Here is a 55,531-nt window from a genome sequence, read left to right on the forward strand (position 1 = left end):
CATCGAGCAGGTGAGGACAAATCCCAAGCTCCTTCCCTCCCTGACCGAGGAGGTGCTGCGCTACCGCGCTCCCGTTCAGACCATCGGCAGGACCAGTACCCGGGAGATCGAGGTGGCGGGAACCGTCATCCCCGCGGGGCGCCTCGTCCTGCCCGTCATGGGCTCGGCCAACCGGGACGAGACCCGCTTCGACCAGCCCGACGCTTTCATCGCCGAGCGCAATCCCAAGGGACACTTCTCCTTCGGGCACGGCCTGCATGGCTGCATTGGCGCCGCCCTCGCGCGCTTGGAGGTCAAGGTCGCCATTCCCCTCCTGTACGAGCGCTTCCCCGACCTGCGCGTGGCCTCCCTGGAGCCCCACGCCTACGGAATGCTCGGCGCCAGCCACATGTCCGTGGTGTATACGCCCAAGCCGCGCGCCCGGCCCGTGCCGTCCGTCTCCCCGAGTGCCGCTCCCCAACCCGGTCAGGTGCGGCTCACCGTGAAGGCCGTGGACCGGCTCACGCCGCACGCCGTGCAATTGCGCTTCGAGCCCACGCTCACCCCCATCCCCTACCGCGCTGGGCAATATCTCACGCTTGAGGTGGAGCTCTCGGGACAGAAGTACTTCCGTTGCTACTCGCTCACCAGTGTCCCCTCGCTCGACGAGGGACTGGCCATCGGGGTCAAGCGCACGAAGAACGGGCCCGTCTCCAACTTCCTCACGGGGGCCGTGAAGGCCGGTGACACGCTCACATTCTCCGCTCCCGCGGGCCAGTTCACCTGCGAACCGGAGCCCGCCGGCCGCCGGCACCTCGTCCTGATTGGCGGCGGAAGCGGCGTCACCCCTCTCTACGCGCTCGCCCGCAATCTGTTGCACCACGAGCCTGGTAGCCGGGTGACGTTCATCGATTGCAACCCCGATGCAGACAACATCCTCTTCCGGGAAGAGCTGGAGCAACTGCGCAAACGCCATGCCCCCCGGTTCCAGCTCACTCACGTGCTCGAGCACGCGGACCCGGCCCTCCACGGGCCCGTGGGACTGCTCACCCCGGAGCGCGCCGCCGAACTGTGCTCACTCTTCACCAGTGGGCATCCCGAGGAGGCCAGTTATTACCTGTGTGGCCCGGGTGGATTGATGGAGAACGTGCACCAGGCCCTGGAGCGAGTGGGCGTGCCCAAGGCGCAGGTGTTCTCGGAGAAGTTCGTCGTCAACAGCACCCTGACGGACCTGGCGAACGAAGTGCGCCGGGTGGTCCTCGTCCGGGGCACCCGGGAGATCCCCATCATCGTGGAGCCAGGACGCTCCATCCTCGAAGCGGCCGAGGCCCACGCGCTCAGCGCGCCCTACTCCTGCCGCATCGGGGATTGCGGCACCTGCAAGATGAAGAAGCTCGGCGGGAGCGTGAGGATGAAGAGCCTCGAGGGGCTCACGCCGGAGGACGAGGCCGAGGGCTGTGTGTTGCCGTGCGTGGCCTATCCAGACAGTGACGATGTCCGCATCGAGTGGCCAGAATGAACTCCTCTCCTGGAGCGCCTACTGAGGCACGCCCTCGCCCGGCGCGAAGAGGAGGGAAGAGCCCGAGAGGGCCAACAACCATTGGCCCATCTCCTTGGCGGAATAGGGCGGCTGCCCCCGTCCCAACCACCATTCCAGCACGCCCATGAACGCGGAGGCCAGGAACCGGCTCTGGATCTCCGCTGGAATCGCATGGTCCCGAGCCCGGACGCGTTCCTCCAACATGGGAAGCATCAGCTTCTCGATGTAGCCCCGCATCTGGATGGCGTGGGCCCTCATCCCGCTGCGCCCCAACAGGATGTGGTACAGCTCCGCGTGCGCCGCGGCATGTTGAAACCAACGCATGATGGCGTCCCAGATGGGCTCCTGGGAGGAGCCCTCGACCGGATCCACCTTCCGCGAGAACTCGTCGAGCATCTCCTTCATGAGCTGGGTGAGGAACGCGTCCTTGTCCTGGTAGTGCAGGTAGAACGTGCTGCGGCGGACCTTCGCGCGCGCGGTGAGTTCCCGGACGGAGATGGAGTCGAACTCCTTCTCCTTCAACAGCGCGAGCAGCGCCTCGCGCAGCATGAGACGGGTGCGGCGCACGCGCAGGTCGTCTCGCGGCGCCGCGCTCTTCTTCGAGGGAGACTGGCCCAGAGCCCGCGCGCGTTTGTCCAGACTCATCTCCCATCCGCTCCGTTCATTTCAAGGTCAGCAGGGCTCCCGTTACCATGAGGACGCTACGGTAGAGGCTTCGGGCAGGAGGGGAGCAATGACGCGACAGAGGGCCGCATACGCCCTCTCGCCCTCGAGCGTGGTGCCGATCGCCAGGTACACCTTGAACCGCGTCGAGGTCTTCCAGCGGATTACTGAGGGACGGCTGACGCACGCCAAGGCTGGCGAGATGCTCGGCCTCAGTGCTCAACCGCCTAACGTTGCGGACCCTCTCGCAGAAGCGCCTTGAGGTCCTCGTTCTCGAGCGTGCGGTTCCCGTTCCAGCTCTTGTCCAATCCGACCCGAAGCATCGCCCGGCCGAGATCAACCGAGTTGATCCCCAGAGCCGGAATCACCTTGAGAAGCGGCGCAAGGAGCCAGCGGGTCGCGCCGGTCGGTTGCATCGGGAGAATGGCGGCCGGACGCACGTTGACGTGGCGGGCCAGCTTCAACTCCGCCAGCCCATCTTCGGCTTCGGCCTTCACCCGTGCCCACATCATTCGGGACGTGCGCTTCGTCCCCGCACCCGAGAGGTAGACAAAGCTCGCGTGAGGGCTCTCTGCGAGCAGCGTGCGGGCGGCGGCCAGGGCGTAGGTCACGTGGATCTCGCGGTACTGGTCTTCTCCCTTGACGTTCCTCACCGACGTGCCGAGGCAAAACAGGCAGCAGTCCACTCCCCTTAGTTGCTGAGCAATGCCGCCCAGATTGGCGAAGTCCGAGCAAATGACCTCGTTGAGCTTGTCGTGAGACACGCCCAGCGGCCGACGTGTGACGGTCCGGACCTCCGACACGCTGGGCTCTGCAAGGCATGCATGGACGGCACCGGTGCCGGCCCTGCCTGTCGAGCCGAAGACAACGACGACGTGTCCCCGGCCGGTTTGGTTCTGAGTCATCGTGGTGCTTCCTCCCATCAAGGTACCGCCTGCTTCCACCATGCCGGCCTGAGCCTTACCGTGCGACCCTGACGGGGGCGTTCCCGGGCTTGAGCCGCAGCAGGTTGAGCTCGTTGGAAGTGCCGACGCGGACCCGCGCCATGAATGTGCCCGCGCCTTGCGAGACGAAGACCTGGGTCTCGTCCTGGTGGTCCAGCCCCCGGTTGAACGGGAAGATGAGCGCCGCCAGGAGCGTGAAGGGGAACACCTGCCCACCGTGCGTGTGGCCCGACACCATCAGGTCGATGCCCGCAGCGGCGGCGTACCGGGCGCCGACCGGGCTGTGGTGCATGAGCACCGAGGGCACGTCGCTCCTCAATGGGATGCCCGGCAGGACGGATTTGATGGTCCGCTTGTCGTCCGAGGGGTGCATGTCGAAGGTGTCCTCGTCCGGCTTCATGTAGTCGAGTCCCACAACCTGGAGCCCGTGCGTCTCCACGGCCTCGTTGTGGAGCACGCGGACGCCCTGCTGGGCGACCAATTCGAACGCGCGCACGGCGTCCACATCCTTCTCGTGGTTGCCCCCCACGTAATAGACAGGCGCGTCGAAGTCCGACAGCGGCGCGAGCTCCCCCGGTAGGAATGCCGCCCTGGAGTCGACGAGGTCCCCGGTGATGAGGACCACGTCCGGCTTGTGGCGGTTGGCCTCCTCGACGACCTTCGCCAGATAGCCCCGCCCGCGGTGGTGGCCGATGTGCACGTCCGAGATGTGCATCACCACGACCTCCGTCGCGAGCCCGGGGAGCAGAATCTCCGTCTCCTCGACTGACAGGCGGTTCGCCCAAAGAGCGCCGGCTCCCGTGACGCCGAGGGCCACGGCCACGGCCGCCACCCCGCTTCGAGGAGCCGGCAGGCCCCGCTTGCGGTGAAGCGCATGGAGACCGAGCAGTGCCAGGAGCAGGAAGAGGTAGGACGTCAGGACGTACCCGCCGAGGACGTTGAGCACGCCGACCGCCGCGCTGTCGGACTTCGCGGCGCTCCCGACGGCGACCAGAGCACCGACGAACACGGACGCGACGCCAAGCCGCACGGGCCACGGCCGCGTCAAGCCGAACAGGACCCGCAGCCGGTGCGCCACGTACCAGAAAGACGCGGCGAGCACGCCGAGGGCGGCGAGGGGGAAGAGGACCATCAACACGCGTGCCATGGAGTCATCTTTACAAAATATGCAAAAACTGTCAATTTTCACCAGGTCATGAACGGAGACCTGAGGGACGAGCGCGACGTCCTGCGCCGCAGGCTGATTCTCGAGGCGGCCAAGGCGTGCTTTCTGCAGTTCGGCTACGCGAAGACGTCGTTTGACGACATTGCCCAGCGTGCGGGCATCTCGCGGCCGCTCATCTACAAGAAGTTCAAGAACAAGGAGGAACTGCTCAGCGGGGTGTACGACTTCATCCTCGACCCCATCTACCCAAAGGTGGAGCAGCTGCTGGAGCGCAAGGGCGGCAGCACCCGTGAGAAGCTCTTCGCGCTGTGGGAGTTGCTGCTGCTCGAGCCCTACGACGAGTGGATGCGCATGCCCATGGCGGCGGCCTTCCAGGCGGCCTGCCACCGAGTGGCGCCGGAGGTGATGGAGCGACATGACCGGCTGCAGCTCGCGTATACGCAGGCCGTGCTTGGCTCCAAGGAGCTGAGTGAGGTGTTCATCCTCGCCGCATGCGGCCTCGGCGCCGACATCCCCACAACGCGGGCCTTGCGTGCGCGGCTGCAGGTCCTCGTCGAGCGCTTCACCCCGGCACCGCGCTCCTGAGCCACTCCCCCCCGAGCCCACGCTCCCTCCCCTGCACGCGCGAGGACGCGGTCCCCGATGGACGGCGCACCTCACTCATCGACGCGATGCCCGAAGAAGTAGCGCACGCCGGGCTCGAAGGCCGCAGCGTGTCCGGCGTCCATGAAGTCCTCCAGGATGGCCAGGGCGGCCAGCCGCCGCAGTCGCCCTTGCTCGTAGAACGCGGTGCAGTCGACGCCGGTGCTGGCCTCGAAGCACATGCGCTCCCACTCCATGCGCGAGCCGCTGGGCTCGCCCGAGCGGATGCGTTCGTGCAGGCGCCTGACCAGCGCTTCCAGGTCGAGCGGCAGGCCGGCCGTCACCGCCTGGTCGCGTGAGGCCAACCGCGACGCAACTTCGGCCGCCGCCTCGCGCACCTGCGCGGCATGGCCGGCACGGTCCAGCACCGTCATGGTCTGGGTGAAGGGCTCCGGATACGCGGGGTCCGGAACCTCCTGCTCCTCGGCGCCGTCATCGAGCTCTCCCGGCTGTTCCTCCAGCAGTGTCGACAGGCAGCGCTCGACATGCCGTCGTGCATCCCTGTCGGTGGCCGCCGCATGCAGCCGCAGCAGGGGCTCCACCGCGCGCAGGCTGCAGCCGTTGCGTAGCAGGTCGCCGATGCTCCACTGGATGCCCAGCTCGTCCGGCCGGGACAGGAAGCGCTCGGCCGTGTCGAGCACGAACGAGGTGCGCCCGGCGAAGCCGATCAGCTGCACGCAGGCGTTCCAGACCAGGGCCCCGTCGTCCCGCGCCATCAGGTCCGGCAGGACCTCGACCGCGCGCAGGTCGCCCTGGCGCACGCGTGCAAGCACGCTGCCGAGCACGGTCCAGGAGTCGCGGCTGGCCAGGTGTTCGGCGCTCGCGAGCGCCGGCGGCGGCTCGGCGGAGAACTGGAAGCCACGCCCCAGCGGGAGGAAGGTTCGGTCGAGGTACTGTTTCACGGCGCTCAATTCTGCGTGCTGTGCAAGACGGATTGCAGCTCTTGGAGCACCTGGCACTGCCCACGCGGCCTGCTCAACCAGCCCGATGCTGAAGGCCTCGGCCGCGTTCACCCTCCGCCCGGTGAGGATCAGCTCCTTCGCCCTCCCCGGCCCCAGCAGCCGCGCCACGCTGCGTCCCTCCACCCCCGGGGATGATTCCCAGCTTCACCCTCTTGCGGAGGGTAGCACTGGAAAGTCCCATACCGCGGAGCCTTACTCCAGACGTAGGGCAGTGGAGGGTTCGTATACCCTTTCGCATAGACGCGCTCCCTACGTTCTCGGTAAGGTCGCTGGACGATGAAAACACGAGCGCTCGGCCAGTTCGGGAGGGTCCTTCCCGTCGTCTTTGTCCTGGCGTCCCTCTTCGTGGAAGCCCAAGAACCGCCGACACCCACGTGGCAGCCGGTACGGCGCAACCTGTATCTCTCGAAAGACCCCGACAGGGCGGTGCCGGAGGTGTTCGTCGCCGCGCGTACGGTCACGACGCTTCGGTTCGAGCTTCCATGTGATCCGGCCCGGACCAGGATGCTCGGGTGGGAAGGCCGCTTCGAGCCTCTGCTCGTCGGGGGCGGGTCCGTGGTCATCGTTCCTCTCCGGGAGCTGGCGCCAGATGACCGCTTCATGCTGGTGGTAACGCTCACGGATGGCACGTCGTTGCCCTTCACCGTGACCGCGGCCAAGGACGTGGTGGATGGTCAAATCGATGTCTTTCCCGATTCGGAGTCTCCCGAGGCCGTGCGGGTCGAACTGAGGGCGAGACAGGCGGAGAACAGATCGCTGCGTGCCGAGAACTGGCGCTATCGCCGGGAGGAGACCTCGGTTGAACACGCGCTTGCCACACTCCTGGCCAACAACGAGACCGCGTTGACTCCATTCCGGGTGGAAGAAAAATGGCGGCCTCCGACTCCGGAGCTCGATGCGGAGGTCTCCATCCTCCTGCCCAAGGGGCGTACAGCCAGGGGGCGGGCGGCGGTCGTCTTCCAGATCACGAATCTGACGACCGGAAAGCCCTGGACGCTACAGGAGGCGAGACTCATGGACGCGGCCACCCTGGAGAAGAAGCCTTTCGCCCTCCGCGCGTCCGCGGCTTCGATTGCACCCGGTGAGACGGGCCGCATCGCCATCGTCATGGACCTGCCCCCACCGGAGTCGGTAAAGACCGGCGACATGCTCGTCCTGGAACTCTTCGGGAACGCAGGGCTTCGGCAGGGGTATGTCGAGTTGGATCTGAGTGCGCTGGCAGCCCGCGTCCGGCGCTGATTTCAGTGGAATGTATGTGTTTTCGTTCCGTTGGCTTGTACTGACGCCCGAGAAGAAGGACTTCGGTTCATGGTTTCAATGAAAGCAACGCACTGCCCCATCCTCATCACACTGACGTGCTTGGGGATTGGCTGTACGGGGGCCGGTGTGTCCCTCCGGGCGGATGGAAGCCCCGGCCCTCAGCCCTGCGCGGAGAAGGCCTTGGAGGCAATGAGAATCCTACGGCTGCGGCCTGGAGACAGTGCATCCATCGTGATTGACGCGAACCAGAGCAGCCAGAGCCCGGTATCCCTCACGGATGGGCCCGTCGAGAGCTATTTGACCGAAGAGCTTGGTTATCTCTCTCCCCTGACCCGGCTGTACGGACAAATCTGGACAGGAGGTCCGAATGTGATGATCCGGTACTACGAGGCACGACCCCCGGACGGGGAACCCATCCCGCTCTGCGCCGTTGCTCGCCTGGGACGTGGCGGCTTGCAGAAGAAGCCGGATTCTCCTCCTGGCGTCGCGTTGATCGATCACTCGCGCGCGGCCGTGTTCATCGTTGACGCTTTCCGCTGAGTGCTGGAACAGCTCAAGGGCTCGCGCAACGCGCTCAGCGCTGTGAAGTCGGGAGAGTCCTTGGGGACATCCTCCAGGGCTTGGCGCCCACTCCAGCCCGGCCTGGGCCCGGGCCATGGCGGCCCGGCGGCGCTCGCCCAACCGGGGGCCGAGGTCCACCACCTGCGCGTCATGGGTGCGCACTTGATTGATCTTCCGGGGTGACAAATGGCCGACCTGAATGATTTTACAGGATGGATGGAGGCCCACCAGTCCCTCCGCCCGCTCTCCCACCTGTCGACTCTTTCGATTCCCGTTTTTGCGTTGAGTCATGGCAGCTTCGTTTCGGGCCTCCTCCAAAGCCTCAGCCGCCCAGAACGCCTCATCCCCAAAGCAAAACAGCCATCGGCAAATATGGCCAATCTCGCCCTGCAGGCGCTCAAGGTTATCCTTGCTCTCCACCGGCCCGGCCCACAGCCCGCCTATACACCTCAGGAACGCCTGGTACTCAGAGGTGTTCGCCTGCCAGTTGATGACCCGGCCCATCCATTTTTAATCCATCCAGCTCTGCCGGAAGTTGTTCTTTTCAGCTAGATGCGAGGCTTCGGACCACCGAAGCGGACGCCCAGCTCGAGCCCCACCATCCCCAGCAGGTCTCTGACGTTGGCCTCCCCGATGACTCCCACGTAGAAGCGATCGAAGAGCGTCGCGCCCACCGCGGCCTGAGCGCCCAGACTGAAGCCCTCCCCGAACATCAGGGGCACCCCGATGCGCGCGTAGACGGGCCCGGCGTCGAGCCGGGCGGCGGGCGTCACCGCGAGCCGGAAGTCCGGAAACCCCCACGCGTCCTTCACGGGCACCATCGCCGACAGGCCGAGCTCGGCGGCGAAGAGTCGTGACAGACGGTAGGAGGGAGCGACGTCCGCGACTACCCAACCCCCGTCCCGAAGCGTGTGCGTCCTGATGGCGCTCACTCCGCTGAGACCGATGAGCGGCCGGGCGCTCAGCCCCAGCCTGAGAGCGAAGGCGTCCTCGGCTGGAGCGTGGGCCTCCCCTCCCCCTGATTGGGCCAGCACTCGCGGCGCTCCCAACAGCACGAGCATGCAGATGAAGTGGCGCATCGTCATAGCCTCTCCCCGAACCACCTCCAAATGAGCTCATCCGACTCCGCCCGGTGGGTGGCATCGATGTCGTGGCCCGCGCCTTCGAGGTACTCGACGTGGACCTCCTGCCCGAGCAATCGAGCCGATACCGCGAAGGCTCGCTGCACCTCGGGGAGGACGAGGGTGTCCGCCGTCCCCTGGAGAATCAGCAGTGGCACCCTGGGCCCGTGCCCCATGTAGGTGAGGTTGCTGACGTCAGCGAAGACCTCGGGCGCATCCCTCACCTTCGCTCCATCCGGCAGCGCGAGGAACCGGGTGACGTAGGGTTTGATCCACCAGTCCGTCGTCTCATAGACGGACGCGGGGTCACCGGCTCCGCACATGGACACAACGGCCTTCACCTCGAGGTTCTCGCTGTAGGGGCAATAGTCCGGCTCGAAGCGTGCTTCGTTCCGGGCGTACGCCGACATCATCGCGAGGTGCCCACCCGCGGACCCGCCGAGCACCCCCACTCGGGCCGTATCCACTTTGTACGTGGCGGCATTCGCGGCGAGCCACCGGAGCGCACACCGCACGTCCTGCAGTTGCGCCGGCCAGGGGTGGAGGGCCTTGCCGTGTCCATCATCGAGGTTCGCGAGCCGATAGTTGATGGTCACCCCGACGAAGCCCCGCCGGCTCGCTTCCTGGATTCGCTCTCCGTTTTCGTCCAGATCTCCGATGACCCATCCGCCACCATGGATGAAGACGATCGCGGGAAAGGGACCCGGCCCCTCTGGCACCGCGATGTCGAGTGTCAACGGATGCACCCCACCGGGCTCACTCGGGCTGGGCACCTCCGCGTACGTGACCTCGCCTTCCGCGCCACCCGTGAGCTCACCGCATCCCGTGATGGCCAGCAGCAAGGCCGCGGGTAACAACCACCTCGTCTTCATGACTTCCTCCTCAGTATCCATCACGCTTCTCCGGGGACTTGGAAAGGGGCTGCACCGCCTCTCCACCGGCCCGGCCCACAGCCCGCGTGGCACCCCTCAGCAGCCCTCCTCGACCCCTCTGCTCCAGCCCTCTCCCTCAACAGAGCCCCCATCCTGCCTATACGCCCGGACTTCCTGCCGGCCACGCTCACGGTGGACGGAACAGGCGGCCCGGGGGAGACGCCGGATGGCGATGAGGCGGCGGGCCCCTGGACAATGGACCTGGGGTGCTCGGCCACGGGAGGCTTCGCGATGATCCCGATGCTCCTGGGCCCCTGGGTGCTGTGGAGGCGACGGCGCCCGCTTCGCACGACGAAACGTCGCTGAAGAGACAGCCCGGCTGGCGGCGGAGTGTGCACGAACTGGTATGACAAGCAAGCATACCGGTGGGTCCGGACCGCGCCCAGCCCGCGGCCGTTGGGGCATGCCTCGACGCGCCAGGTCCCATGGATTCCGCACGGCGTGCCACCTGGTGACAGGACTCACCACGTGGGGCTGCTGTCACCAGGGCCCTTCCCCAGGAGGAGCGGGGCGCCACCGGGACTGGCGTCATCAGGGGCCCGGGCTGCCCCGAGGGAGCCAGAGTTGGCATGGCTCCTGCTACAGGGAGACATACCAACAACGAGGCACTCCACCTCCTCAGTCCTCCCTGAAAGGGATCCGCCATGTCCGTCACGAACCTTCGCCAGACCCCGAGCTTCCAGACCCTGGACACCCTGCGCGCCCGCATCGGCGTCGTTGACCGGACGGCCATGGAGCAGGGAGGTCTCCAGGGCCTCTTCGGCAAGCACGGCGGGCTGCAGAAGGCCGGGGCCGTCTCGCCGTCGAGGGGGGGCTCGCCGTCTCCGTTCTCGGAGAGCAGCTTCTCGCCGTCCTCGGGCAAGGCGCCCGTGGAGCTCAACCCGGGCGCGAGCGGCCGGAGCGCCATGAGTCCTGGCGTGGGCGCTGGCTCGAGCGCGGGCCTCTGGGCTGACGCGAAGCTGGGCGGGGGCCAGCCTTCGGCCCTGGGCCAGCGCAAGAAAGACATCGCGGCCGTGGCGCTCGCCGCGCGGATCTGGCGGTTTGACGCGGCATTCTAGGCGCCACCTCGACCCACGGCGGCAACGGCCTGACGGACACGGGGCTGATGCAGATGAACCCCAACACCTTCAAGGAACCGCAGGCGAAGTACCCGGAGCTGCAGGGCAAGAACCTGGCGGCTCCGGAGACGAACATCCTGGCCGGCGCCTACTACATGAAGGACATGAAGGCGCAGTTCGGCAGCTGGGACCTGGCGCTGCGGGCGTACAACTCCGGCCCCAATGGCGTGGATCGCAGCAACCCGAACGCCATCCCCGCGGGCACCGGTGACGCCACCTACGTGCAGAAGGCGTATAGGCGGGATAGAAGCCATGTTGAGGGTGAGAACAGACGCCGAGCCGGGCCCAGCAACCGCGGCAGGCACGTGAGGCCCGGCCACTCGGCGCTCCTCGCCACCAGGCCCTCCTTCACTCCATGGGCCAGCACGTAGCGCAACCGGCCTATCAGCGCCTCGTCGTCCAGTACCGGCTCGGCTGAATAGCGCCTCTCCCAGAAGCCACCACTCCAGTCCACCAGGCGCCCCACCTTCCTGGAGAGGTTGGCGCGCAGGGGGCCGACGCCAGTGCTGGATGGGTACTTCGAGCGGTTGGCGGTCAGGGCTGGGTTTCGCCTTTATTGCTCCAGCAATATGCCCTGAGCGACCGGTCTCGAAGCCAGGGGGGTCGTTCGTGTCGTCCCACCCGCTCACCGCGAAGGGGTCAGCGTTGCTGGCCGCGGAGCTCCTGCCCGACGTCATCGAGCGCGCCGACGGAGGGGCTAGCGCTCACGGATCGGCAGCCCCGGCTCGGCCAGCGCAGCAACGGCATCCACGAAGAGCCGGACCTTTGCCGGAAGCTTCAGCCGGCTCGGGTAGACGACGTGGATGGGCCGCAGCATCACGGGTTTGCGGCCGAAGAGGATCTTCAGCCGGCCGTCCCGGACCGCGTCTCGGCAGAGGATGGCCGGGACGCGCGCAATGCCGACCCCGGCGATCGCCGCTTCGCACGCGAACTCGTGGTCATTCACGGTCAGCACCGGATCGATTCGAGACTTCACCCCCTCGGCCTCCCACGTCTCGAACGCACTGAATCCAATGCAGCGCGCGGAGCGGAGCTGCTGGGCGCTCGGCATGCCGTACTTCGACAGGTAGCGGGGGCTCGCCACGAAATGGACCGGACCCTCCCCGAGCTTTCTCGCCACGAGCGACGAGTCGTTGAGCGGTCCGATGTGAATCGCGACATCCAGCCCTTCTTCGATGAGATGGATACGGCGGTCCGCCAGCACCAGCTCCACCCGCGCCTGGGGGTAGCGCGCGAGGTACTCCGAAATCACGGGCGTCAGGTAGCGCCGGCCATAGAGCATCGGTGAGGAGACCCGCAGCAGGCCGACGGGCTCTTCCTGCCGCTGTTGCACCTCGCTGTTCGCCTCGTCGATCTGCGCGGCGATGGCGGCGCAGCGCTCGTAGTACGTCGCTCCGGCTCCGGTGACCCGCAGGCGCCGCGTGGTCCGCTCGAGAAGCCGCACCCCGAGCTGCTCCTCCAGCTTGCTGATGCGCTCGCTGACGGTCTGCTTGGTGATGCCGAGCTGGCGCGCAGCCCGGGTGAAGCTCTCCGCACGAACGACCGCGGCGAAGAGCATCATGTCGGCGGGTGAGATCATGACCGTCAAGCCTAGCCTGACAATGAGTTCGCCCGTAGCCGCATTGTCTGGGGGCCAGCGCGCACGCGAATGAAGAACTCGCGAGGCACGGGACCCGCCTCAAGGCCGTGCTCGACCTCCTCGACATGGGCCTCGGCGGCAGTGAATTCCTGGTGGGAGGGGCTTTCACCGCCGCCGATGTGGTGATGGCCTCCATCCTTCACATGGCACACACGCTGAAGCTGCTCGACAGGCATCCGCGGCTGGTGGAGTACGTCAAGCGCCACGTGCAACGCCCGGCGGTGCGGAGGGCCGTCTCGGGATGAGGCGAGGTGGGATGCGAGTAACGACGTCTGGGAAAGCTCGTGTGCCGGGCATCCCGCGCCCCGGACGTCGGGACTACTCCTTGCGACCGTCCTCGTCCTCCTCGTCCGACTCGTCCGACTCGTCCGACTCGGACTCATCCTCCTCGTCCTCGTCCGACTCCTCTTCGTCCTCCTCGTCCTCGTCCTCGTCCTCGGACTCCTCCTCCTCGTCCGACTCGGACTCCTCCTCCTCGGACTCCTCCTCCTCGCCCGACTCCTCCTCGGACTCGTCCGGCCTGTCAGCCACCGAGCCGACTGGCTGGCCGGCCTGGGCAGCCGCCAGGGCCCCGCGGGTTTTGGGGTCGACGATGGCGTAAACGGTGAGCGTGCTCTGGGCCTGGAAGGCCTTCACGGCGGCTTGGGTGGCGGCGTCGAAGATCCCCTCGGCTCCCACTTCCTCGTACCCCAGCCTGGCCAGGCTCTTCTGGAGTCGGCTCACTTCTGCGCCCTCGGACCCCAGGACCAGCAGCGGCACGGTGGGCTTCTTCACTTCGGACTTCTTCGTCTTGGCCATGTATCCCTCGCCGGAGCAGGAGCGCCCCTCCTCGTTAAGACTGGGACAGGGTAGGAATTGTGACATGCACTCCCCGCTCGGCCCCGCAGGCGGGTTGGAGCAGAGAGGCGGAGGAAGGCCGCTGACGAGAGCCCAAGGGCTGTGCGCCATGCCGATGCACTCCGCGTGTAACCCCCATGGTGCACACGCCTGCCCAGGCTTCACGACGCGCGGCCCTGGTTCATCGTCAGCGCTTCACCTTCCCCGAGATCGCCGCCTGCGCGCTGAAGTCGAGGATGATGAGGACGCGGGCGTGCGCGGAAGGTTCGGCGGGTGAAGCACAGCGGCCCGCCCTGAAAGCTCGGGGCGGGCCGCCGCATTGACAAAACGAGAGGTGTTACCTCAGCGTCAACAAATGCCGTCGTGGGATTGGCAGTAGTCGATACAGACGGAAGGCGAGGTCGGGCTGCGGCATTCGCTGCCGTCGCAGCAATATATGATAATCCAGGAAGCGTGCTTCGTGTCCGCATCGGATGAGCCGCACTGCTCCGCGCACTTGGCAGCGGAACCGGTGCACGCGGTGCCGTTGCCGCACGACATGTACACCTCTTCGTCGGACACGCCTCCACAACCCGCCAGCATCCCCACTGCCATCAACCCTGCGATGATTGCCATTCGCATCTTGTGATGTGTCTCCTGGGTGAGCACTGCACGGGCCACGGTAGGCCAGGGTGTCCCCGCTGAAAAGAAGTTGATCCGGTAATTCCAGGGGCAACCTCAGCGCGGCCCGTCCAGGGTCGCTACTTCGCGCCCCGCGGACCCAGCCCTCTGACGGGGACGGTCTCCACCCGGTTGTCGAACCCGGCGATGATCGGTCGAGCCTTGGCGATGGCCTCCCGCACCACGGGCAACGACAGGGAGGACGAGGGGGACCGCTCGCTCCCGACCGAACATCATGGAATCCCCCGGAGCTGGACGACCTCGCCTGCGGCTTACGTGCACTGGATGCGAAGGTCCACCTCGTTGATGTGGACCCGGCACATGAAGAGATAGAGGGTCCCGACGTCCCCCCATTCGGCGTCCACCACGGGACTGGGGGACAACTGCACCAGCAACTCCATTCCCTGGCCACACGTCCCGCAGTCCGGGGTTTCATCCGGGCCGTTGACCCAATGGGGGTAGCCGCCCAACGCCAGGCCTCGGTTGCGCGTGTGCGGATGGCTCAGGTCCTCCGCCCGTTGCAACTCCCCCGCGGCACGCTCGACGACGTCCCAATTGGCCCAAGCCTGGCGGGAGCCGCTGGTGCCCGGCACCGCCGCCCAGAGCTCAGGGCAGTGCCGCTCGAAGCCCACCGCATCCGGTAACGAGAGGCCCAACCGGGCACGGACAAAATGCTGGGTGAAGGGGGCTGCCCGCGAGCGGAGCACGATTGCGTCCTGCTCCGCCGCAAGCGGGTAGGCGCGTACACACCAGGACCGGGCTGGTCCCTGCTCCTTGCCCCAGGGGTGGCACTCCCAACAGTAGAAGAAGGTGATGAATGCCACCTCTGGCTGGGGCTGGTGGAGCGCGTCATGGCAGTAGTCCACCTGGCACACGAAGCGCAGGGCCCTGTGGCAGCGACCGCAACGGGGCCATCTTTCGCCCCGGAGTGCGGTCGGCCTGCCGCCGAATTGCGTGCGGAACTTCCTCTCCGGCTTCTGCGCGCGGGCTGCCGGCAACAAGAGCGTGCGCTGGCGCAGCAGGGGCGTGAGCCAACGGACCACATCGGCTCTGTCGAGGGTGGGCTGCATGCCTCGCCATGGTACCTGCAGCACCTCGGTTCTGACAGCGCTCCGGCGGTCACGTGAGCAGTGGGCGCGCACGTTCAGCGAGGGCCGACCGGAGTGAGGCTCAGCTGGAGGAGTGCTCGGAGGGAGGGGCGGCACGCGCCCACTCCTCCTGCATGACGACAAGGGTGGCGAACGGCCCGCGCGGAAGAGGAGCGTGTCCCGCGCGCCCGCTCAGGGCGTCTCGCCGAGCGAGCGCAACAGGTTGCGATAGGCGGCGGCCTGGTCGGAGTCTGGCACATCGGCGATGAGCTGGCGCACCGCTTTCGCGAAGTCCTGGCGCGAGCGCACCCCATCGAAGGCCGGGCCGAGCAGGTCGTTCATGGCCTCGAGGTCGCCCTCGGAGTCCACGGCGAGCCCCTTGTCCAGGGAGGAGAGGATGTCGCCGAACTTCTCCTCGCTGCGCACCTGCGGCACCGGCTGTGGCGGTGCGGGGCCGGGAGATCGTGGACAAGCTGCGCCGTGACCTGCCGCTCATCCGCTCCAAGATGCGGCGCGTGACGAACAACAGCCCGTCCACCCCGAATGCCCCGGGCGAGCGCCGGGTGCCCATGGTGCCCTCGCTGGCACCGCCTCCGTGACGTCGTCTCTGTGTTCGTCGATCGGAGGCTTACAGCGCAGGGGCCGCGCACCGTCACCCCAGGGAACGTCACCTTGCCAGTGAGCCCGAAGGCGGCGCCCTGAGCACGGCCACCGTGAGCAGTTGCCGAGCCTCAAGGGGTGGAGCGCCCGCCGATCTCCGGGAAGCGCTCGTAGGCCCGTTTGAGCGCGTCCAGGTGGGCGGGGTTGTCCAGGTCGAGCGGCGCATCGGTGAGCCTGACAACCCACCCGCCCGTCGCTGTGCGCCGTGCGCGCGAGAGCAGCTCCGCGTCGCGGGCCGGGTCCGGGAACCCGATGGCATCTGCGGCAGCAGCCGACCAGTAGTTCAGCCACCCGAGGTTATGCGGAATCTCGGGCGCGCGGATGTAGTCTGGGAACCTGAGTGCAGGGAGCCCGCGTGGCGGGACCCCTGGCTTACGTACCGGATCGATCGTTTGCCGCGAAATCTCAACGGCCGAGTTGAACGGCGTTGCGTGCCCCCAGAAAGCGCGGGCGCCTTCCCCCATGGCAGCCAGCACATCCGCTGCGGCTGCAATGCCGGCTGCGTCCAGGTGCAGCGACCCATGGACTTCCAAGTACGGCGGGCTTCCTGCCGCAAGCCCGTTCGGGTTCTCCCACCCGGTAATCGTCACCGGGCGGGTTCTGTCATCGTTGCAAAGGAACGGAAACCCGTTGTCTGTCCTGTCTGTCGCGACCCATTCATCGCGGTGAGGCAATGCAATGAACTCTTCTTTTTCAGAGAGCGTCCACTCCAGCCGTAGACCAGGAAGCGCGCCTTCCATTCCATGGACGATAGCGAGCGGCCGCCTCTCGTCACCCACGAGCGCAGGTGCATAAACAATGATGCCGAGCTCCTCAGGGAAGACAGCCATATCAGCACCAATCCATGACGACGACCTCAAGGGTTTTATCCAGTGCCTCGAGAGCAACCTTGTGCGCGGCGCTTTTCACACCAACGGCAAGGCTATACCCGCATGCTTCTGCGAGCCTTTTCTCGCGTTGTATTTCCGGCAGTTTCATCCGAGCAAAGAACCTCTGGGAATGAGGCGAGTGTATGTCGAAGTCATCAGTCTTTACTTCCCACAACGTGCGCGTGGCCAGTTGCAGCGCGTCAAATTGCTTGCCATTGACGAGCACGTCCCAGCCGGGGAAACTGTTGTTCTGAATTCTGTCGGCGCACTTGTTATGATCATTGTTTCCGCCTCGATGTGGCACCGGGATGGGTTTGCACTCCGGGCGGCGGTCTCGCTCCGTGACTTCGACTGGCCCAAGAGGAGGGAAATCCGGCCCTTTTGGCTCCGGCTTGAGCCTTTTTTCCGGCGAGGGTTCCTGCGGAACGGGCTTTGTTTCAGGCACGGGGCGCGTTTCAGGCACGGGTCTTACCTGGGGACTGCCCCTCTTCTCCTCATACATATCCAGGGCCTCTTTGATGGCGAAGCCCACCACCACAACGCCCACCACAATCACCGCCCCCACCACGAGCTCCGGGGCCGACAGCACGCAGACTCCGAGTCCCAAGGCAGCGGCACCCGCGGAGGCAACCGCGCATCGTCCCGTGGTGTCGTGAAACTCGATCCGGTCATGGTCGAGGGCATGAAAGCACCGCTCCGCCAGCACGGGCCAGGGCTCAGAAGCTTCGCGGACGGCGCAACGTCCCCCGTCCGTCCAGGGCAGCGTCGCCGCTCGCTGGAGGTTGACGAGCCTCGGGTCTCGGGCCGCTGGCTCTCTTGGGCTGGGCGCTGACGTAGCGCAGGCTGAGACATAGAGCAAAAGCGCGACGCACGCTCGGAAACGCATGACTACATCCTCCAATCAAGTCAGGACCTATCGGGCTGAGCCATCCCCTCATATCGGAACCGAAGGCTTCCTCGGTGGAGAGGCCGCGCAGCCCCTCGAGGTACACGCCAGCCCAGGTCTCCCGCCCATGGAGCGCGCCCAGGAGCCCTCCCGTCCCCGCGCTCGGGAAGATTCCGCCAGTCCCTCGTTCAGGGGGACATGAAACTCAAGAAAACCTTCTCTTCCGCGGCGCTGCTCCCTCTCGTCCTCTCCGCCTGTGGGGCTCCCGGCGGGGACGAGCCACCCATCATGCCCCTGGACAACCTGGAGCAGCCCGCCCTGGTCAGCGACATCTCGCAGACGTGCATCACCCCGGATCCCTCCGGCTTCGAGTCCCTGGAGACGGCCGCCGGTGGCGAGCTGGACGAATGGAGTGAGGCCATCAACGCCCTGCCCGCGTCAGCCACCAGGACGGACCTGCAGAACCGGCTGCTCACCCGCCTCCGCAGCCCGTACTCGGCCTTCGCCACCCCGGCCGAGGCCCAGTCCTTCCTGCGCTCCTTCCGCACGCCACTGCCCCTGCGGCTGCCCTTCACCTCGAATGCACCCTACCTCGCTGGCACCGAGGTGAAGCTGGGCCACGGCTGGCGCTACAACGGCGGTGGCATCCACCGCGGGCTCGACATCAGCCGCTTCAACACGCCCGCCGACAAGGATCCCAGCTTCGACGTGCTGGCCATCGCGGACGGCAAGGTCATCGGCATCTACTTCGATGGCCCTCCCGGCGGCGGCGGCAACACGGTGGTCCTCGAGCACACCGGCGCCAACGGGAAGAAGCTCTACAGCTTCTACATGCACCTGCGCAACGGCCGGGCCCACGACGTGGCCGCCGTCAAGGCGATCACCTGCCCCGCCGGTGACGATGGGTGCGCTCGTTACAAGTCGATGGCGACGAACTACCCGAACCACCCCTCGTGGGGCTCGGACACCGACACCCTTTCCGTCTCCCTGGGCCAGTGGGTCACCCAGGGACAGAAGATCGCGAAGTCGGGCAACACGATGACCGCTGGCTCGCTCGAGGCCGACGGCAAGCCCGCCAGCAATCACGCCAACAACCACCTGCACGTGTACATCGGCGCGCCCACGCCCACCGACCCGAAGATAGCCGTCGAGGTGGACCCGTATGGCGTCTACGAGAAGGTCTCCACCGGCTGCTACGACGGCTTCCAGGACACGTACTATCCGCGGCTGTGGATGCCCCACTCCCCGGACTTCCATGGCGTCACCTGGGCCACCTTCACCGAGCTGCCCGAGTACTACAGCGGCATGAGCTACCGCCCGAAGACGCTCAGCTACTACGAGCAGGACGGAGTGCTGCGCGTGGCGGGCTCCTACCAGTACTCCACGGACATGCAGTGGGGCGTGCAGGCCGGGCTGGACAGCGCCGGCTTCGACACCCAGGTGGACCTGTGGCGGCAGTCCGGCTACGTGCCGCGTGAGACGCGCATCCGCATCAACTCGGCCGGCCAGGCCCGCTACAGCACCCTCTTCGGCAAGCTGCGCACCAACGAGCAGGTCCGCTTCGAGCACCGGCTGACGCAGGCCAGCCTGGACTCGCTCTACAAGACGTACGTGGTGGACGCGGGCTGGCGCGTGGAGGACTTCTTCCCCTACCGGGAGGGCGGCGTGCAGTACTACGCGGTCCTGTTCAGCAACTTCGACACCAACACGCGCTGGCTGCTCTACGGCTTGTCCAAGGCGCAGGCTCTGTCGGAGCTCGCCGCGCTGCCGGGTCAGGGCATGCATGTGGACAACATCGTCGCGGATCCCACCTACAGCCCGCCGCGCTTCGCCTTCACCGCCAATGACGCCAGCGGCTGCGTCCCCCATGTCTACGTGGACGGCGCCATGTCCCTGTACCAGTCCATCTACGAGAACGAGGCGGACCAGGGATACCGGCTACAGAAGCTGCAGGTCTACAACAACGGAGCCTCCTTCACGGCCCTCTTCGACCGGGTGGGCACCTGCCCGTGAAACAGGCCCCTGCCTCCTCGAGCAGTCGCACGCTGGCGGTGAGACGCCTGTCCCTGAACAGGAAACCACCCGGGTCGCAGTTCGCGGCATACGAGCGCCGCGCATCCTCGTCCAGGCGAGGCGCCACCAGCGAGCCACTCGGACCGCCGGGAATCCGCGCGTGCGCCAGCCCGCCCAGGCTCAGTGGCAGCACGAGCACACGGAAGACGACATGGGAAAGCTGCGCATGATTGCCACAACAACCCGCATTCTCACCCTGGCGGTAGCACCACAAGTGAAAGCCGCCAGCACCCCGTAGCTGGAGCTTCTGAGCAAGGAGCTGCTCAGAGGCTGGAACGTTGGGGCACCCGGTAGATGGGAGCCCCCATCGGCGCGCCCGTGGTGCCCCCATCGACGAAGAACTCGGCGGCCTGGATGTTCGACGCATCGTCCGATGCGAGGAACAACACGGTCTTCGCCACCTCGTCGGCATTGCCCATGCGTCCGAGCGGGATGCCTTGGGAGAGGTTCTTTTCCAACGCGGCGTACGCGTCGGGGGTGGGGGCCCGCGCGGACCAGATGGGCGTATGGGCCGCACCGGGCGACACCACGTTGACCCGGATGCCGCGCGGAGACAGCTCCGAGGCCAGCACGCGTGCCATGGACCTCACGCCCGCCTTGCTGGCCGCGTAGGCCGCGTACCCCGGTGCGCCCAGGACGCTGTGCACGGAGCCGTTGAGCACCACGGATGCGCCCTTGTTCAAGTAGGGCAGGGCCGCCTGGACGGTGAAGAACGCCGAGGTGAGGTTGACGCGCAGCACCTCCTCGAAAGCCGCCAGGGACGTATTGCCCACGGCGGTGAGTCCCCCGATGCCCGCGTTGGCGAACACGATGTCCAGCGCGCCGAACCGCTCGGCGGCCTGGGCCACGGCCCGCTCCGTCGCCGCCACGTCCTTCACGTCCGCCTGGAGGGCGAGCAGATTCGGGCCCAGCTCCCTCGCCGCGGCGTCGAGCGTCTCCGGGTTTCGCCCCGTGATGGCGACCCGGGCCCCCTCGGCCAGGAACAACCGCGCCGTGGCCAGACCGATGCCGCTGTTTCCACCCGTGATGAACGCCACCTTGTTCTCGAGTCGCATCCTCGGCTCCCGTGTTCTGGTTTCATCATGAAACCACGATGGCTTTATAGAGAGGCTGGTTTTATGATGCAACCAGAACGGACGAACGGCGCCTGGCGAGGAAAGGACGCGGGGAGGAGCAGACGGTGAAGCGCACGAGCCTCGAATCAGCGGAATGCCCCATCGCGCGGGCGCTGGATGTCATTGGGGACTGGTGGTCCCTGCTCATCATCCGCGACGCGCTGCTGGGCAAGCGCCGCTTCGGTGAGTTCCAGAAGAGCCTGGGCCTGGCCAAGAACATCCTGGCGGCACGCCTGCGCACGCTGGTGAACCACGGCATCCTGGAGTTGGCGCCCGCGTCGGATGGGAGCGCCTACCAGGAGTACGTCCTGACGGAGAAGGGACGGGGCCTGTTTCCCGTGCTCGTGGCGCTCCGGCAGTGGGGCGGCGCGCACTTCTTCGGGCCCGGAGAGGCCATCCCGGAGCTGGTGGACCGGGAGCACGGCCAGCCCGTGCGGACGTTGGAGCTGCGCTCGGAGGATGGGCGGCTGCTGGGCCCGGGCGACACCGAGCTGCGTCCGCCAACCCGCAGGCGTCACGGCCAATGACCCACGATTGGGCGTGCGTCGGACGCGAGGTCCAGACAACGCCACGGTTCCACTCACAGCGAAGTGGTAGCATCGCGTCGGCGCTTGTGTCGGGCGGGCGCCATCGAGACCGAGCCCGATGAACCCAGGAGACATCGCCTCATGCGCATCAACTCAGTGGTGGCAGCCCTGATTGCTGGCCTTGCCCTCGCCGTGACAGGTTGTGGTGTCGAGTCCGAGTCCGAGTCCGAGAACCCGCAGGCCCCCGTGTCCGAGTCCGAGGCCGCTCCCGCCGATGGGCAGGTCACCGCGATGGCCATCTGCCCGCTGAAGTGGACGTGTAACTGGGTGAGGTACTACTCCACCCAGTCGGCATGCACCACGGCGTGCGGCGCGACCCCATGTTTCACCGACTACGCGTGTACGGGCAGCTGCGTCTGCCCCTGAAGCACGTCCACTGGTTACCGGAGGCTCCGAGTGGCGGGTTCGATTCCCGCCGCTTCCACACCCCACAGGGTCGCGGTGCCCGGCTTTCGCGGGGCGTCAACCAGCCAGCACCACCGCGACGGGAGGAGGCTCGTGCGAGCATCGGGGCGCTCTCTCGTCTGTCATCGGCCTCCTGGGCTAGAGTGTCACTTCGGGGGCCCGACGTGCTGGACATGTCCACCCCGGGGGCCTCCACATCCGGCACACCCTCCCGGCTGGCAACTCCCCCCACGGAGGAATTCCCGCGGAGGGTCTCGTGTCAGTGTCAGTGCCGCCAGTTCTCATGCCGCCCCCTCCCCACTCCCGTGCTCCGCTGGCCCGCTCGACGCTCATCAAGATGGGCGTGCGTATCGCGGTGGTCATCGCCCTGACGACCTTCTTCAGCTACCTCCACATGCTCCACACGCTGCGCACCGAGGCGCTCACGCAGTTGGAGCAGCACGTCTCGGAGCGCAGCCAGCGGGAGCAGGCCATCTTCCTGCTGGCCGAGGACAACCTCGGCGCCGTCAAGAAGGCCCTGGCGGAGCGCATCCGGACCCTGGGCCCGGAGGACGTGGGCGCGCGCTTCGACAGTCTGTTCGTGCGGTTGCCCGACGGCACGGTCCGCAGCCGCCCCGAGAGCTTCGATGGCACGAAGGTGCCAGGCGTCTTCGTCCCCCGGGGCGTCATCCTCGACGAGGACATGCGCCGCCGGTTGCTGGCCTCCTATGACGTGCTCTCCTGGTACGGGCCCGCCTTCCACGTCCGCTTCACGGACGCCTTCGTCACGCTGCCCGAGGGGCCGATCATCCTCTACTGGCCCGAGCGCCCCACCTGGGTCCACGACGCAGAACCCGGCCTCATGGTCACGGAGCTGGAGTACTTCGTCACCAGCCGGCCCGAGAACAACCCGGAGCGGCGGACGCTCTGGTCCGAGGTCTACTTGGATACGGTCAGCGGCAGATCCATGACCTCGGTCACCATTCCCCTGGACCTCGAGGGCCGGTATGTCGCGGCGTTCAGCCTGGACGTGCTCCTGGAGGAGCTGGTGGCCCGCACCATCAACGACCACCTGCCCGGCACGTACAACGTCATCTTCCGCGATGACGGCAAGCTCATCGCCCATCCCGGAATGGTCACCCAGGCCGGCGAAGAGGACCACATGCGGCACATCGTCGAGCGCGTGCAGGCCCGTCAGCCCGGGCAGGCCGTGCTGGAGCTGCCGGAGCGTGGCGAGTACCTCGCCATGGGAAAGCTGCGGGGGCCCGGCTGGAACTTCGTCACCGTGCTTCCCGAGCACATCGTGACGAAGCCCGCCTTCCAGGCCGCCCGCTACGTGCTGCTGCTCGGCCTCCTGTCCCTCGTCCTCGAGCTGGCCATCATGGCCTGGGTGCTCAGGAATCAGATCACCCGCCCGCTGGAGTCCTTCACCCAGGCCGCCGACCGGATCGCTTCCGGTGACTTCCACGTGGAGCTGGACACCTCGCGCGACGACGAGCTGGGGCAGCTTGCCCGCTCTTTCCGGTCCATGGCCGACAAGGTCCAGCACCGCGAGCAGGCCCTGCGCGAGGCCAACGAGGGATTGGAGCAGCGCGTCGAGGAGCGCACCCGCGAGCTCACGGAGGTCCACCTGCAGCTCGTGCAGACGGCCCGGCGCGCGGGCATGGCGGAGATCGCCACCAACGTGCTGCACAACGTGGGCAACGTGCTCAACAGCGTCTACACCTCCGCCCAGTTGGCCAAGGAGCGCATGGCGGGCATGCGTCTGGAGCAGGTGGACCGCGTGGCCAACCTGCTCCACGAGCACCAATCCAGCATCGGCACCTTCCTCTCCCAGGACGAGCGCGGCAGGAACGCCCTGCCCTTCCTGGAAAAGCTGGGCCAGAACCTGCTCGAAGAGCGCCGGGAGATCATCTCCCTGCTCGATGACGTGGGCCGCTACACCGAGCACGTGGGAGACATCGTCAAGGTGCAGCAGAACTACGCTCGCGCGCCCCGGATGCAGGAGCCCGTGCACATGGCGGATCTGTTGGAGGACGCGCTGCGCATCAACGCCACCGGACTCACCCGCCATCAGGTGAAGGTGGTGCGCCAGCTGGCCGACCTGCCTCCGGTGCTCACCGACAAGCACAAGACGCTGATGATCCTGGTCAACCTGGTGAGCAACGCCAAGTACGCCATGGACGGGGTGCCTCCCACCGAGCGGGTGCTCACCGTGAAGCTGGAGCGCACCGGGAACGAGCAGGTGCGCATCCAGATGCATGACAACGGCATGGGCATCGCACCGGAGATGCTCACCCGCATCTTCCAGTATGGCTTCACCACCCGGCAGGAGGGGCATGGCTTCGGCCTGCACTCCAGCGCCCTGGCGGCCCAGGAGATGGGGGGGAAGCTCACCGTCCACAGCGAGGGGCCTGGACACGGGGCCACCTTCACCCTGGAACTGCCCTACCTCGCAGCGCCTCCACAGGCGACTTGAGGCTCGTGATCGAAGAAGGAGATGACGCCGCGAGTGGACTGAGCGCAGCTGCTGCGCGGGGCGTTCGCGCAGGCGCCGGGTGTTGGCGTACCTGACGGCACCCAACACAGTGCTCGCCATTGTGGAGCACCTGGCACTGCCCACGCGGCCTGCGCATCTGGCTGCAGCGCAGAGGCCACCCCAGCAGTATACGCCAGCTTGTAGGGCGCTCGATCGCTGGCCTGGCGGAGCGTGCCACGCCCCATGCGCTCTGGGGTGGCGCGTGCGCCGAGCGCAGTTTCACGGGCTGGTGGAGGGGGGTGGAGCCGGAGTGTAGGGCAGCTCCAGGGTGAACGTGGCTCCGCGCCCGAGTCCCTCGCTGTGGACGCTCAAGGTGCCTCCCAGCTCCTGGGCCGCCAGGGCACTGGAGTGCAAGCCGAAGCCGTGTCCATCCACTCGCGTGGTGAAGCCGTATTGGAAGATGCGGGTGAGCATCTCCGGCGCGATCCCCACGCCGTTGTCGTGGATGGAGATGCGGACACGGTCAGCGGCGCACTGCTCCAGCCTCGCCGTCAGCAGCCGCTCGCCCGAGGTCACAGGGTCCAGGGCATACTTGGCGTTGCTGACCAGGTTGACCAGGATCATCAACATCTTGTGCTTGTCCGTCATCATGGGCGGCAGGGAGGCCAGCTGCCGCCGCACCTTCACCTGGTGACGCGTGAGCCCCGCCGAGTTGATGCGCAGCGAGTCCTCTACCAGGGCCACCAGATCCCTCGTTGAGCAAGCCCAGCAGGCAGTAGAACCTCAGGTGCAGCCCCCGCCGTCGACGACCACATCGCACCCCGTACGAGGCCCGGCCAGAGCTGCTCGCGGGTCAGCGGAAGCTCACCCTCGGGGTTCACGGGTACCGTCGCGGTTGAATGGATCATGGCCGATGTTCCTATTTCCCTCGTCATTCGTGGGCCCCCGCAGATTTTCTGCATGATTCTCCGCCTCGCGGGCTCATCTCGTTCGTGGGGGGTTGCTCGACCCACCAGAAGCGACCCGCTCCTTCGAGCAAGTACGCATCACGAACCGGGGAAGACCTATGAAGAAAGAACTTTGGCTCGCAGTGACCGCGCTCCTGGCCTGCGCCTGTGGACCCGCGGACGAGGACAGCGCGCTGGTGACTCCTGTCGCGGGAGAGCCGTCATCCGAGCTGGCGACGGTGCATCCCATCGTCGTTTGCAGCGGCGATACGTGCCGTCGCATCCAGCACGTGGATCGGCCTCGTGCTCAGCAAGGGCTTTCCACGGTGAACTACTCGACCTATCTGGGATTCGCGGGACATGAATGGGGCGGCAGAGCAGTGGCGGTGGATTCCTCGGGTAACGCGTACATCACGGGAGAAACCACCTCATTCGGAGGGTCCAAACCGTTCGTCGCGAAGATGAGCCCCACGGGGCAACTCATCTACTTCACCTATTTCTCCAGCAATGGTTATGGGGTCGACATCAAGGTGGACACCTCTGGCAACACCTATGTCGTGGCAGGGGTCGGTGGTGGCAGTGGCAGTATCGTGGCGAAGCTGAATTCAAGTGGTTCAGCCTTCGTCTACTATATCACCGTGCCGTGGATGCTCACGGGCATCGCCGTGGACTCCCTGCGCAATGCCTACATCCTTGGAGAATCCTACGCTGATAGCACCAAGAGTACCGAAGTGCTCGTCAGCAAGTTGAACCCAGATGGCTCGGCCTTTGTCTACAGCGTCACCTTCGGCGGAATGACCATCGAGAAGACCGAGGACATCGACGTGGACAGCGCAGGCAATGCGTACGTGGTGGGTTGGACCCAATCGCCCGACTTTCCCGTGCGGAATGCCTTTCAGGGCACCCTCACAGGTGGTTCGGCGACGTTCATCTCGAAGCTGAACGCAACAGGCACGGCTCTGCTCTACTCGACCTTCCTGGGCTGCCCGGGGGGCGATAGTTTTGGCGTGGGCATCGCTCTGGATGACGCTGGCAACGCCTACGTCACGGGGACAGCAGGAGCCAACTTTCCTGTGACGCCCGGTGCAGCCCAGACGTCATTCGGAGGAGCCATCGATCGCTACGTGGCGAAGCTGTCCGCGACAGGATGGCTTGCCTATGCCACCTATCTTGGTGGAAGTGGCAACGAAAACCTCTATGGCGGTATCGCGGTGAACCGCAGCACAGGCACGGCTTACGTGACAGGCAATACCCTCTCCCTCAACTTCCCTGTCACATACAATGCCTTCCAACCCTTCTCCTATGGCGGCAGCGACGCCTTCCTTGCCCAGATCAGCCCATCGGGCAACGCCATCGGGTACTCGACCTACCTGGGCGGGAGCCAGGAGGATATCGGGCGAGGGATCGCGCTGGACCCCTCGATGAATGTATATGTCACAGGCAATACATTCTCGAGTGACTTCCCGACGAATGTTTATGGCTCCGGTGGCGGAACGGACGCCTTCGTCACGAAGTTCAGCGGACCTTGAGCCGATTGAACCACGGCTCGTGTGCCCCGCGGCCCTTCCCCTGGTCCAGGGGAAGGGCCGTCCTGCCAAGCGAACCCGCCGCCCCTCGCGGGAGCGGCCCGCGTCTCAGGCGAGGACCTGTCCGCCGGTGACGCCGAGAATCTCCCCGTTCACGTAGCGCGACTCGTCCGAGGCGAGGAACACGAACGAGGGCGCCAGTTCCACCGGCTGCGCCGGCCGGCCCATCGGCGAGCTCTTGCCGAACGACTTCACCTTCTCCGCGTCGAAGGACTGCGGAATCAGCGGCGTCCACACGGGTCCCGGCGCTACCGAGTTCACCCGAATGCCTCGCTCGATGAGCTCCTGCGCCAGCCCCTTGGTGAAGGTGACGATGGCGCCCTTCGTGCTCGCGTAATCCAGGATGCCCGGACTGGGCTGGTACGCCTGGATGGAGGCCACGTTGATGATGGAGGCCCCGGACTTCATGTGCGGCAGCGCGTAGCGCACCAGGTGGAACATCGCGAGGATGTTGGTGCGGAAGGTCCGTTCGATCCGCTCGGCCGTGAGCTCCTCGAACTTCTCCACCGCCTTGCCCTGGAAGGCCGCGTTGTTGACGAGCACGTCGATGCGGCCAAAGCGCTTCACCGTGTCCTCGATGATGCGGCGGCACACGGCCTCGTCCGTCAGGTCCCCCTTGAGCGCCAGCACCTGGTGCCCCGAATCCTCCACCACGCGCCGCGTCTGCTCGGCGTCCGGATCCTCGTTGAGGTACGCGAAGGCCACGTCCGCCCCCTCGCGCGCGAAGGCCAGGCACACCGCACGGCCAATGCCACTGTCCCCGCCCGTGACGAGTGCCACCCTGTCCTTCAACCGGCCGAGCCCCTTGTACGACGTGAGGCCGTAGTCCGGCTCGGGTGTCATCTGCGCCTCGATGCCCGGGTGTGCCTGCTCCTGGCCGGGCAGAGGGGGCTTCACTCCTGCGTCGCGGGGATTCTTCTGAGCCATGTCGGGGTGTCCTCCAGTTGCCTACCCCGCCCACGGTGGGGAGGCAGGAGGACCCCGGCAACCGCCGCGGGCAGGCCCCTCGGCGGCAAGCACGGCGGGCAGGCTCAGGGAGTGACCGAGACCGCGAAGTCCTCCGAGTGGAAGAGGCCTCCCTGGCAGCCCGCCACACCCTCGCACGTGAGCACCTGGGCGTTGGCCGTGCCACTCAGGCGCAGGTAGTACGCGCCCTCCACCGTGGTATCGCGCAGGAGAAAGCGCGCCGCGTTGCCGTCCTGCTGCACCTCCAGCGCGGCCTCCGCGCCCCCACTGGCGGGAAAGAGGCTGGCCTGGACGGGTGCCGCGAGCGTGTCGGTCTCGGGCAGCCATACGTAGGTATGCGTCTGTCCGCGCCGCAGCGTGCCCGCCGTGCCTCCGCTGCGCAGGAAGTGCCTCTTGGCCTTCGCGTTCTCGAGAACGAGCACCACCGAGTGGGTGTCGTCCTGGAGGATGACCCGCAGGTCCTCGGTGGGCTCCTCGTTCCACTGTCCCGGATCGAAGTCGAAGGTGACGCGCGGGGGCTCGCACACCTCGCGCCCGCCGACGCCCGTGTCGGGCACTCCTCCGGGCGCCAGCTGCATGGGCTGCCCGTTGAGGGTCGCCGTGACGTTCCCCGTGAGCCGGGCGCAGATGTCTCCAGCGGAGAAGATGGCGGTGAAGCGGTGCGCCCCCACCGTCGAGGTCTCCCTCTCCAGGGAGTCCACGTCCGTGAGGGTGAACCGCAGGGTGCGGTCCTTCAGGTCCGCGAGGGTGACGGACTCGGCCACGGTGCGGCCACAGCCGGCGAGCCCCAGCGCGGCCAGCGCACCCACGACGCAACGGAGAGAGGAGGCGGAAGGCATCGGTACACCCTACCACCACCCTCCAGAATGGCTCGGTTCACGACGTCTCCCCCTCCCCCTCCGGACAGTCGGACGGCTTTCCTTGATGGGCTCGCCACTCGGGGCCAACATCTCCCCCTCGGACAGCGAGGAGGCAACGTGGCCGGCCGTGTGCTCCACCTGGCGGCGGGAAATCTGTACGGTGGCGTGGAGAGCTTCCTCGTCACCCTGGCCAGGGCGCCCCGGCGCCTGGAGCACCGCTTCGCCCTGTTCTTCGAGGGCCGTCTCGCCTCGGAGCTGCGCGCGGCCGGCGCCTCCGTGGAGGTGCTCGGCCCGGCCCGGCTCGGCCGCCCGTGGACCCTCGTCGCACCCCAGCTCCGGCTCCGCCGGCTCCTGTCCTCGTGGCGCCCGGAGCTCGTGCTCGTCCACTCCTCCTGGCTGAAGGCCGCCGCGGGCCCCGCCCTGCTCGGTCACCGCCAGGCCCTGTTCCTCCATGGGCCCGTCGATCCCCGCTTCGCGTTGGATCGGCTGCTGGCGTGGCTGCCTCCCCACGCGCTCCTGTCCAACTCGGCCTTCACCGCCGCCTCCGCCTCCACCCTGCTCCCCCGGCTCGCGCCGCTCGTCGTCGGCTGCCCCGTCGAGGACCGCGCTCCGAGAGAGCCCGGCGTACGGCACGCCGTCCGCCAGGAGCTGGGCCTCCCCGAGCGCACCCCCGTCATCGTCCAGGTGAGCCGCCTGGAGGCCTGGAAGGGTCAGGAGCTGCTCCTGGACGCGCTCGCGCTCCTGCCTCGCGAAACGGACTGGGTCTGCCTGGTGGTGGGCGGCGCCCAGCGCCCCGAGGAGCAGGCCTTCCTCGCCCGCCTGCGGGCCCGGGCCGACACGCCTGGCCTGTCCGGCCGGGTCCGCTTCCTCGGCCAGCGCTCCGACGTCCCCCGGCTGCTCTCCGCCGCCGACGTCTTCTGCCAGCCCAACCTCGGCCCCGAGCCCTTCGGCATCGTCTTCGTCGAGGCCATGTACGCCGGCCTTCCCGTGCTCACCACCGACATGGGCGGCGCTCGGGAGCTCGTCGATGACTCCTGTGGCGCCCGGGTGCCTCCCCGGGCCGACGCCGTCGCCGAGGTGCTCGCGCGCTGGCTCGTCGACCCTGAAGCGAGGCGCGCCCTTGGACTCGCCGGGCGCCACCGCGCCGAGGGTCTTCATGTCCCTTCTGTCCGCGTGCCCCTGCTGGAGGAGGCGCTCGAGCGCGCCCTGCGGCCCTGAGGTGCGCTCAGCGCTCGGTCAGCTTCCGCTCCAGCCCCGCCTTCACCTCCGGCCACTCTCCATCCAGGATGCTGTAGTACGCCGAGTCTCGCACCACTCCGCCTCGCACCAGCATGTGCTGGCGCAGGATTCCCTCGAAGCGCGCTCCCAGGCGCTCGATCGCCGCTCTCGAACGCGTGTTGCGCCGGTCCGTCTTGAGCTGCACCCTCATCACCTTCAGCTCCTCGAACGCGTGCCTCAACAGCAGGTACTTGCTCTCCGTGTTCACCCTCGAGCGCCAGACCCGCTTCGCCAGCCACGTGTTGCCAATCTCCACCGTCCGGTGATGGCGCTGGATGTCCAGGTAACGCGTGCTGCCTACCACCGCGCCCGTTTCACGCTCGAGGATCGCGAAGGGCCTCTCCACCCCTCGCTCCGCCGCCTCCAGCGCCGTGGTGATGTACGTCTCCATGTCCCCGGCCGTGCGTAATACCTGGGGAAAGTGCTCGAAGATGTCCGGCTCGGCTACCTCCGCCAATGCCGCCACGTGGCGCATTGTCAGTGGTTCCAGGCGCACGGCCATACCCTCCAGCGTCACCGGCGGGATGACCAGGGGCTCGAGCTCACGGTGGTGGATGGGATCGGAATCGGTGCTCATGGGGCGAGGTGTATACCCTCACCCCAGCCCTCTCCCAGAGGGAGAGGGGTGATTGTTGGGGTCCTGGGAACGGTCAGAAATAACGCTTGCGCTTGCTGCTCGGCAGGATCCCCAGCACCTCACGGTACTTGGCCACCGTGCGCCTCGCGATCTCCGTCCCCTGCGCCTTCAACAACTCCACGATCTTCTGGTCCGAGTACGGATTGCGCGGGTCTTCCTGTGACACCAGCTGCTTGATGTGGTGCTTCACCGCTTCGCTCGCCGTGTCCTCACCCGACACCCGCGCGATCGACGAGTTGAAGAAATACTTCAGCTCGAAAATGCCCTGCGGCGTGTGCACGTACTTGTTCGTCGTCACGCGCGACACCGTCGACTCGTGCATCCCGATGTCCTCCGCCACGTCCCTCAGGATCAGCGGCTTGAGGTGCGCGATGCCCTTGTCCAGGAAGTCCCTCTGGAACTTCACGATGCTCTCGGTCACCTTGTAGATGGTGCGCTGGCGCTGGTGGATCGACCGGATCAGCCACTGCGCGCTTCGCAGCTTCTCCTGGATGAACTCCTTCGTCTGTCCAGGCCCCACCCCACCACCCTTCAGCGCGTTCCGGTACGTGCCAGAAATCCTCAGCTTCGACAGGCCATCGTCGTTGAGCACCACCGTGTAGTCGTCATCCCCCAGCTTGTAGACGAACACGTCCGGCGTGATGTACTGCGCGTCGTCCCCGCTGAAGTTGCGGCCCGGCTTCGGATCCAGCCTCGGCAACAGCTTGGACGCCTCCACCACCTCCTCGAGCGACACCTTCAAGTCCTTCGCGATCGCCGGAAGGTTCTTGCTCTCGAGGTACTTCATGTGCCGCTTGATGATCAGCCCCAGCAGCGGCGCGTACTTCTCCTTCAGCGCCGCCACCTGGATGAGCAGGCACTCCTGCAGATCCCTCGCCGCGCACCCCTTGGGCTCCAGGTTCTGGATGCGGCGCAACGTCCGCTCCGCCACCGACATGGGCACGTCCGCCTCGTTGGCCAGGCGGATGAGCGGATCCCCCTCCACATCGTCCAGCTTCAGGTACCCGTCATGGTCCAGGTTGCCCAGGATGAGCATGCCGATGCGCCGCTCGGCCTCGTTGAGCCGCAGCGTCCCCAGCTGCTCCTGGAGATGATCGACCAGATCCTCCTTCTCCACGAGGTTGGCCTCGAAGGAAGGCAGATCCTCCGTCGCCACGTTGCCCCGGTTGGAGGCCGTCGTGGGCTCGTTGAACTGGTAGCTGTTGAGGTACGCCTCCCAGTCGATCTCCGGCGGCCCGTCCCCGTCCGCCTTGAACTCCGGCGCCGCGTCCGGCGTCCGTGCCTCCACCCCCATCGGCAGCTCGGTGTTCCCCGCTTCCAGCGAGGCCTCGCCCGGCTCCTTCTCCGCCGTATCCCCGAATGGCGCCTCGTCCGGCTGCTCCAGGAGCGGGTTCTGGTCCATCTCCTCCCGGACCTGCTCCAGCAGCTCCATCCTGGAGAGTTGCAGCAGCTTGATGGCCTGCTGCAGCTGGGGCGTCATCACCAGCTGCTGCGACAGCTTCAGGCTCTGCTTGAGTTCCATCGCCATGCTCAGGTCTCCCGACCACTCTCAACAACCCACTCGACGGCTTCCTGCCATCAAGGACCGTGCCAAACTAACAAGGCCCCCTGACTTCGTCCAGTGTCCGAGAGTCCGGCCCGACCTTTGCATTCCGTGAATTTCTTCTTTTATTCCGCCTACTTGCACCGTCTCCTTCTCACGTGAAGACGTTCACGAATGGACGTGCGGGCAGGCAACCGGACCGGGGAGACCCGGTGCCGGGGAGGACCTCCAGAGCCGGTTTCTCGGCCCCTACACCGACTGCAAGCGGAATCGCTCCCCCAGGTAGACCTCCCGCGCCCTCGCCGAGGAGGCGATCTGCGTGGGCGTTCCCTCCTCCAGGATTTGACCCTGTGCGATGATGTAGGCGCGATCGCAGATGCCGAGGGTGTCCTGGACGTTGTGGTCGGTGATGAGGACGCCCAGGCCCCGGGACTTCAGGTGGGCAATCTGCCGCTGGAGGTCTCCCACGTTGATGGGGTCCACCCCCGCGAAGGGCTCGTCGAAGAGGATGAAGCGGGGCTCGGGGATGAGCGAGCGGGCGATCTCCGCGCGGCGGCGCTCGCCTCCGGAGAGCGTCTCGCCCAGCGAGTCGGCCACGTGGCCCAGGCCGAACTCCTCCAGCAGCTCCTGGGCACGCTTCTCGCGAGCGGCCCTGTCCAGCCCCCGCTGCAGCTCCAGCACGGCCAGGAAGTTCTCGCGCACGGTGAGCTTGCGGAAGATGGAGGCCTCCTGGGGGAGGTAGCCCACGCCCCGGAGCGAGCGCCGGTGCATGGGCAGGTGGGTGAGGTCCTCGGTGTCCACGCGCACCCGGCCAGCGTCCGGCCGCACCAGGCCCACCACCATGTTGAAGCTCGTCGTCTTCCCGGCGCCGTTGGGGCCCAGCAGTCCCACCACCTCGCCCTGCGAGACGTGGAAGGACACGCCCTGCACCACCTTGCGCCGCCGGAAGGTCTTCTGCAGACCCTCGGCCCACAACTGCCCGCTCATGGTTGCTTCGCTCCCCCGTCCGGGTTGCCCGCCGCGCCCTTGCCGCTCTTGCGCTTCTGCTGCTGCTCCCGGAGCGGCGCCGTTTCGACGGTGACGACGGCGTCCTTCACCTCGAAGTTCTGGCTGCCGAGTGTCATGCGTACCTCGGAGCCCCGGAGGTGCGTCGTTGGATCTCTCGCCTCGGGGTTGCCCGTCACCACCAGCACGCCGGTGGGCACGTCGAAGTCCGCCCGCTCACCCTTCGCCCGGCGCTGGCCGTCCACCGCGCGCACGTTGCCCACGCACTCCGCCCGCGTCACCTCGCGGGGGCCGTTGTAGTAGGTGATCATCTTGTCGCACCGCAGATCCATCGTCCGGTGCTTCACCACCACGTCCCCGGTGAAGACGGCCTGGGTGCGCGTGCCCGCCACCCGCTTCGCGTTGATGTCCACCGGGTTGCGCTGCTGCGCGCCCTTCACCTTGAGCGGCGCCGACTCGAGGGTGACGTTGGCGTCCTTCACCTCGAAGTTCGAGTTGCCCGGCGTCAGGCGCACCTCGGAGCCCTGGAGGCGGGCCTTGGGATCGTTCGCCTCGGGGTTGCCCGTCACCACCAACAGGCCGGCGGGTACGTCGAAATCCGCCCGCTCGCCCCGCGCCGTGCGCTCGCCATCCACCGCGCGCACGTTGCCCTCGCACTCCACCCGCGTCACCTCGCGAGGGCCGTTGTAGTGGGCCGTCATCTTGTCGCACCGCAAGTCCATCGTCTGGTGCTTCACCACCACGTCCCCGGTGAAGACGGCCTGGTCGCGCGTGCCGGCCACCAGCTTGGAGGTGATCTCCACCGGGCCGCGCAGCCGCGAGGTCTCCGCCTGGTTGGGCGCGCGGGCCCCGGTGTTGGGGGAGGTCACCGCGGCCGGTACCGGCTGGGCCACGAAGAAGGCCGTCACGAGGTACTCAATCACGCGCGGCTCCCAGGGTCGTTCGAACCGAACCCTCGAAGGTGAAACTCTCGTCGGGGAAGGACAGCGAGAAGGCCTCGGCCTGGAGGCGGTAATCCGGCCCCTGTACCTGCACGCCCTCCGTCCCCCTCGCCCGCTGCTGCGCCCCGTCATACGTGGCCCGCGGCGTGCGCGCCACCATGCCCGTGGCCGTGCGCACCTCCACGTCTCCCGAGGCCACCAGTTGCCGGGAGATGAGGTTGCCTTCCATGGTCCGCGCGCTCACCGTCGTCTCCCCACCGGGAGCTCCCTCCCCCTGGCCCCTGCCCAACACGTGGAGCGTGGCCCGGGTGGCGACGATGTCGCCCGTGCGCTGGTAGGTCGCCTGCTCGGCCCGACCCGTCATGGACAGGGTGCTGCCCTCGAACGAGCGCAGCCGCACCCCATGCATCACCACGGCGGGCGGCTCGGAGACGTCCCCGGCCGCCTGCTTCGGAGCGCAGGCCGCCAGGAGGGCGAGGAGACAGGACATGAGGACGGCGCGTGGCACGGGGCCCATCTCTATCACCGGGTGGGCGTGGGCGCTCCTGCCACGAGCATGCCCGGTGGCTCGGCGGGCCGGGTCTTCCACCTCTGGTGCATCCACACCCACTGCTCGGGGGCACGGCGGATGGCCGCCTCGATGCGCAGCGAGAGGGCGGCGGTGAGGGCCAGGGCATCCACCTCGCGGTCTCCGCTCGCCTGCCAGGGCACCTCCTCCATCCACAACCGGTAGCCGTCACCCTCGCGCTGGCAGAAGCCCACCACCACCGCCGCGCCCGTGCGCAGCGCCAGGTCCGCCGCCGCCCGCGGGGTGGCCGCCAGCTCGCCGAAGAAGGGGACGAAGACGGACTGCACCCGGGTGTCCTGGTCGATGAGCAGCCCGAGAATCTCCCCCGCCTTGAGCGCCCGCAACATGGCTCGCGCCGCGCCCTCCTGGCCGCGCCAGATGCTGCGCACCCCGCCCCGCGCCCGGAAGCGCTCGACGAGCGTGGTGAGCCGCGGGTCCGTGGTCTCCTTGGCGATGCTCTGGCTGGGGTAGCCCGCGCGGGCCACCCGCCGGGCCAGCAGCTCCCAGTTGCCCACATGGCCGGAGATGAAGACGACCCCCCTGCCCCGGGCGAGCGCCACGTCCAGGACGCGCCGGTCCTCCTCCGACCAGCGCACCAGGCGCTCGAGCTGCCGGTCCATGGAGTCGGTGGCCCCCACCTCGAAGGCGGCCATGCCCAGGTGACGGAAGGAGGCCCGGGCCAGGGCATGCCGCTCCGCGTCGGACTTCTCCGGGAAGGCGCGGGCCAGGGACTTCAAGGCCTTACGGCGCTCGCCCCCCGCCACGGCGAAGGCGAACCGGCCGAAACCGGCCCCCAACCACCGCGCCAGGCCCAACGGGAGGCGGCTGACGATGGCCAGTGCCACACGGACGAGCAGGTAGCGGAGGAAACGCTTGAGTCGCTTTGCTAAGGGAGGGCGCTCCACGAGCGTTTCCATATCCCATGCGCGAATACAACTTCGACGGCATCGTCGGTCCCACTCACAATTACGGCGGTCTGTCGCCCGGCAACCTGGCGTCCGCCCGTCACGGCGGCGAGGTGAGCCACCCCCGAGAAGCGGCCCTCCAGGGGCTGGAGAAGATGCGCTTCGTGGCGGGGCTGGGGGTGGGCCAGGCGGTGCTGCCGCCCCAGCCGAGGCCCTCGCTCAAGGCGCTGCGCGCGCTGGGCTTCACCGGCACGGACGAGGAGGTCATCACCCGGGCGGCGCAGGAGGCGGACCACCTGCTGCGGCTGACGTCCAGCTCGGCCGCCATGTGGACGGCGAACGCGGCCACGGGAGCGCCCTCGGAGGACACGGCGGACAAGCGGATGCACCTGACGCCGGCCAACCTCCAGCAGATGTTCCACCGGGCGCTGGAGGCGGAGACGACGCACGCGGTGCTGCGCGCCATCTTCTCGGACGAGAAGCACTTCGCCGTCCATGCGCCGCTGCCCGGCGGCGGGCACTTCGCGGACGAGGGCGCGGCCAACCACACCCGGCTCGTCACCCCGGGACACCCGGCGGTGCACCTGCTGGCCTGGGGACGGAGCGTCTGGCGCGATGACGTGCGCCACCCCACCCGCTTCCCCGCCCGGCAGACGTTCGAGGCCAGCCAGGCCCTGGCGCGGCTGCACCAGCTGGAGCGGGCGCAGGTGCTCTTCCCCCAGCAGGCCCCCGAGGGCATCGACGCGGGCGCCTTCCACACCGACGTGCTGGCGGTGGGCAACCAGGGCTTCCTCATGCTGCACGAGCTGGCCTTCGTGGACCCCCAGGGGCTGCTCAAGACGCTGCGCGAGAAGCTGGGCGAGGGCTTCACGTACGTGCTGGCCAGCGAGCAGGAGCTGCCGGCGCGGGACGCGGTGAAGGCCTACCCGTTCAACTCGCAGGTGCTGACGCTGCCGGACGGCACCATGGCCATCGTGGCGCCCGAGGAGAGCCGGGAGACGGAGCCGGCGCGGCGCTTCCTGGAGCGCGTGGTGGCGGAGAACAACCCGGTCAAGCGCGTGTATTACCTCGACGTGCGCCAGTCGATGAACAACGGGGGCGGCCCGGCGTGCCTGCGCCAGCGCGTGTGGCTCACCGACACCGAGCGCACCGCGGTGAAGGCCAACGTCTTCTACACCCCGGAGTTGCACGAGACGCTCGCTACCTGGGTGAAGCGGCACTACCGCGAGGACCTGCGCGCCAGGGACCTGGCGGACCCGCAGCTGGCGCGCGAGACGATGACGGCGCTCGACGAGCTGACGCGCATCCTCGGCCTGGGCAACGTGTACGATTTCCAGAGGTGAGGCCAGGGGCGTGTGCCCGCCCGCTCGGGAGGCACACGCCCGAAGAGGCATGGCCAGCGGGCCGGGGACAGTCCACTTTCGACACAGAAGGTGGCACCCATGATCCCCGAGCCCATCCAGCATTACCTCCACGAGCAGCACGTTCCCTTCCTGCGGCACTGGCACTCGCGCGCGGTGACGGCACAGGAGCTGGCGCAATCGCTCCATGTGACGGGTTACCGCGTGGTCAAGTCGGTCATCGTCCTGGCGGACCAGAAGCCGTGGATCTGCCTCATTCCCGCCTCGGCGACGCTGGACCTGGTGAAGGTCCGCGAGACGCTCGGCACCCGGGAGGCCCGGCTGGCCACCGAGGACGAGTTCGCCGACCGCTTCCCGGAATGCGAGCTGGGCGCGGAGCCTCCCTTCGGCAAGCTCTATGACCTGCCCGTGCTCATGGACGAGAGCCTGGAGGTGGCGGAGGACCTGCTGCTGCGCGCCGGCTCGCACGAGGAGGCCCTGGAGGTGAGCGTCGAGGACTTCGTCGGCCTCGAGTCGCCCCGGATGGCCTCCATCACCCTGGAGCAGCCGGAGCGGTCGCACGTCGTGCACCACGACATGCACCCGTAGCCCGAAGGGGCGAGCGCTGGATTCATGGCCTCGCTGCTCGCCCGCCCCGTAGGATGCCGGTGCCCGGCACGAGGGACACCCGCCACCTGGGTCATCATGGCCGGGCATGGTGGAGGCCATGTCGCATCGAAGGATGCTCAGGTTCCGGTGGTTGATCGCCAGCGGCATGTTCCTCGGTGCCTGTGCCAGCACCCCGGGCCGTGGCGTTCCGGGCCACTACGCTCTCGATTCGCTGTCGGATGGGTGCCTGAGGAATCCCGCCTATTGCGCCACCCTGACCGGGAAGGAGACCACGACGGTGCAGGCGGTGGGCACGGCCGTGGCCTCTGGCGCGGCGGTGCTCGCGGTGTTGGACAAGACGCAGGAGGAGCACATCCAGGAGGAGTTGGAGAATTGCGCCAACCTGGCCCGGTCAGAGGTTCTCATCCGGCACAGGCAGCAATTCGTGGACCCGACCCCGTCGGATGCCGAGTGCCGGCAGTGGACAACGGACGCCCAGGGCAGGAGCGTGACATGGGCCATGCGGCTCGGGATTGAAATGCATGAGGTGGCCCTCCAGTGTGCGCAGGGGAAGTTGAACGGCCTGCGCCCGGGCGGCTTCAGCCTGGAGCCGTGCTATCGCCACGACCTGCTGACAGGGCAGACGACCTTCATCAGCTGTGAGCAGGTCGATGAACTGCTGGCCAATGGATGTAGCAGCGAGTTGAAGGGCACCATCAGACCCGATGTCGTCATCCACACGGGGAATCCGCTCCAGGCCCTGGCAGTCTTCGATTTCAAGTTCCCCTGCGTGAACATCAACGGCGACCAGGAATCCAAATGGCGTAGGTACCCCGAAGGGCACCCCTGCCATCCGTTCAACCAGAAAGAAATCTACCTGAGAGCCCTGGGACCCGAACCGCGCATGCTGGTCCCCCGATGGGGAGTCCTGCAATGAGCAAGCACCCTCCGAAAATCCGTGCCCAAGCGAAGAGCGGAGTCGGTCTGATACGCGAGGGATTGAGCATAGACTTCTACATGCATCCCCATTCCAAGATGGGGCAGGGAGTCATTCGCGCCCTGGATGCGTACCTGCGCGCGGTGGGCTCCCAGTCACTCAGCTGGTATGCAGATGAAGAGGGGGAGCTTCAGAAACTCGATGATGCCAGTCTGGCGCGCATTCGACGCGAAACACTCGAGGATTCCAGGCTCATCATCGAACTGCTGGGTAAATCGCGTGTCGAACAGAGATATCAATTTGAATACTGGGGCAAGCGGCCCGATCTGCCTGTGATGCCCTACAATCCGGGGGCCATGGGGGTGGTCAGTTTCTGGCTACCCACGGAATACCTGGAGGAGCACGGGCCGACTCGGGTGCGCGAGTTGGCGATGGAGCTGGCCTCATCCCTGCCTTTCATATGCTCCGGGTACGGTGGCCTCTCCTTCCATTGCAACCCCAGCCTGGTGGGAGTGTTGGACGAGGTCAGGAAGCTCTGCTTCCGTTACCCGGGCCTGGACATTCCCAATCAGGACTCACTCTCGTGGAACATCGGCTCGCGGGTACGTGGCCCCGCCTGGCTGACTTTTCTCGGCCAACCCTTGCTGGGACAACTGGGCGGAGTGGCGGAGTTGCGCTCACGGCTGCGTTCCGAAGGCACTACCGTCCAGGAGATGGAAGGAGACCGGGCCGTCATCACGCTGGGCGCATGGCCCGAGGCGGGAGACACCGAACGCGGCGAGGTACTGCCCGCGTACCGCGATCTCGCACGCGTCCTGGAACCCTGGCTCTACCACGAGGAGCGAGGCCGCCGCCCCACGTTCACCCCGGAAGACATGCTCCGCTGGGAGCGCCGCTTCCTCGACTGACCGCGTCCCCCGGAGCAACCGCGGGGCAACCGCTCAGAGCCCCTCGCTCCCGCCCGCCCTCACGTCCTCGTCCGACCCCAGCACCCGCAGCAGCTGGTCCCGCTCGTCCGTGCCCCCGATCCTCGCGCGGCGCCGCGCCTCCGTGCGCTGGCGCTCCGCCGTCTCCAGGCGGGCCACCCATGCCTCGCCTTCCGCGCGCTTCTCGGCGGGCAACAGCCTCAATCCCTCGCGCGCCGCCCGCGCCGCGGCGTCCAGCTGGTACAGCGACTCGTGGAGGCTCGCCACCTTGAACCAGGCCTCCGGACCGGGCTGGATGCGCGCCACCGACTTCCAGGACTCGAGCGCACGCGCGCGGTGCCCCTCCTGCTCGTAGCTGGCCCCTTCCAGCATGAACAGCTGGGCCCGATGCGGCAGGCTCGAGAGGTAGGGCGCAACCTGATGGAGCGTCTCCCGCGCACGCCGCGTCAGGCCCAGATCCACCTGCTGCCGCGCCAGCGTGAAGGCCAGCTCCTCGTCACCCGGGAAGCGGGTACGCAGCGCCTCCAGGAACTCGAGCGCCTCTTCCTTCCGGCCCTGTGCCCGCAGCACGTCCGCGTGCAACAGGTGCGAGGAGAGCGCGTCCGGGGCCCGGCGGGACACCTCGGCGCTGGCGGCCTCGGCCTCCATCAGCTCGTGCCGGTCGAGCCGCAGACGCGCCTCGCGCTCCCACAGCCCCACCACCTCGGGAGCCGTGCCGAGGCGCTCGCGGGCCCAGGCCAGCCAGGGCAGCGCCTCCTGCGCGTGCCCCGTCCGGATGAGCTCGGTGGCGAAGGGCACCACGTCCGCGGGCGCGTCCGGCGTGAGGGCCTGGAGCTCGGCCAGGGTGCGCGCCCGCCCGAGCGCCTCCCGCCACACCAGCTCCCGGTCTCCCGCCTCGAAGGCCAGGCGGTATTCGAGGAAGGCCTGGGTACGGCGGCCCAGCGTGAGCAGGGCGCGCGCCGCCACGCGGTGGGCCCGGGCGTCCTGGGGGTTCAGGAACAGGGCCCGGTTGGCGAAGGCGAGCGCCTCCACCGCCTCCGAGCGCCCCGCGTCCGCGAGGGCGATGCCCATCAAATCCTGGAGCCCATGGTCCGCCGGGTGCCGGTCGATGAGCGCGAGCCCCCGGGCGCGCACCTCGGCGAGCGGCGCGCGCGCGGCGACGAGTCCGCCGAGCTCCTCCTCGGCCGCGGCCAACGTGCTCCCGCCAGGAACGAGCGCGACCAGGGCCACGGCCGTGAGCGCCACTCCCACCGCGAGCCCGGCCAGGGGGGCACGGCCACGCGGGGACCCGGAGCGCGCCCGGTCATCGGGCCGGGCCACGGTGGCCAACGCCACCCAGGCCGCCACCGCGCTCGCGGGAAGCTCCAGGCTGAAGTCGAAGAGGTCGTGCAGCCCGAGCGCCGCCACGCCCGCCAGCACCGCCACCTCCAGCACCCCCAGCCCCTCCCGGCGCAGCAACCGGCCGAAGCCCCACAGCAGCACGACGAGCAGCAGCACCCCGGGCACTCCCAGCTCGCTGGCGAGCTGCAGCACCGCGTTCTCCGGGTGCGTGGAGGTATTGATGACGGGCCGGGTCTGGTAGCGGGGGAAGGCGGACTCGAAGGCACCGCGCCCCATGCCGAGCGGGAAGGCTCGCGCGGCCGAGGCCACCACCGGCCACAGCTCCATCTTGCTCTGGCGCAGCTCCTCCACGCTGTCCGCGGTGGCCAGCTCGGCCGAGATGCGCTCGGAGGCGACATAGCCGCCCACCGCGAGCACCGCGAGGAAGCACAGCAGCACGGCTCCGCCCCGGCGCCACGTGCGCGCCCGCGCCTTCTCCGCCCGGCGCCCGAGCAACAGCAGCCCGAAGGCGAGCTGCCCGAAGACGAAGAAGGCGATGCCCCCGCGTGAGAGGGACAGCAGCACGCCGGCCCCGCTCAGCACGGCGGCCACCGCGAAGGGCACCGCGCGCACCCGCGTCCCACTGGAGAGCGCGAGCCCCAACGCCACCGTGGCCGACAAGGTGAGGAACGCCGCGAGGTGGTTGGGATTGCCGAAGGGCGTGAGGAGCGGCGGCCGCGCGTGGACGAAGGCGATGACGCCCCAAAGCCTGTCGAGACCGAGCAGCGAGTGCAGCAGCCCCAGCGAGGCCACTCCCGCGCCCGTGAAGGCGAGCGTGCCCAACAGCCGGCGGCGCGCGCGACCGGAGCGGCACACCTGCACGGCGGCGATGAAGGTGAGCAGGTACGCCAGGTGCCGGGCCAGCTCGCGCCAGGTGGAGGGCGGGTCCAACGACAGGGGACGCGGGCCGTCCAGCCCCAGGGGAACGAGGGTGAAGTCCCGCAGCGCGGCGGCCTCGGGGCTGAGGACGGCGAGCAGCCCCGGCGGCAACGGCACGAGCTGAAGGAGGCAGAGGAGGGCCCCCGCACCAAGAGGAAGCGCGAGCAGCGGGAGGTGCAGCGACCGGCGCTGCCTCCAGGCCCCCACACATGCCAGCACGAAGGCGAGTCCCGCGAGCACCACGAGCGGCCAGAGCACCCAGCCAGGAGCGCTCCCGAGCGCCAGGGGGAGCAGCACCAGCAGCACCGCCAGGACCCCCTCGGCACCGAGGGCGTATCGGGAGGTCCGGGAGCGGGAGGAAGACGCTGGGGACATAGAGGGGGCTACCCGCAGTATGTCACGGGTCCGAACAGGCGCTCGGAAGTGGATGCCCCGAACCCACTTCCCTGGGGGGAGCGAGGATGCGGAGGGAAGCCCGCCCGCCTGCTCAGAAGGACAGCGAGGCCACCGGGAGGAAGCTCTGGACCCCTTCATCGCGCCAGGACTGCATGGAGGACCACGGCCTCGCCTGCTTCAGCTCGCGCAACTCGTCCTCGAGCTGACCTCGCCTTCGCACGAGGTCGTCGCGCTCGACCCGGGCCGCTTCCGAGGCGTTGATGCCACTGACGATGCCGATGATGAGCAGGGCCACGCCCCCTCCTCCCAACACCGTGAGTGCCGCGCCGATGCCAACGAGCGTGGCCGCGTACTGCGTCGACACGGCCAGCCCGTAGATGATCAACGGGAGCCCGATGAGCAGCATCGGCCCCAGCACATAGCCCGCGTAGGCCATCACGAGCGAGCCGATGGGCCAGTTCGTATCCGTGCGGCGGAGGCGGGCGTTGATGTCTTCGATCTCCCGGGACAGCTCGCGGATGCGCTCCTCACGACCCTCCGCGGCGGGCGCCTCGAACCGGGAGGGCTGGACCGCCTCTTCCAGCGAGTCCCCGGCCACGAGCAGCCTCGCCGAGGGACGCGGCTCGGCGGGAGCCAGCAACGAAGCCTGACCAGGCACGGGTGAAGCGGCGAGCAGGACGAGGAGGAGCGACGTCATGACGTGAGGGTCTCCCGGAGAGTGAGCAGCCGGAGAGGCTAGCATCCGACTCTCGCTCCGCCATTGCTTGCATCCAGGGCGCCATCTGGCATCTTCGCCCACCTCATGCGCCGCTCCGCCACCCTCGTCCTGATCTCCTCCGCCCTGCTCGCCCTCGCCGGTTGCAAGAGTTCGTGCCGGGAGCTGTCGGAGCGGCGTTGCGACTGTGTCGACCCCGTCAACCGCACCGCGTGCCTCCAGGCCGTGGCCGATGAACAGACGCGCGTCGAGGAGACGGACGAGCAGCTCGCCACCTGCGAGGAGAAGCTGGCGACGTGCGCCGCCCCTCCGGACGAGACGGATCCGAACAGCCAGGACGAAGAAGCGGTGACCCGGAGATTCTGCGCCTTCATCCGGACGGACGCGGGCAAGCAGGCCTGCGGGCTGGCCCGCTGAGGCCCGTTCGCACCGGGCCCCACTCCCTCTCCCCCTGGGAGAGGGCGGGGGTGAGGGTCTACCGCCGGCCCAGGCCCATGTACGTGAAGCCCAGCTCCTTCATCCGCGACGGGTCGTAGATGTTGCGGCCGTCGAAGATGACGGGGGACTTCATCAGCGCCTTCATGCGCTCGAAGTCCGGGTGACGGAACTCGTTCCACTCGGTGACGACGAAGAGCGCGTCCACGCCCTCCAGCGCCTCGTAGGGCACGTTCGTGTAGCGGATGCGCTCGCCGAACACCCGCCGCGCCGTGCGCTCGGCCACCGGATCATGCGCCGCCACCTGCGCGCCCTTGGCCAGCAGGCCCTCGATGACCTCGATGGACGGCGCCTCGCGCATGTCGTCCGTCTTCGGCTTGAAGGCCAGGCCCCACACCGCGAACTTGCGCCCGTCCAGCGAGCCGAAGTGCTTGAGCGCCTTGTGCACCAGCGCCTTCTTCTGCCGCTCGTTGGTGCGCTCCACCGCGCGCAGCAGGTCCAACTCCAGCCCCTGCTCGCGGCCCTTGGCCACCAGCGCCTTCACGTCCTTGGGGAAGCACGAGCCGCCGTAGCCCACGCCCGGGAAGAGGAACGGGTAGCCGATGCGCTTGTCCGCCCCCATCCCCTTGCGCACGAAGTCCACGTCCGCGCCCACCCGCTCGCACAGCGCGGCGATGTCGTTCATGAACGAGATGCGCGTGGCGAGCATCGCGTTGGCCGCGTACTTCGTCAGCTCGGCCGAGCGCGTGTCCATGTAGAGGATGGGATTCTCCGTGCGCACGAACGGCGCGTAGAGCTGGCCCATCACCTTGCGCGCCCGCTCCGACTCGGCGCCAATCACCACCCGGTCCGGCTTGAGGAAGTCGTCCAGCGCCGCTCCCTCCTTGAGGAACTCGGGGTTGGAGACGACGTCGAACTCCACCTCCGTCACGCGGGAGATGACCTCGCGCACCTTGTCCGCGGTGCCCACCGGCACGGTGCTCTTGTCCACCACCACCGTGTACTGACGCATCGCTCGGCCGATCTGCTCCGCCGCCGCCAGCACGTACTGGAGGTCCGCCTCGCCCGTCTCACCCTCGGGCGTGCCCACGGCGATGAACACCACCTGCGCGCGCGCCACCGACGAGGCCACGTCCGTGGTGAAGCTCAGGCGCCTGTCCCGCGTGTTCTTGCGGATGAGCTCCTCCAGACCCGGCTCGTAGATGGGGATCTCCCCCTGTTGAAGCTGGGAAATCTTCCGCGCGTCGATATCCACGCAGATGACGTCGTTACCCGAGTCCGCGAAGCAGGTACCCGCGACGAGACCTACGTAGCCCGTTCCGATGATGGCGATGTGCATGAGCGTCCTGGCTGACCGAAGCCGGGAACGCTCTTACGCCGGGAAGGGCACCCGGGGGAAGGGGCGAGTCGCTTCCAGGCGCTTCCCTCACCGACCGGTGAGCAGCCGCCGCAGCCGGTCCGAGCCCCGCACATGACTCATCTGCCCGGGCTCGCTCGCCGGGTTGACGACCAGCCTGTCCAACAGCTCGCGCGTGGCGCGGCGCAGCGTCGGCAGGGCCGGCGTCACCGTCCCGGCCGTCTCCGGGAAGAGCCGCGCCACGAGCGACAGCGACGCATACAGGGAGCGCTCCAGCCTCCACGCCTTCGCCCGCTCCAGCAGCAGCGCGACATCCATGGGGCGCGAGTAGAGGCCACCCATCGACTTCGCCCCCATCACCAGCTCGCGCAGATCCACGAAGGACAGCCAGGGCACCTGGTAGCCCTCGCGCGCGTGCTGCAGGACGACGAGCAGCACCATGTCCTCCAGGTCCGGGCGGAAGATGGAGGAGCCGTACATCCGCATCGGCTTCGCACGCTCGAAGATGCCCTGCACCTCGTCACGGCGCTCGGGGCCGAGCACGTCCGCGTAGAGGAAGATGGGGGTGCGACCGTCGGACACCACCCGGGCCGCGCCATGGGCGGGCTCGTCGGGCTCCGGACGGAACTCGTGCTGGGAGAGGTAGCCGGCGAAGGCCTCCACATCCATGCGCCGCAACAGCATCTGAATCTCCAGCACCGGCCGGAAGGCCACGTGCGGATAGAGCGTGTCGGCGAAGGCCGCTCCCCCCAGCAGGAGAAGCCTGCGGCCCTCCAGGTCATCCACGGTGCGCTTGAAGTTGACCAGCTTCATCACGTTGTCGTTGAGCGAACCCTGGTAGATGCTCAGCAACCGGTCACGCGCCCACTCCGGCGCGTCCGCCCCACCCAGCCGGTACTCGAGGTTGTACGAGGCCAGCGGCGCCAGACCCTGCGCGATGGCCCAGTCCACGTACTCCTCCCACGGGGCCCCGCGCAGCGAGCGGCGCGGCGGGTCGAACGAGGCAAGGAGACGGAAGGTGTCGATGAGGCTGATCGCCATGGGGCCGGACCTTTAGCGACTCGCACGCACGGGACGCAATCGGAAGCCTGCTCTTGACGCCACCGGGCCACTGGTTGTTGGCTGCGCGACCATGACCAAGACCCTTCGTCTTTCCACTCTCGCCCTCGGCGCGGGCCTGCTCGCCGGCTGCGGTGCGTCCGGTGGATTCATCCGGGATGCCGTCTCCACCCAGCAGCTCGAATACCGCATGGATGTGTCGGGCGTACGCTATGTGAAGCCGGCCAACGGCTCGGCCTCCACCGGCTCCGTGCTCTGCATCATCCCCCTGTCCGGCCACCTGTACCAGGAGGCGATGCAGGAGCTGTACCTCTCCGCCGAGCTCGCGCCCAACCAGGTCATCATGAACCTGCGCGAGGACTACTCCATCCGCTCCTACCTGGGCTTCTACTGCACCCGCCAGCTCACCGTGTCCGGCGACGTGTTCGAGCTCACGCCGTCCAGCGCGGCCGGACGCCCGGTCACCAAGTAGTCCAGCGCCACGTAGTCCAGCGCCACCCCACCTCCTGCGGCGCTCAGTCCACTGGAGTCGCCGCGGGCAGGTTCCACTCGAAGTCCCGCACCTGGAAGCCCATCCAGGGGCGCACCCCCGAGATGCCCAATGAGGCCAGGGGGCTGTCCTCGGGGATGGACCACTCGGTCCGCAGCAGCCGGGGCGAGAAGTGGATCGCCGTCTTCGGAGACTGCACCTTCCCGTCGAGCATCTGCAGGTTGGGCAGGCCGAGCGGGATGCGGACACCCGGGGGCAGCCCGGCGAGCACGTCACAGCTCACCCGCGCCAGCTCCTTCTTCCGCGAGTCCCAGCCGATTCCCCTGAAGGCCCCCTCGGGCGGGTGATGGTCGAGTTCGAAGCGCGCCATCTCCTTGGGCATGCCCCACAACGCGCGGCCACCCCGCTTGGAACGCTCGCTGTCCACCCACATGTGGGAGACGGTGAGTCCCCGGCGGCGCGACGCCCGCGTCCTCACGCTGACGGCGCCGAAGAGCTCGCCGTAGGTGAGCACGCTCCCCTCCTGGTAGTCCACGAAGCAGGCGACGACGCACGCGCGGCCCGCGAAGGTGAGCAGTTCGAACGCCGGGTCCACGCGGAACTGGATGCGCTCGGCGGGCACCATCCACAGGGAGCCGTATATCTGTCCCCGGAGGAGCCAGGGGGCGGGAGGAAAATCGTTCGACGCCGAGGACCTGGACACGAGCGGAGCTCCTTTCACGGTGAGGACACGAAGCGGGCGCGCAGCGCCGCGAGCCCATCCTCCCGCAGCCGACGCGCGGTATAGCGTGCCATGGGCAACAACCGTGGCGCGAGCAACAGCTTCGCCACCACCCATGCCGGCTTGTGGTTCATCAGCTCCGTCTCCAACAGCCGCTCGGCGGTGAAGAAGCGCGCCGCCATCATCCGCTGCCACGAGGGCGGAGCCAGCGCCGCCAGCGTCTCCTCCGGCACCGGCGCGCCCACGAGCCGCCGCGCCGCGTCCAGCGCGTACCACGCCAGGTGGGGGAAGGCCGTCCCGCGCGCCACCTCCACCACCCGCCCCCAGTCCAGCCCGGGGTGGGCCCGCATCAGCAGCTTCAGGTCGAAGAGCCAGGACAGCCGCTGCAACAGGTGGTTGCTCGCGTGCAGCGCGAGGTAGACGAGCTCGTCCTCCGCGCGCAGGTAGCGCACGCGTCGGCCCTCCAGCACCGCCTCCTGCGCGCGGGCCAGCAGCGCGTCCGCCTCCAGTGCCTGGCCGTAGCCGACGAGGGCGCGGAAGTGCAGCTCCACCAACCCCGCGGCACCCGAGAAGGTCAGGTGGTGCTCATGCTCCCGCGCATGCGCCGCCGCTTCCTCGGCGAGCGGCTTCAACCTCAGCCCCTCCAGGACGCGCGAGGCCGGCGCCACCTCCGCGTCCGCCACCAACAGGTCCACGTCCGTGGTGGCCCGCTGCAGCGGCTCCGGGTAGAGGCGCACGGCCAACCCGTGGCCCTTGAGCAGCACCGGCACCACGCCCACCTGGGCCAGCGCGTCCAGGCTCCGCAGCAGCAGTACCTTCACCCGCATGCCCCGGGCGGCCTGGGCCAGGGCCTCGCGGCGCAGGCGCGTGCGCACCGGCTCCTCCAGCCTCCAGCCCGAGCGCCCCAACGCGTGCTGCACGAAGCCCGCGAGCCCATGCCGGGCCGCCGCGTGCACGAAGGCCTCCACGTCCTGGGGCACGGGGCCCACCGGGGCCTCCGGCCACGCCCGGAGCACGTCCAGGAGCGCTCGCGCTCCCACGCCGCTCACCGCAGCAACGAGACGACGCGCTGAGGATCCGCCTCCGCCTGGGCCAGCAGCTTCCCGGCCCGATCCCCCACCGCGTCCACCACCACTTCCAGCGCCAGCTCCTCATCGCGGTTGATCTCCGAGCGCCCATCACTCCAGGCGATCAGGAACCGGCCGAGCCACCCACCCGAGCCCTCCACCCGCAGGCACACCTCCAGCGGCAGCGCCGAGCCGGCGGGCCGCTGCGTCTCGAAGGTGAGTCCGTCGCGGTTGCCGTCGCGGTTGCCATCGCGCTGGCGCTCGAGGCGCAGCTCCAGGCGGGAGGCGTCGAGCTCATCCGCCAGCGGGCGCACCGCGGCCCAGAGGTCCTTCGGCCCGCTGGCCGCGCGCACCGCTTCGGTGACGTCCTTCACCAGCGAGCGCAGCCGGATGTTCCTGCGCCGCACCTCGCCCACGCCGCTGGCGTACCGCAGGTCCAGGTAGCCCAGCTTGCGCATCAGCACCGCCACCACCACCCCCATGCCCGTCAGCAGCATGGCGCTCTGCGCTCTGTTGGCCCAGTGCAGGCCGAGCGCCGTCAGCATGAAGAGGGCGCACAGCCCGTACAGCACCAGCACCGCCGCGCGGTGGCTGAGCACCAGCCGGCTCATCATCCGGTGGTGGATGTGCTCCTTGTCCGCGCTGAACATGGGCCGGCCCAGCACCGTGCGCCGCACCATGGCCAGCAGCGTGTCCATGATGGGCAGGCCCAGCGCCATCACCGGCACCAGCATGGCCACCGCGGTGCCACTCTTGGCGCTCGTCTTGATGGAGACGGCCGCCAGCACGAAGCCCAGGAACATGCTGCCCGTGTCCCCCATGAAGATGGAGGCCGGGTTGAAGTTGAAGACGAGGAAGCCGAGGATGGCGCCCGCCAGCGCCGCCATCAGCAGGCACAGCAGCACGTCCCCGCGGCTGAGCGCGAGGATGAAGTTGGTGCCCACCCCGAAGAAGGCCGCCCCACCCGCCAGCCCGTCCAACCCGTCGATGAGGTTGAGCGCGTTGATGACGCCCACCACCCAGAACACGGTGAAGGGCAGGCCCAGCAGCCCCAGCGGCACCTCGGGCCCGAAGGGATTGGCGAGCACTTCGATGCGGAAGCCCAGCGCGTACAGCCCGAGCGCCACCAGGAGTTGCACGCCGAACTTCAGCTTCGCGCCCGCACCACGCAGGTCGTCATAGAGACCCAGCACCGCCACCAGCAGTCCGCCGCCGAACAGGCCCCACACCAGCGCCGTCTGCGCCCGGAATTGCATACCCACCGCCGAGTCCACCAGGAAGAGCGCACACAAGGGCGCGAAAAATCCGCCCACGATGCCGATTCCCCCCAACCGGGGAATGGGCCGGACATGGACCTTCCGGCTGGAGTTCGCCTGGTCCACCCAGCCCCAGGCCAGGGCGCGGTTGCGCACCACCAGCGTCAGCACCAGCGCCACCATCAGCGCGACGAGGAAGGCCACCAGATAGGTAATCATCTCGACCCCTTCACCCCCAAAGGCGGCGCATGGTGCCGAGAGAGTCGCAGTGCGTCAATGACCCAAGGTATGACGCATGTGTCGTCCGGATGGAGAGGGGTCAACCGGACAGTTCCACCATCCTTTCACACAATCCACTGTACCCAAGCCAGGATGGGATTGGGTAAGAGGGGTCGCCGTGAACGAGAAGGCTCTGGTCCTCGCAGCCAATGCCGTGGCCCGACAGGGTGGCCAGGGCCTCAACCTCCAGCACATGCTCGAGGCGCTCCGCGAGGACTTCTCGCTGAGCGTCTTCTGCCGCGGCTCGGGAGAACCGCGCACCCACCAGGTGCCCGCCTCGCCCCTGTCCACGTGGATGGGGCGCGTGCCCCTGCTGCGCCGCCGCCGCGACTGGATGGTGCTCGCGAGCGACCTGCACTTCGACCACTACGTGGCCTCGCACCTGCCCGCCGCGGACGTCTTCCAGGGCGTGGTGGGCCAGTGCGCCGAGAGCCTCCACGCCGCCCGGCGCCGGGGCATGCGCACGGTGCTGGACGTGGTGAACACCCACGTGGAGGACTTCCGCGCACACGTGGACCGCGAGTCCCACAAGTTCGGCCTCAAGGGCAACATCGGCCCGCGCATGTACCGGCGCATCCTCGACGAGTACCGCACCGCGGACGTGGTGCGGGTGATGTCCGAGCGGGCCCGGCGCACCTTCCTCGCGCGCGGCTTCCCCGAGGAGAAGCTGGTGGTGGCCACGCCGCCCCTGGAGCTGTCCGAGTTCCCCCAGGCCACCTTCCCGCAGGATGTCTTCCGGGTGAGCTTCGTGGGCCTCATCGAGCCATGGAAGGGCTTCCACTACCTGCTGGAGGCCTGGGACTCGCTCAAGCCGAAGGACGCGGAGCTGGTGCTCTGGGGCGGACCGGGCTCGCGCGCGGCGACGAACATGCTGCGCGAGTTCCAGGCCCGTGACACCTCGCTCGTGGTGAAGCCGGTGGAGGTGCGCAAGGTGGGCTACGGCGAGGTGTACGGGAAGACGAGCGTCCTGGTGCACCCCTCGCTGGCCGACGGCTTCTCCTATTCCGTGGCCGAGGCCATGGCCAGCGGCGTGCCCGTCATCGTCACCGACAACACCGGCGCGGCGGACCTGGTGGAGGACGGCGTCAACGGCTACATCGTCCCCACCGGCGACGCGCGCGCCATCCGCGAGCGGCTGGAGCACCTGCACCGCCACCCGGAGCTGCTGCCCGGCATGGGCGCCAAGGCCCGCGAGGCCGTCCAGCGCCACCTCACCCCCGAGAACTTCCGGCGTCCGCTCGTCACCCGCATCCTGCAGGCCCTCGCATGAGCACCCCTCCCAACACCACCGGCTCTCCCCTCTCGGACGTCACCGCCGTGCTGCTGTGTGGCGGCAAGGGCGAGCGCCTACGCCCCTTCACCGAGCACCTCCCCAAGCCCCTCGTCCCCCTGCGCGGCAAGCCGCTGCTCCAGCACCTGCTGCGCTACCTGTCACTGCAGGGCGTGCGCCGCTTCGTCCTGTGCACCGGCTACAAGGCCGAGGCCATCGTCCGCTTCGTGGAGGAGCTGTCCCTGCCTCTGGACCTCGAGGAGGTGGTGTGCGTGGACTCGGGCGAGGACGCCAACATGGCGGACCGCGTGCTGGATGCACGCCGACACGTGCCCGGCCGGGCGCTCATCTGCTACGGAGACACCCTGGCCAACGTGGACCTGGGCTCGCTCGCCCGCCACCACGCGGACTCCGGCGCCCTGGCCACGATGACGGTGTACCCGCTGCAGAGCCCCTACGGCATCGTCTCCCTCGACGGGGACACGGACCGGGTGTCGGGGCTGCTGGAGAAGCCCGTGCTGCCGTATTGGATCAACATCGGCTTCATCCTCTGCGAGCCCGCGGCGCTGGACGAGATGCGGCGGGGCACGGACCTGATGATGTTCCTCGGCTCGCTGACGAAGCGCGGGGCCGTGCGGGCACACAAACACCAGGGCAAGCACCTCACGGTGAACACCGAGAAGGAACGCACCGAGGCCGAGGGCGAGATCGAATTCTTCACCCTTCTGGAAGGGACGGGCACATGAGCGGGATGAAAGACAAGCGCGTGGTGGTGACGGGCGGCTCCGGCTTCATCGGCAGCCACCTGGTGAAGCGGTTGCTGGAGCAGGGCGCCAAGGTGGCCGTCACCATGCGCTACGGCAACGTGATGAAGAACGAGCGCCTGCGCGAGGAGTGGACGCGCATCAAGGTCATCGAAGCGGACCTGCGCAACCGCGGCGCGCTGGACGAGGTGGCGAAGTTCGACCCGCAGGTGGTGTTCCACCTGGCCGCCTACAACCACGTGGGCGAGAGCTTCCGGCAGGTGGAGGAGTGCTTCGACGTCAACGCCAAGGGCACGGCCAACCTGCTGGACGTGGTGCCCGGCACCGAGGCCTTCGTCTACATGTCCACCTCGGAGGTGTACGGCCACCAGTCGGGCGTGCCCTTCGTGGAGACGATGAACCCCGAGCCCATCTCCCCCTACGCCATCACCAAGTACTCCGGTGAGCTGTACTGCCGCATGAAGCAGCGCATGAAGGGCAGCGGGCGCATCGTCGTGCTGCGACCCTTCAACGCCTACGGCCCCTACCAGAGCAGCAAGGCCATCATCCCCGAGCTCATCATCAACTGCCTCAAGGGCAAGCCCATCCGCACCACCAAGGGCGAGCAGACGCGCGAGTTCAACTACGTCGGCAACCTGGTGGACGGGCTGCTCGCCGCCGCCGAGCACACCGGCACCATCGAGGGCCCGGTCAACCTCGCCTCGGGCGAGGAGGTGGCCATCCGCGACCTGGTGAAGAAGATCGCCGCGCTCACCAACACGAAGTCCTCCATCGAGATCGGCGCGCTGGAGTACCGGCCGACGGAGATCTGGCGCATGTTCGCGGACAGCTCGCGCGCGCGCTCGCTCTTCGGCTGGACGCCGCGCGTGAGCCTGGACGAGGGCCTCGCGCGCACCGTGGAGTGGTACCGGCAGTACCTCGCCAGCGGCGGCTCGCACCTCGAGTAGTCCTCCGCGCTCCGCCCGCTCGACTCCCCCGCCTTGCCCCCCGGGGCCGCTTCCCTCGAAGCGGCCCCGGTTTTTTTCCGGCACGAACTGTCTGTCATTGAACGGGCGCTGGAAGTGTCCTCGTTCCGGACAGGGGCGTCCTGCTCTCGGACACCGTGCTTCATTTGCAACTGCGTTGCACTTTATCAACCCTTCATGACTTTCATGCTTCGCTGGTTGATTTCGAAAAACGGCGCTCGCCTTGTTGCAACTGAGTTGCTGTTGATATAGGGTTCCATCCGCTTCACTCGTGAAGCAAATCCCCCCCCACATCAGCAGTCATTCAAAGGAAGACTCCATGCGCGCGATGCGTAATGTGCTGTTCCTTGGCTCCGTGCTGTCCCTGGCGGCTTGCGGTGGCAACGAGATGGACATGGCGGCCGAGACCGATGAGCTCGGCCAGAGCGTGGCGCCGCTGCATCAGGCCGCGCCGGGCCTGCGCATCGATGGCGACTACATCGTGAAGCTGAAGGACGGGGCGAACGCGCGCTCCGTGGCGGGCATCCTGGGCGTGTCGCCGAACCTGGTGTACTCGCAGGCCATCAACGGCTTCTCGGTGACGCTCGATGAGAACCAGCTGCGAGCCCTGCGCCGCAACCCCAGCATCGAGTATGTCGAGGAGGACCAGTTCGTCTCGTCGAGCGCCAGCCAGAGCGGCGCCACGTGGGGCCTGGACCGCATCGACCAGACCTCCAGCACGCTCAACAGCACCTACACGTACACCAGCACGGGCGCCGGCGTGCACGCGTACATCATCGACACGGGCATCCTGACGACCCACTCGAACTTCGGTGGCCGCGCCAACGCCGTGTATGACGCGTTCGGCGGCAACGGCCAGGACTGCAACGGTCACGGCACCCACGTGGCCGGCACGGTGGGCAGCGCCACCTACGGCGTTGCCAAGGGCGTCTCCCTGCACGGCGTCCGCGTTCTGGACTGCAACGGCTCCGGCACCAACTCGGGCGTCATCGCCGGCATCGACTACGTGCGCACCAACCACATCAAGCCGGCCGTGGCCAACATGAGCCTGGGCGGTGGTTACTCCGCCACCGTCAACACCGCGGTGACCAACCTGTCCAACGCCGGCGTCTTCGTCGCCGTGGCCGCGGGCAATGACAACGCCAATGCCTGCAACTACTCGCCCGCCAGCGCGCCTGTCGTCACCACGGTGGCCGCCACCACCAAGACCACCGCCCGCGCCTCGTACTCCAACTACGGCAGCTGCGTGGACATCTACGCCCCCGGCTCCAACATCACCTCGACCTGGTCCAACGGCGGCACCAGCACCATCAGCGGCACCTCCATGGCCTCTCCGCACGTGGCCGGCGCGGCCGCGCTCTACAAGGCCACCTACGGCGATGCCTCCCAGGCCACCATCGACGCGTGGCTGAAGAACAACGCCACCAACAACGCCGTCACCAGCAACATCTCCGGCACGCCCAACAAGCTGCTCAACAAGGGCTCGCTGTAAGCCGCCTCTGAAACACGACTGAGCCCGCTGGGGGCCGTGGCCTCACGCCACGGTCCCCGGTGTGCATTGCGGGTAGACTGGGAGGCCACCGCCATGACCGATTTCATCGAAGTCCACGACGACGTCCTTCCCCCCGGGCTGTGCCAGGACATCATCCAGCTCTTCGAGCAGAGCCCCCACAAGCACCGGGGCAAGACCGGGGGCGGTGTCGACCTGAGCAAGAAGGACAGCCACGACCTCCTCCTCAACGCCCACCCGGAATACCAGGAGCTGCTCCGCATCCTGCTGGACCGCGCCTTCCCTCCCCTCAGGAGCTACCTGAGCAAGTACCTGTATGCCCTGGTCGGCGCCGTCTCGCTGTCGATGAAGCACCCCCAGACGGGCCAGCTGGTGACGATCACCCGGGAGAACTTCTCCCAGTTGCAGGGCCCCGCCCTCGACCAGCTCATCGGCACCCTCTACCGCTACGGCAACCTCCAGGTGCAGAAGTACCTCCAGGGCTCCGGCGGCTATCCGCACTGGCACTCGGAGATATTTCCCAAGGACGCCAGCTGCGAGCCCCTGCACCGCGTCCTCGCCTTCCAGTTCTATCTGAACGACGTGAGCGAGGGCGGCGAGACCGAGTTCTTCTACCAGGAGAAGAAGGTCCAATCGAAGGCCGGCCGGATGCTCATCTTCCCCGCCGGCTTCACTCACACCCACCGGGGCAACGTGCCTCGCTCGGGTGACAAATACATCATCACGTCCTGGGTGCTGTTCCACCGCGCCGAGACGCTGTACGGCGGCCAGCCTCCGGCGTGAGGCCCGCCCGCCCCGAAGGGCGGCTCCCCTCTCCCCGTTCCCCTGATTCCTGTCAGTCATCTTCCAGTCACGCTTCGCGTGCTACCCCACGCGTCGAAGCAGAACAGGAACAGCTCGGAACGAGAGAAAAACCCACTTGATGAGAGGGAGCCCTTTCGGGGTCGAATACAATGAGAAAAATCGCCGCACTCATGGCCTTCGCAGGAGTCTTGTCCGCTTGTGATGTTCCCGCCGACGTGGGGGTGAGCGAGACGGAGAGCCCCAGCACCCAAGCCCAGGCCCAGACGGAGTCCTTCTACAAGGCCATCAACCTCGCCGGGAGCGCGGTCACCGTCGAGGGAAGGACATTCAGCTCCTTCGCGGAGGCGAAGACGCAGGGCCTGAGCATTCCTTCCGGCTACATGGAAGCCCAGTCGAGCTACACCGCCTCTCCCCAGGTGGACTCCGCGACGGGGGCGATGCTCAACAGCGGCATCTGGCAGAGCGGTACCTTGAAGCTCGCGCAGACGCTGCCCTCCGCCCGCTACAACGTCTATCTCTACATTCTCGAGAACTACCAGAGTCAGTATCGCTCGCTCACCCTCTCCCTGGAGGGCCAGCAGGTGGCCCAGGGGCTGGGCGCGCTGCAGAAGGCCGAATGGAAGAAGTACGGCCCCTACACCGTCCAGGTCTCCGATGGCGCCCTCAACCTGGACTTGAGTGCCTCCGCCGGTGACCCGCACCTGATGGGCCTGGCCCTCTACTCGGTGGGCGCCAATCCAGAGCCCATCCCGGGTGCCCGCACCTACTACGTGAGCCTGAGCGGGAACGACTCGACGGGAGACGGCTCGCAGGCCAGGCCCTACCGCACCATCGCCAAGGCCGCGGAGGTGGTGCCCGCCAACGGGGGCCACACCATCCAGGTGGGCGCCGGAACCTTCGACGAGACCGCGCAGATCCGCCTGAAGGAGCGGGTCAACCTCATTGGCGCGGGCCAGGAGTTCACCGTCATCC

55 protein-coding genes, 1 tRNA gene and 1 pseudogene (2 of these 57 cut by a window edge) are annotated in these 55,531 nt (G+C 67.9%); 28 read left to right on the forward strand and 29 right to left on the reverse strand.

Going from position 1 to position 55,531, the window contains the following annotated elements; all coding sequences use genetic code 11:
- A protein-coding gene (locus JRI60_RS43835) for a cytochrome P450 (protein ID WP_204222019.1) crosses the window boundary here: on the forward strand, positions 1-1,498 show its 3' portion. 737 nt of this gene lie to the left of the window's left edge; the window shows 1,498 of its 2,235 coding nt (coding positions 738-2,235); its start codon lies beyond the left edge, outside the window; it ends in the stop codon at positions 1,496-1,498.
- A gap of 18 nt (positions 1,499-1,516) precedes the next feature.
- Here JRI60_RS43835 and JRI60_RS43840 read toward each other — a convergent pair whose 3' ends face one another.
- The 3 genes from JRI60_RS43840 to JRI60_RS43850 all read right to left on the reverse strand — a co-directional run bounded on the left by JRI60_RS43840 (position 1,517) and on the right by JRI60_RS43850 (position 4,273).
- Positions 1,517-2,164, reverse strand: coding sequence for a TetR/AcrR family transcriptional regulator (locus JRI60_RS43840; protein ID WP_204222020.1), 648 nt, complete (start codon positions 2,162-2,164; stop codon positions 1,517-1,519).
- 245 nt (positions 2,165-2,409) lie between these two features.
- Positions 2,410-3,087 carry a hypothetical protein gene (locus tag JRI60_RS43845; protein ID WP_204222021.1) on the reverse strand — a complete coding sequence of 226 codons (678 nt, stop codon included), beginning with the start codon at positions 3,085-3,087 and terminating at the stop codon, positions 2,410-2,412.
- A gap of 55 nt (positions 3,088-3,142) precedes the next feature.
- Positions 3,143-4,273, reverse strand: a complete 1,131-nt coding sequence (locus tag JRI60_RS43850; protein ID WP_204222022.1) for a metallophosphoesterase — start codon at positions 4,271-4,273, stop codon at positions 3,143-3,145.
- A 48-nt stretch (positions 4,274-4,321) separates the two neighbouring features.
- Here JRI60_RS43850 and JRI60_RS43855 point away from each other — a divergent pair, with 48 nt between their 5' ends.
- Positions 4,322-4,876: a TetR/AcrR family transcriptional regulator gene (locus JRI60_RS43855; protein WP_204222023.1), complete on the forward strand. Its 555-nt coding sequence runs from the start codon at positions 4,322-4,324 to the stop codon at positions 4,874-4,876.
- A 71-nt stretch (positions 4,877-4,947) separates the two neighbouring features.
- Here JRI60_RS43855 and JRI60_RS53920 read toward each other — a convergent pair whose 3' ends face one another.
- Positions 4,948-6,003, reverse strand: a complete 1,056-nt coding sequence (locus JRI60_RS53920; protein ID WP_239470072.1) for a hypothetical protein — start codon at positions 6,001-6,003, stop codon at positions 4,948-4,950.
- A gap of 168 nt (positions 6,004-6,171) precedes the next feature.
- On the opposite strand from JRI60_RS53920, the gene JRI60_RS43865 reads away from it, so the two are divergent.
- The 3 genes from JRI60_RS43865 to JRI60_RS43875 all read left to right on the forward strand — a co-directional run bounded on the left by JRI60_RS43865 (position 6,172) and on the right by JRI60_RS43875 (position 8,268).
- Positions 6,172-7,134, forward strand: a complete 963-nt coding sequence (locus JRI60_RS43865; RefSeq protein WP_204222024.1) for a DUF2381 family protein — start codon at positions 6,172-6,174, stop codon at positions 7,132-7,134.
- Positions 7,135-7,386: 252 nt separating this feature from the next.
- Positions 7,387-7,695: a hypothetical protein gene (locus JRI60_RS53925; RefSeq protein WP_239470073.1), complete on the forward strand. Its 309-nt coding sequence runs from the start codon at positions 7,387-7,389 to the stop codon at positions 7,693-7,695.
- A 207-nt stretch (positions 7,696-7,902) separates the two neighbouring features.
- A complete protein-coding gene (locus tag JRI60_RS43875; RefSeq protein ID WP_204222026.1) occupies positions 7,903-8,268 on the forward strand; it encodes a hypothetical protein in 366 nt (121 codons plus the stop codon).
- On the opposite strand, the gene JRI60_RS43880 is transcribed toward JRI60_RS43875, so the two are convergent.
- Together JRI60_RS43880 and JRI60_RS43885 are read right to left on the reverse strand one after the other, a co-directional pair.
- On the reverse strand, positions 8,265-8,801 hold the full coding sequence (locus JRI60_RS43880; protein ID WP_071899384.1) for a hypothetical protein: 537 nt from the start codon (positions 8,799-8,801) through the stop codon (positions 8,265-8,267). The two genes, JRI60_RS43875 and JRI60_RS43880, sit on opposite strands and share 4 nt — an antisense overlap.
- Positions 8,798-9,709 carry an alpha/beta hydrolase gene (locus JRI60_RS43885; protein WP_204222027.1) on the reverse strand — a complete coding sequence of 304 codons (912 nt, stop codon included), beginning with the start codon at positions 9,707-9,709 and terminating at the stop codon, positions 8,798-8,800. Before JRI60_RS43885 ends, JRI60_RS43880 begins: the two co-directional genes overlap by 4 nt.
- 704 nt (positions 9,710-10,413) lie before the next feature.
- Between JRI60_RS43885 and JRI60_RS54995 the strand changes: the two genes are divergently transcribed.
- The gene (locus JRI60_RS54995) at positions 10,414-10,827 is read left to right on the forward strand and encodes a hypothetical protein (protein WP_343213366.1); all 414 of its coding nucleotides are present in this window, start codon (positions 10,414-10,416) and stop codon (positions 10,825-10,827) included.
- Positions 10,828-10,874: 47 nt separating this feature from the next.
- Complete coding sequence (locus JRI60_RS55000; RefSeq protein WP_343213367.1) at positions 10,875-11,258, forward strand: transglycosylase SLT domain-containing protein; 384 nt, start codon at positions 10,875-10,877, stop codon at positions 11,256-11,258.
- A 326-nt stretch (positions 11,259-11,584) separates the two neighbouring features.
- Here JRI60_RS55000 and JRI60_RS43895 read toward each other — a convergent pair whose 3' ends face one another.
- A complete protein-coding gene (locus JRI60_RS43895; protein ID WP_204222028.1) occupies positions 11,585-12,466 on the reverse strand; it encodes a LysR family transcriptional regulator in 882 nt (293 codons plus the stop codon).
- 107 nt (positions 12,467-12,573) lie between these two features.
- Here JRI60_RS43895 and JRI60_RS43900 point away from each other — a divergent pair, with 107 nt between their 5' ends.
- Positions 12,574-12,771: a glutathione S-transferase C-terminal domain-containing protein gene (locus tag JRI60_RS43900; protein WP_239470074.1), complete on the forward strand. Its 198-nt coding sequence runs from the start codon at positions 12,574-12,576 to the stop codon at positions 12,769-12,771.
- A gap of 73 nt (positions 12,772-12,844) precedes the next feature.
- On the opposite strand, the gene JRI60_RS43905 is transcribed toward JRI60_RS43900, so the two are convergent.
- The 3 genes from JRI60_RS43905 to JRI60_RS43915 form a co-directional block, all read right to left on the reverse strand.
- The gene (locus JRI60_RS43905; RefSeq protein ID WP_204222029.1) at positions 12,845-13,324 is read right to left on the reverse strand and encodes a peptidoglycan-binding domain-containing protein; all 480 of its coding nucleotides are present in this window, start codon (positions 13,322-13,324) and stop codon (positions 12,845-12,847) included.
- Positions 13,325-14,295: 971 nt separating this feature from the next.
- Positions 14,296-15,093: a DUF1963 domain-containing protein gene (locus JRI60_RS43910; RefSeq protein WP_204222030.1), complete on the reverse strand. Its 798-nt coding sequence runs from the start codon at positions 15,091-15,093 to the stop codon at positions 14,296-14,298.
- Positions 15,094-15,303: 210 nt separating this feature from the next.
- Positions 15,304-15,537 (reverse strand): hypothetical protein, encoded by a 234-nt coding sequence (locus tag JRI60_RS43915; RefSeq protein ID WP_204222031.1) that lies wholly within the window; start codon positions 15,535-15,537, stop codon positions 15,304-15,306.
- 38 nt (positions 15,538-15,575) lie between these two features.
- On the opposite strand from JRI60_RS43915, the gene JRI60_RS54805 reads away from it, so the two are divergent.
- Entirely contained in the window at positions 15,576-15,710 is a 135-nt protein-coding gene (locus tag JRI60_RS54805) for a hypothetical protein (protein ID WP_275439068.1), read from the forward strand.
- Between the two features lie 132 nt (positions 15,711-15,842).
- Here JRI60_RS54805 and JRI60_RS43920 read toward each other — a convergent pair whose 3' ends face one another.
- Positions 15,843-16,601: a DUF5953 family protein gene (locus JRI60_RS43920; protein ID WP_204222032.1), complete on the reverse strand. Its 759-nt coding sequence runs from the start codon at positions 16,599-16,601 to the stop codon at positions 15,843-15,845.
- A gap of 1 nt (position 16,602) precedes the next feature.
- Complete coding sequence (locus tag JRI60_RS43925) at positions 16,603-17,229, reverse strand: DUF6310 domain-containing protein (RefSeq protein ID WP_343213368.1); 627 nt, start codon at positions 17,227-17,229, stop codon at positions 16,603-16,605.
- Positions 17,230-17,724: 495 nt separating this feature from the next.
- Here JRI60_RS43925 and JRI60_RS43930 point away from each other — a divergent pair, with 495 nt between their 5' ends.
- A complete protein-coding gene (locus JRI60_RS43930; RefSeq protein ID WP_204222034.1) occupies positions 17,725-19,539 on the forward strand; it encodes a M23 family metallopeptidase in 1,815 nt (604 codons plus the stop codon).
- A gap of 323 nt (positions 19,540-19,862) precedes the next feature.
- Here the strand turns inward: JRI60_RS43930 and JRI60_RS43935 are convergent, their stop codons facing one another.
- Positions 19,863-20,654, reverse strand: coding sequence for an SDR family oxidoreductase (locus JRI60_RS43935; protein ID WP_204222035.1), 792 nt, complete (start codon positions 20,652-20,654; stop codon positions 19,863-19,865).
- A 125-nt stretch (positions 20,655-20,779) separates the two neighbouring features.
- On the opposite strand from JRI60_RS43935, the gene JRI60_RS43940 reads away from it, so the two are divergent.
- The 4 genes from JRI60_RS43940 (at position 20,780) to JRI60_RS43955 (ending at position 24,164) form a co-directional block, all read left to right on the forward strand.
- Positions 20,780-21,241: a winged helix-turn-helix transcriptional regulator gene (locus JRI60_RS43940; RefSeq protein WP_204222036.1), complete on the forward strand. Its 462-nt coding sequence runs from the start codon at positions 20,780-20,782 to the stop codon at positions 21,239-21,241.
- 141 nt (positions 21,242-21,382) lie between these two features.
- A complete protein-coding gene (locus tag JRI60_RS43945; RefSeq protein WP_204222037.1) occupies positions 21,383-21,667 on the forward strand; it encodes a hypothetical protein in 285 nt (94 codons plus the stop codon).
- Positions 21,647-21,725: transfer RNA gene (locus tag JRI60_RS43950), tRNA-OTHER, on the forward strand. Before JRI60_RS43945 ends, JRI60_RS43950 begins: the two co-directional genes overlap by 21 nt.
- A gap of 264 nt (positions 21,726-21,989) precedes the next feature.
- Positions 21,990-24,164: an ATP-binding protein gene (locus JRI60_RS43955; RefSeq protein WP_239470075.1), complete on the forward strand. Its 2,175-nt coding sequence runs from the start codon at positions 21,990-21,992 to the stop codon at positions 24,162-24,164.
- A 279-nt stretch (positions 24,165-24,443) separates the two neighbouring features.
- On the opposite strand, the pseudogene JRI60_RS43960 reads toward JRI60_RS43955, so the two are convergent.
- A pseudogene (locus tag JRI60_RS43960) lies at positions 24,444-24,911 on the reverse strand (sensor histidine kinase); the annotation flags it as partial.
- A gap of 319 nt (positions 24,912-25,230) precedes the next feature.
- On the opposite strand from JRI60_RS43960, the gene JRI60_RS43965 reads away from it, so the two are divergent.
- Positions 25,231-26,640 (forward strand): SBBP repeat-containing protein, encoded by a 1,410-nt coding sequence (locus tag JRI60_RS43965; protein WP_204222038.1) that lies wholly within the window; start codon positions 25,231-25,233, stop codon positions 26,638-26,640.
- 105 nt (positions 26,641-26,745) lie between these two features.
- On the opposite strand, the gene JRI60_RS43970 is transcribed toward JRI60_RS43965, so the two are convergent.
- Together JRI60_RS43970 and JRI60_RS43975 are read right to left on the reverse strand one after the other, a co-directional pair.
- A complete protein-coding gene (locus JRI60_RS43970) occupies positions 26,746-27,624 on the reverse strand; it encodes an SDR family oxidoreductase (protein ID WP_204222039.1) in 879 nt (292 codons plus the stop codon).
- A 104-nt stretch (positions 27,625-27,728) separates the two neighbouring features.
- Positions 27,729-28,502 (reverse strand): hypothetical protein, encoded by a 774-nt coding sequence (locus JRI60_RS43975; protein WP_204222040.1) that lies wholly within the window; start codon positions 28,500-28,502, stop codon positions 27,729-27,731.
- 138 nt (positions 28,503-28,640) lie between these two features.
- Between JRI60_RS43975 and JRI60_RS43980 the strand changes: the two genes are divergently transcribed.
- A complete protein-coding gene (locus tag JRI60_RS43980) occupies positions 28,641-29,741 on the forward strand; it encodes a glycosyltransferase (protein ID WP_239470076.1) in 1,101 nt (366 codons plus the stop codon).
- Positions 29,742-29,748: 7 nt separating this feature from the next.
- On the opposite strand, the gene JRI60_RS43985 is transcribed toward JRI60_RS43980, so the two are convergent.
- The 6 genes from JRI60_RS43985 to JRI60_RS44010 all read right to left on the reverse strand — a co-directional run bounded on the left by JRI60_RS43985 (position 29,749) and on the right by JRI60_RS44010 (position 35,400).
- Positions 29,749-30,378 (reverse strand): GNAT family N-acetyltransferase, encoded by a 630-nt coding sequence (locus JRI60_RS43985; RefSeq protein ID WP_204222041.1) that lies wholly within the window; start codon positions 30,376-30,378, stop codon positions 29,749-29,751.
- A 73-nt stretch (positions 30,379-30,451) separates the two neighbouring features.
- Complete coding sequence (gene rpoN / locus JRI60_RS43990; RefSeq protein ID WP_204222042.1) at positions 30,452-31,966, reverse strand: RNA polymerase factor sigma-54; 1,515 nt, start codon at positions 31,964-31,966, stop codon at positions 30,452-30,454.
- Positions 31,967-32,230: 264 nt separating this feature from the next.
- Complete coding sequence (gene lptB / locus JRI60_RS43995) at positions 32,231-32,968, reverse strand: LPS export ABC transporter ATP-binding protein (protein WP_204222043.1); 738 nt, start codon at positions 32,966-32,968, stop codon at positions 32,231-32,233.
- A complete protein-coding gene (locus JRI60_RS44000; protein ID WP_204222044.1) occupies positions 32,965-33,909 on the reverse strand; it encodes an LptA/OstA family protein in 945 nt (314 codons plus the stop codon). The genes lptB and JRI60_RS44000 overlap by 4 nt, the downstream gene beginning before the upstream one ends.
- Positions 33,902-34,435 carry an LPS export ABC transporter periplasmic protein LptC gene (gene lptC, locus JRI60_RS44005; protein WP_430384350.1) on the reverse strand — a complete coding sequence of 178 codons (534 nt, stop codon included), beginning with the start codon at positions 34,433-34,435 and terminating at the stop codon, positions 33,902-33,904. The genes JRI60_RS44000 and lptC overlap by 8 nt, the downstream gene beginning before the upstream one ends.
- A gap of 14 nt (positions 34,436-34,449) precedes the next feature.
- Positions 34,450-35,400: a lysophospholipid acyltransferase family protein gene (locus JRI60_RS44010; protein WP_430384351.1), complete on the reverse strand. Its 951-nt coding sequence runs from the start codon at positions 35,398-35,400 to the stop codon at positions 34,450-34,452.
- A gap of 17 nt (positions 35,401-35,417) precedes the next feature.
- Here JRI60_RS44010 and astB point away from each other — a divergent pair, with 17 nt between their 5' ends.
- From astB to JRI60_RS44030, 4 genes are all read left to right on the forward strand, one after another.
- The gene (gene astB / locus JRI60_RS44015; RefSeq protein ID WP_204222047.1) at positions 35,418-36,743 is read left to right on the forward strand and encodes an N-succinylarginine dihydrolase; all 1,326 of its coding nucleotides are present in this window, start codon (positions 35,418-35,420) and stop codon (positions 36,741-36,743) included.
- 99 nt (positions 36,744-36,842) lie between these two features.
- On the forward strand, positions 36,843-37,349 hold the full coding sequence (locus JRI60_RS44020; RefSeq protein ID WP_204222048.1) for an aminoacyl-tRNA deacylase: 507 nt from the start codon (positions 36,843-36,845) through the stop codon (positions 37,347-37,349).
- A gap of 118 nt (positions 37,350-37,467) precedes the next feature.
- Positions 37,468-38,286, forward strand: a complete 819-nt coding sequence (locus JRI60_RS44025; RefSeq protein WP_204222049.1) for a hypothetical protein — start codon at positions 37,468-37,470, stop codon at positions 38,284-38,286.
- On the forward strand, positions 38,283-39,194 hold the full coding sequence (locus JRI60_RS44030; protein ID WP_204222050.1) for a DUF3396 domain-containing protein: 912 nt from the start codon (positions 38,283-38,285) through the stop codon (positions 39,192-39,194). Before JRI60_RS44025 ends, JRI60_RS44030 begins: the two co-directional genes overlap by 4 nt.
- Before the next feature lie 33 nt (positions 39,195-39,227).
- Here the strand turns inward: JRI60_RS44030 and JRI60_RS44035 are convergent, their stop codons facing one another.
- Positions 39,228-41,777: an O-antigen ligase family protein gene (locus JRI60_RS44035; RefSeq protein WP_204222051.1), complete on the reverse strand. Its 2,550-nt coding sequence runs from the start codon at positions 41,775-41,777 to the stop codon at positions 39,228-39,230.
- Between the two features lie 181 nt (positions 41,778-41,958).
- The gene (locus JRI60_RS44040) at positions 41,959-42,564 is read right to left on the reverse strand and encodes a hypothetical protein (protein ID WP_204222052.1); all 606 of its coding nucleotides are present in this window, start codon (positions 42,562-42,564) and stop codon (positions 41,959-41,961) included.
- A 105-nt stretch (positions 42,565-42,669) separates the two neighbouring features.
- Here JRI60_RS44040 and JRI60_RS44045 point away from each other — a divergent pair, with 105 nt between their 5' ends.
- Entirely contained in the window at positions 42,670-42,999 is a 330-nt protein-coding gene (locus JRI60_RS44045; protein WP_239470077.1) for a hypothetical protein, read from the forward strand.
- Between the two features lie 58 nt (positions 43,000-43,057).
- Here JRI60_RS44045 and JRI60_RS44050 read toward each other — a convergent pair whose 3' ends face one another.
- Together JRI60_RS44050 and JRI60_RS44055 are read right to left on the reverse strand one after the other, a co-directional pair.
- A complete protein-coding gene (locus tag JRI60_RS44050; protein ID WP_204222053.1) occupies positions 43,058-44,356 on the reverse strand; it encodes a UDP-glucose dehydrogenase family protein in 1,299 nt (432 codons plus the stop codon).
- Positions 44,357-44,443: 87 nt separating this feature from the next.
- Entirely contained in the window at positions 44,444-45,415 is a 972-nt protein-coding gene (locus JRI60_RS44055; RefSeq protein ID WP_204222054.1) for a nucleotidyltransferase family protein, read from the reverse strand.
- 91 nt (positions 45,416-45,506) lie between these two features.
- On the opposite strand from JRI60_RS44055, the gene JRI60_RS44060 reads away from it, so the two are divergent.
- Positions 45,507-45,905 carry a DUF6567 family protein gene (locus JRI60_RS44060; RefSeq protein WP_204222055.1) on the forward strand — a complete coding sequence of 133 codons (399 nt, stop codon included), beginning with the start codon at positions 45,507-45,509 and terminating at the stop codon, positions 45,903-45,905.
- A gap of 43 nt (positions 45,906-45,948) precedes the next feature.
- Here JRI60_RS44060 and JRI60_RS44065 read toward each other — a convergent pair whose 3' ends face one another.
- The 3 genes from JRI60_RS44065 to JRI60_RS44075 are packed head-to-tail and all read right to left on the reverse strand — an operon-like array spanning position 45,949 to position 49,186.
- Positions 45,949-46,626, reverse strand: a complete 678-nt coding sequence (locus JRI60_RS44065) for an acetoacetate decarboxylase family protein (protein ID WP_204222056.1) — start codon at positions 46,624-46,626, stop codon at positions 45,949-45,951.
- Positions 46,627-46,640: 14 nt separating this feature from the next.
- The gene (locus JRI60_RS44070; protein WP_239470078.1) at positions 46,641-47,693 is read right to left on the reverse strand and encodes a nucleotidyltransferase family protein; all 1,053 of its coding nucleotides are present in this window, start codon (positions 47,691-47,693) and stop codon (positions 46,641-46,643) included.
- Positions 47,690-49,186 (reverse strand): MraY family glycosyltransferase, encoded by a 1,497-nt coding sequence (locus tag JRI60_RS44075; protein WP_204222057.1) that lies wholly within the window; start codon positions 49,184-49,186, stop codon positions 47,690-47,692. Before JRI60_RS44075 ends, JRI60_RS44070 begins: the two co-directional genes overlap by 4 nt.
- A 178-nt stretch (positions 49,187-49,364) precedes the next feature.
- On the opposite strand from JRI60_RS44075, the gene JRI60_RS44080 reads away from it, so the two are divergent.
- The 6 genes from JRI60_RS44080 to JRI60_RS44105 all read left to right on the forward strand — a co-directional run.
- Positions 49,365-50,516 (forward strand): glycosyltransferase family 4 protein, encoded by a 1,152-nt coding sequence (locus JRI60_RS44080; protein WP_204222058.1) that lies wholly within the window; start codon positions 49,365-49,367, stop codon positions 50,514-50,516.
- A complete protein-coding gene (locus JRI60_RS44085) occupies positions 50,513-51,262 on the forward strand; it encodes a nucleotidyltransferase family protein (RefSeq protein ID WP_204222059.1) in 750 nt (249 codons plus the stop codon). The genes JRI60_RS44080 and JRI60_RS44085 overlap by 4 nt, the downstream gene beginning before the upstream one ends.
- Positions 51,259-52,227 (forward strand): NAD-dependent epimerase/dehydratase family protein, encoded by a 969-nt coding sequence (locus tag JRI60_RS44090; protein WP_204222060.1) that lies wholly within the window; start codon positions 51,259-51,261, stop codon positions 52,225-52,227. The genes JRI60_RS44085 and JRI60_RS44090 overlap by 4 nt, the downstream gene beginning before the upstream one ends.
- Positions 52,228-52,564: 337 nt before the next feature.
- Positions 52,565-53,737, forward strand: coding sequence for a S8 family peptidase (locus JRI60_RS44095; protein WP_204222061.1), 1,173 nt, complete (start codon positions 52,565-52,567; stop codon positions 53,735-53,737).
- 93 nt (positions 53,738-53,830) lie between these two features.
- The gene (locus tag JRI60_RS44100; protein ID WP_204222062.1) at positions 53,831-54,538 is read left to right on the forward strand and encodes a 2OG-Fe(II) oxygenase; all 708 of its coding nucleotides are present in this window, start codon (positions 53,831-53,833) and stop codon (positions 54,536-54,538) included.
- Positions 54,539-54,729: 191 nt separating this feature from the next.
- Positions 54,730-55,531: the beginning of a DUF1565 domain-containing protein gene (locus tag JRI60_RS44105; protein WP_204222063.1), read on the forward strand. It continues 1,409 nt past the right edge of the window; 802 of the gene's 2,211 nt are visible here — the first part of the coding sequence; its start codon is at positions 54,730-54,732; the stop codon falls past the right edge of the window.

The organism is Archangium violaceum (assembly GCF_016887565.1).
Taxonomy (GTDB): Bacteria; Myxococcota; Myxococcia; order Myxococcales; family Myxococcaceae; genus Archangium; species Archangium violaceum_B.

Excerpts from the sequence above, each read along its gene's own strand:
- JRI60_RS43840 (WP_204222020.1), bottom strand. The coding sequence starts at position 2,164 with ATGAGTCTGGACAAACGCGCGCGGGCTCTGGGCCAGTCTCCCTCGAAG.
- JRI60_RS43845 (WP_204222021.1), bottom strand. The coding sequence starts at position 3,087 with ATGACTCAGAACCAAACCGGCCGGGGACACGTCGTCGTTGTCTTCGGC.
- JRI60_RS43850 (WP_204222022.1), bottom strand. The coding sequence starts at position 4,273 with ATGGCACGCGTGTTGATGGTCCTCTTCCCCCTCGCCGCCCTCGGCGTG.
- JRI60_RS43855 (WP_204222023.1), top strand. The coding sequence starts at position 4,322 with ATGAACGGAGACCTGAGGGACGAGCGCGACGTCCTGCGCCGCAGGCTG.
- JRI60_RS43865 (WP_204222024.1), top strand. The coding sequence starts at position 6,172 with ATGAAAACACGAGCGCTCGGCCAGTTCGGGAGGGTCCTTCCCGTCGTC.
- JRI60_RS43875 (WP_204222026.1), top strand. The coding sequence starts at position 7,903 with ATGGCCGACCTGAATGATTTTACAGGATGGATGGAGGCCCACCAGTCC.
- JRI60_RS43880 (WP_071899384.1), bottom strand. The coding sequence starts at position 8,801 with ATGACGATGCGCCACTTCATCTGCATGCTCGTGCTGTTGGGAGCGCCG.
- JRI60_RS43885 (WP_204222027.1), bottom strand. The coding sequence starts at position 9,709 with ATGAAGACGAGGTGGTTGTTACCCGCGGCCTTGCTGCTGGCCATCACG.
- JRI60_RS54995 (WP_343213366.1), top strand. The coding sequence starts at position 10,414 with ATGTCCGTCACGAACCTTCGCCAGACCCCGAGCTTCCAGACCCTGGAC.
- JRI60_RS55000 (WP_343213367.1), top strand. The coding sequence starts at position 10,875 with ATGCAGATGAACCCCAACACCTTCAAGGAACCGCAGGCGAAGTACCCG.
- JRI60_RS43895 (WP_204222028.1), bottom strand. The coding sequence starts at position 12,466 with ATGATCTCACCCGCCGACATGATGCTCTTCGCCGCGGTCGTTCGTGCG.
- JRI60_RS43905 (WP_204222029.1), bottom strand. The coding sequence starts at position 13,324 with ATGGCCAAGACGAAGAAGTCCGAAGTGAAGAAGCCCACCGTGCCGCTG.
- JRI60_RS43910 (WP_204222030.1), bottom strand. The coding sequence starts at position 15,093 with ATGCAGCCCACCCTCGACAGAGCCGATGTGGTCCGTTGGCTCACGCCC.
- JRI60_RS43920 (WP_204222032.1), bottom strand. The coding sequence starts at position 16,601 with ATGGCTGTCTTCCCTGAGGAGCTCGGCATCATTGTTTATGCACCTGCG.
- JRI60_RS43930 (WP_204222034.1), top strand. The coding sequence starts at position 17,725 with ATGAAACTCAAGAAAACCTTCTCTTCCGCGGCGCTGCTCCCTCTCGTC.
- JRI60_RS43935 (WP_204222035.1), bottom strand. The coding sequence starts at position 20,654 with ATGCGACTCGAGAACAAGGTGGCGTTCATCACGGGTGGAAACAGCGGC.
- JRI60_RS43945 (WP_204222037.1), top strand. The coding sequence starts at position 21,383 with ATGCGCATCAACTCAGTGGTGGCAGCCCTGATTGCTGGCCTTGCCCTC.
- JRI60_RS43955 (WP_239470075.1), top strand. The coding sequence starts at position 21,990 with ATGCCGCCCCCTCCCCACTCCCGTGCTCCGCTGGCCCGCTCGACGCTC.
- JRI60_RS43965 (WP_204222038.1), top strand. The coding sequence starts at position 25,231 with ATGAAGAAAGAACTTTGGCTCGCAGTGACCGCGCTCCTGGCCTGCGCC.
- JRI60_RS43970 (WP_204222039.1), bottom strand. The coding sequence starts at position 27,624 with ATGGCTCAGAAGAATCCCCGCGACGCAGGAGTGAAGCCCCCTCTGCCC.
- JRI60_RS43975 (WP_204222040.1), bottom strand. The coding sequence starts at position 28,502 with ATGCCTTCCGCCTCCTCTCTCCGTTGCGTCGTGGGTGCGCTGGCCGCG.
- JRI60_RS43985 (WP_204222041.1), bottom strand. The coding sequence starts at position 30,378 with ATGAGCACCGATTCCGATCCCATCCACCACCGTGAGCTCGAGCCCCTG.
- rpoN (WP_204222042.1), bottom strand. The coding sequence starts at position 31,966 with ATGGCGATGGAACTCAAGCAGAGCCTGAAGCTGTCGCAGCAGCTGGTG.
- lptB (WP_204222043.1), bottom strand. The coding sequence starts at position 32,968 with ATGAGCGGGCAGTTGTGGGCCGAGGGTCTGCAGAAGACCTTCCGGCGG.
- astB (WP_204222047.1), top strand. The coding sequence starts at position 35,418 with ATGCGCGAATACAACTTCGACGGCATCGTCGGTCCCACTCACAATTAC.
- JRI60_RS44020 (WP_204222048.1), top strand. The coding sequence starts at position 36,843 with ATGATCCCCGAGCCCATCCAGCATTACCTCCACGAGCAGCACGTTCCC.
- JRI60_RS44025 (WP_204222049.1), top strand. The coding sequence starts at position 37,468 with ATGTCGCATCGAAGGATGCTCAGGTTCCGGTGGTTGATCGCCAGCGGC.
- JRI60_RS44030 (WP_204222050.1), top strand. The coding sequence starts at position 38,283 with ATGAGCAAGCACCCTCCGAAAATCCGTGCCCAAGCGAAGAGCGGAGTC.
- JRI60_RS44040 (WP_204222052.1), bottom strand. The coding sequence starts at position 42,564 with ATGACGTCGCTCCTCCTCGTCCTGCTCGCCGCTTCACCCGTGCCTGGT.
- JRI60_RS44045 (WP_239470077.1), top strand. The coding sequence starts at position 42,670 with ATGCGCCGCTCCGCCACCCTCGTCCTGATCTCCTCCGCCCTGCTCGCC.
- JRI60_RS44050 (WP_204222053.1), bottom strand. The coding sequence starts at position 44,356 with ATGCACATCGCCATCATCGGAACGGGCTACGTAGGTCTCGTCGCGGGT.
- JRI60_RS44055 (WP_204222054.1), bottom strand. The coding sequence starts at position 45,415 with ATGGCGATCAGCCTCATCGACACCTTCCGTCTCCTTGCCTCGTTCGAC.
- JRI60_RS44060 (WP_204222055.1), top strand. The coding sequence starts at position 45,507 with ATGACCAAGACCCTTCGTCTTTCCACTCTCGCCCTCGGCGCGGGCCTG.
- JRI60_RS44075 (WP_204222057.1), bottom strand. The coding sequence starts at position 49,186 with ATGATTACCTATCTGGTGGCCTTCCTCGTCGCGCTGATGGTGGCGCTG.
- JRI60_RS44085 (WP_204222059.1), top strand. The coding sequence starts at position 50,513 with ATGAGCACCCCTCCCAACACCACCGGCTCTCCCCTCTCGGACGTCACC.
- JRI60_RS44090 (WP_204222060.1), top strand. The coding sequence starts at position 51,259 with ATGAGCGGGATGAAAGACAAGCGCGTGGTGGTGACGGGCGGCTCCGGC.
- JRI60_RS44095 (WP_204222061.1), top strand. The coding sequence starts at position 52,565 with ATGCGCGCGATGCGTAATGTGCTGTTCCTTGGCTCCGTGCTGTCCCTG.
- JRI60_RS44100 (WP_204222062.1), top strand. The coding sequence starts at position 53,831 with ATGACCGATTTCATCGAAGTCCACGACGACGTCCTTCCCCCCGGGCTG.